The sequence below is a fragment of the Paenibacillus sp. 37 genome, from assembly GCF_008386395.1.
Classification (GTDB): domain Bacteria; phylum Bacillota; class Bacilli; order Paenibacillales; family Paenibacillaceae; genus Paenibacillus; species Paenibacillus amylolyticus_B.
On the sequence record NZ_CP043761.1, the window covers coordinates 1670823 to 1728493 of the forward strand.

The 57671-nt window shown below is 48.4% G+C and carries 56 protein-coding genes, 1 pseudogene and 1 riboswitch (2 of these 58 cut by a window edge); of the genes and pseudogenes, 32 read left to right on the forward strand and 25 right to left on the reverse strand.

The genetic code is table 11. The features are described 5' to 3' along the window. From cbiB to F0220_RS07470, 9 genes are all read left to right on the forward strand, one after another. Positions 1-180: the 3' portion of an adenosylcobinamide-phosphate synthase CbiB gene (gene cbiB, locus F0220_RS07430; RefSeq protein ID WP_149846900.1), read on the forward strand. It extends 801 nt beyond the left edge of the window; the window shows 180 of its 981 coding nt (coding positions 802-981); its start codon lies off the left edge, out of view; its stop codon occupies positions 178-180. Then, positions 171-857 (forward strand): histidine phosphatase family protein, encoded by a 687-nt coding sequence (locus F0220_RS07435; protein WP_149846404.1) that lies wholly within the window; start codon positions 171-173, stop codon positions 855-857. Before cbiB ends, F0220_RS07435 begins: the two co-directional genes overlap by 10 nt. A 179-nt stretch (positions 858-1036) precedes the next feature. Further along, a riboswitch (cobalamin riboswitch) is annotated at positions 1037-1155 on the forward strand. A gap of 409 nt (positions 1156-1564) precedes the next feature. After that, positions 1565-2563, forward strand: a complete 999-nt coding sequence (locus F0220_RS07440) for an ABC transporter substrate-binding protein (protein WP_149846405.1) — start codon at positions 1565-1567, stop codon at positions 2561-2563. Beyond that, a complete protein-coding gene (locus F0220_RS07445) occupies positions 2560-3606 on the forward strand; it encodes a FecCD family ABC transporter permease (protein WP_149846406.1) in 1047 nt (348 codons plus the stop codon). The genes F0220_RS07440 and F0220_RS07445 overlap by 4 nt, the downstream gene beginning before the upstream one ends. Continuing rightward, positions 3603-4415, forward strand: coding sequence for an ABC transporter ATP-binding protein (locus tag F0220_RS07450; protein ID WP_149846407.1), 813 nt, complete (start codon positions 3603-3605; stop codon positions 4413-4415). The genes F0220_RS07445 and F0220_RS07450 overlap by 4 nt, the downstream gene beginning before the upstream one ends. Before the next feature lie 45 nt (positions 4416-4460). Then, complete coding sequence (cobT, locus tag F0220_RS07455; protein ID WP_149846408.1) at positions 4461-5582, forward strand: nicotinate-nucleotide--dimethylbenzimidazole phosphoribosyltransferase; 1122 nt, start codon at positions 4461-4463, stop codon at positions 5580-5582. Then, positions 5579-6139 carry a bifunctional adenosylcobinamide kinase/adenosylcobinamide-phosphate guanylyltransferase gene (cobU, locus tag F0220_RS07460; protein WP_149846409.1) on the forward strand — a complete coding sequence of 187 codons (561 nt, stop codon included), beginning with the start codon at positions 5579-5581 and terminating at the stop codon, positions 6137-6139. The genes cobT and cobU overlap by 4 nt, the downstream gene beginning before the upstream one ends. Continuing rightward, a complete protein-coding gene (gene cobS, locus F0220_RS07465) occupies positions 6136-7026 on the forward strand; it encodes an adenosylcobinamide-GDP ribazoletransferase (RefSeq protein WP_149846410.1) in 891 nt (296 codons plus the stop codon). Before cobU ends, cobS begins: the two co-directional genes overlap by 4 nt. 129 nt (positions 7027-7155) lie before the next feature. Next, complete coding sequence (locus F0220_RS07470) at positions 7156-8700, forward strand: cobyric acid synthase (protein WP_149846901.1); 1545 nt, start codon at positions 7156-7158, stop codon at positions 8698-8700. A gap of 126 nt (positions 8701-8826) precedes the next feature. On the opposite strand, the gene F0220_RS07475 is transcribed toward F0220_RS07470, so the two are convergent. Further along, complete coding sequence (locus F0220_RS07475) at positions 8827-10527, reverse strand: methyl-accepting chemotaxis protein (RefSeq protein WP_105597743.1); 1701 nt, start codon at positions 10525-10527, stop codon at positions 8827-8829. A 353-nt stretch (positions 10528-10880) separates the two neighbouring features. On the opposite strand from F0220_RS07475, the gene F0220_RS07480 reads away from it, so the two are divergent. From F0220_RS07480 to F0220_RS07490, 3 genes are all read left to right on the forward strand, one after another. Then, positions 10881-12278 (forward strand): L-cystine transporter, encoded by a 1398-nt coding sequence (locus F0220_RS07480; protein WP_149846411.1) that lies wholly within the window; start codon positions 10881-10883, stop codon positions 12276-12278. 264 nt (positions 12279-12542) lie between these two features. Beyond that, entirely contained in the window at positions 12543-13226 is a 684-nt protein-coding gene (locus tag F0220_RS07485) for a queuosine precursor transporter (RefSeq protein ID WP_149846412.1), read from the forward strand. 206 nt (positions 13227-13432) lie between these two features. Further along, positions 13433-13786 (forward strand): hypothetical protein, encoded by a 354-nt coding sequence (locus F0220_RS07490; RefSeq protein WP_149846413.1) that lies wholly within the window; start codon positions 13433-13435, stop codon positions 13784-13786. 109 nt (positions 13787-13895) lie between these two features. On the opposite strand, the gene F0220_RS07495 is transcribed toward F0220_RS07490, so the two are convergent. After that, positions 13896-14984 (reverse strand): M24 family metallopeptidase, encoded by a 1089-nt coding sequence (locus tag F0220_RS07495; protein WP_105597747.1) that lies wholly within the window; start codon positions 14982-14984, stop codon positions 13896-13898. Between the two features lie 262 nt (positions 14985-15246). Between F0220_RS07495 and F0220_RS07500 the strand changes: the two genes are divergently transcribed. After that, positions 15247-16458 (forward strand): PQQ-dependent sugar dehydrogenase, encoded by a 1212-nt coding sequence (locus tag F0220_RS07500; RefSeq protein ID WP_149846414.1) that lies wholly within the window; start codon positions 15247-15249, stop codon positions 16456-16458. 510 nt (positions 16459-16968) lie between these two features. On the opposite strand, the gene F0220_RS07505 is transcribed toward F0220_RS07500, so the two are convergent. Further along, complete coding sequence (locus F0220_RS07505; protein WP_149846415.1) at positions 16969-17700, reverse strand: MBL fold metallo-hydrolase; 732 nt, start codon at positions 17698-17700, stop codon at positions 16969-16971. Positions 17701-17756: 56 nt separating this feature from the next. Beyond that, positions 17757-18299, reverse strand: coding sequence for a hypothetical protein (locus F0220_RS07510; RefSeq protein WP_105597750.1), 543 nt, complete (start codon positions 18297-18299; stop codon positions 17757-17759). Positions 18300-18403: 104 nt separating this feature from the next. Here F0220_RS07510 and F0220_RS07515 point away from each other — a divergent pair, with 104 nt between their 5' ends. Continuing rightward, entirely contained in the window at positions 18404-19267 is an 864-nt protein-coding gene (locus tag F0220_RS07515; protein ID WP_149846416.1) for an SDR family oxidoreductase, read from the forward strand. Positions 19268-19279: 12 nt separating this feature from the next. On the opposite strand, the gene thrS is transcribed toward F0220_RS07515, so the two are convergent. The 3 genes from thrS to F0220_RS07530 all read right to left on the reverse strand — a co-directional run bounded on the left by thrS (position 19280) and on the right by F0220_RS07530 (position 24269). Then, positions 19280-21280, reverse strand: a complete 2001-nt coding sequence (thrS, locus tag F0220_RS07520) for a threonine--tRNA ligase (protein WP_223199879.1) — start codon at positions 21278-21280, stop codon at positions 19280-19282. A gap of 470 nt (positions 21281-21750) precedes the next feature. Then, positions 21751-23511, reverse strand: a complete 1761-nt coding sequence (locus tag F0220_RS07525) for a sensor histidine kinase (RefSeq protein ID WP_149846417.1) — start codon at positions 23509-23511, stop codon at positions 21751-21753. Next, entirely contained in the window at positions 23508-24269 is a 762-nt protein-coding gene (locus F0220_RS07530; RefSeq protein WP_091015214.1) for a response regulator transcription factor, read from the reverse strand. The genes F0220_RS07525 and F0220_RS07530 overlap by 4 nt, the downstream gene beginning before the upstream one ends. A 221-nt stretch (positions 24270-24490) precedes the next feature. On the opposite strand from F0220_RS07530, the gene F0220_RS07535 reads away from it, so the two are divergent. Together F0220_RS07535 and F0220_RS07540 are read left to right on the forward strand one after the other, a co-directional pair. Continuing rightward, positions 24491-25591, forward strand: a complete 1101-nt coding sequence (locus F0220_RS07535; RefSeq protein WP_223199880.1) for a M23 family metallopeptidase — start codon at positions 24491-24493, stop codon at positions 25589-25591. 189 nt (positions 25592-25780) lie between these two features. Then, positions 25781-26284 carry a GNAT family N-acetyltransferase gene (locus tag F0220_RS07540; RefSeq protein ID WP_149846418.1) on the forward strand — a complete coding sequence of 168 codons (504 nt, stop codon included), beginning with the start codon at positions 25781-25783 and terminating at the stop codon, positions 26282-26284. 113 nt (positions 26285-26397) lie between these two features. Here the strand turns inward: F0220_RS07540 and F0220_RS07545 are convergent, their stop codons facing one another. Then, the gene (locus tag F0220_RS07545) at positions 26398-26889 is read right to left on the reverse strand and encodes a DinB family protein (protein ID WP_149846419.1); all 492 of its coding nucleotides are present in this window, start codon (positions 26887-26889) and stop codon (positions 26398-26400) included. A 285-nt stretch (positions 26890-27174) separates the two neighbouring features. On the opposite strand from F0220_RS07545, the gene F0220_RS07550 reads away from it, so the two are divergent. From F0220_RS07550 to F0220_RS07570, 5 genes are all read left to right on the forward strand, one after another. Further along, a complete protein-coding gene (locus F0220_RS07550) occupies positions 27175-27594 on the forward strand; it encodes a hypothetical protein (RefSeq protein WP_149846420.1) in 420 nt (139 codons plus the stop codon). Then, positions 27591-28880, forward strand: a complete 1290-nt coding sequence (locus F0220_RS07555) for an ammonium transporter (protein WP_149846421.1) — start codon at positions 27591-27593, stop codon at positions 28878-28880. Before F0220_RS07550 ends, F0220_RS07555 begins: the two co-directional genes overlap by 4 nt. Before the next feature lie 149 nt (positions 28881-29029). Then, a complete protein-coding gene (locus F0220_RS07560) occupies positions 29030-29971 on the forward strand; it encodes a YwqG family protein (protein ID WP_149846422.1) in 942 nt (313 codons plus the stop codon). A gap of 354 nt (positions 29972-30325) precedes the next feature. Continuing rightward, positions 30326-30793, forward strand: coding sequence for a DinB family protein (locus tag F0220_RS07565; RefSeq protein WP_223199881.1), 468 nt, complete (start codon positions 30326-30328; stop codon positions 30791-30793). 275 nt (positions 30794-31068) lie between these two features. Next, positions 31069-31620 (forward strand): DUF2569 family protein, encoded by a 552-nt coding sequence (locus tag F0220_RS07570; protein ID WP_149846423.1) that lies wholly within the window; start codon positions 31069-31071, stop codon positions 31618-31620. Positions 31621-31722: 102 nt separating this feature from the next. Here F0220_RS07570 and F0220_RS07575 read toward each other — a convergent pair whose 3' ends face one another. The 14 genes and pseudogenes from F0220_RS07575 to F0220_RS07635 form a co-directional block, all read right to left on the reverse strand. Then, positions 31723-32181, reverse strand: coding sequence for a threonine/serine exporter family protein (locus F0220_RS07575; RefSeq protein ID WP_047842069.1), 459 nt, complete (start codon positions 32179-32181; stop codon positions 31723-31725). Positions 32182-32199: 18 nt separating this feature from the next. Next, on the reverse strand, positions 32200-32961 hold the full coding sequence (locus F0220_RS07580) for a threonine/serine exporter family protein (protein ID WP_105598436.1): 762 nt from the start codon (positions 32959-32961) through the stop codon (positions 32200-32202). A gap of 245 nt (positions 32962-33206) precedes the next feature. Next, positions 33207-33512, reverse strand: a complete 306-nt coding sequence (locus F0220_RS07585) for a hypothetical protein (protein ID WP_047842070.1) — start codon at positions 33510-33512, stop codon at positions 33207-33209. 64 nt (positions 33513-33576) lie between these two features. Further along, positions 33577-34620, reverse strand: a complete 1044-nt coding sequence (locus F0220_RS07590) for a S66 family peptidase (RefSeq protein ID WP_149846424.1) — start codon at positions 34618-34620, stop codon at positions 33577-33579. A gap of 111 nt (positions 34621-34731) precedes the next feature. Next, on the reverse strand, positions 34732-36048 hold the full coding sequence (locus tag F0220_RS07595) for a DUF4179 domain-containing protein (RefSeq protein ID WP_149846425.1): 1317 nt from the start codon (positions 36046-36048) through the stop codon (positions 34732-34734). Continuing rightward, positions 36045-36560, reverse strand: coding sequence for a sigma-70 family RNA polymerase sigma factor (locus tag F0220_RS07600; protein WP_149846426.1), 516 nt, complete (start codon positions 36558-36560; stop codon positions 36045-36047). Before F0220_RS07600 ends, F0220_RS07595 begins: the two co-directional genes overlap by 4 nt. Before the next feature lie 227 nt (positions 36561-36787). Then, complete coding sequence (locus F0220_RS07605) at positions 36788-37309, reverse strand: ankyrin repeat domain-containing protein (RefSeq protein ID WP_149846427.1); 522 nt, start codon at positions 37307-37309, stop codon at positions 36788-36790. 69 nt (positions 37310-37378) lie between these two features. After that, the gene (locus F0220_RS07610) at positions 37379-38242 is read right to left on the reverse strand and encodes a helix-turn-helix transcriptional regulator (RefSeq protein ID WP_149846428.1); all 864 of its coding nucleotides are present in this window, start codon (positions 38240-38242) and stop codon (positions 37379-37381) included. 18 nt (positions 38243-38260) lie between these two features. Further along, complete coding sequence (locus tag F0220_RS07615) at positions 38261-38662, reverse strand: NUDIX domain-containing protein (RefSeq protein WP_411157709.1); 402 nt, start codon at positions 38660-38662, stop codon at positions 38261-38263. 210 nt (positions 38663-38872) lie between these two features. Next, positions 38873-39361: pseudogene (locus F0220_RS32415) on the reverse strand (GNAT family N-acetyltransferase); the annotation flags it as partial. A 149-nt stretch (positions 39362-39510) separates the two neighbouring features. Beyond that, positions 39511-39921 (reverse strand): flagellar basal body rod protein FlgB, encoded by a 411-nt coding sequence (gene flgB / locus F0220_RS07620; RefSeq protein ID WP_036610664.1) that lies wholly within the window; start codon positions 39919-39921, stop codon positions 39511-39513. A gap of 185 nt (positions 39922-40106) precedes the next feature. Beyond that, complete coding sequence (gene speD / locus F0220_RS07625; protein ID WP_036610662.1) at positions 40107-40922, reverse strand: adenosylmethionine decarboxylase; 816 nt, start codon at positions 40920-40922, stop codon at positions 40107-40109. A 157-nt stretch (positions 40923-41079) separates the two neighbouring features. Continuing rightward, positions 41080-41658, reverse strand: coding sequence for an SLOG family protein (locus F0220_RS07630; protein WP_036669296.1), 579 nt, complete (start codon positions 41656-41658; stop codon positions 41080-41082). Positions 41659-41730: 72 nt separating this feature from the next. Beyond that, a complete protein-coding gene (locus F0220_RS07635) occupies positions 41731-42879 on the reverse strand; it encodes an RluA family pseudouridine synthase (RefSeq protein ID WP_149846429.1) in 1149 nt (382 codons plus the stop codon). A gap of 189 nt (positions 42880-43068) precedes the next feature. Here F0220_RS07635 and F0220_RS07640 point away from each other — a divergent pair, with 189 nt between their 5' ends. Then, positions 43069-43476: a hypothetical protein gene (locus F0220_RS07640; RefSeq protein ID WP_091015180.1), complete on the forward strand. Its 408-nt coding sequence runs from the start codon at positions 43069-43071 to the stop codon at positions 43474-43476. 216 nt (positions 43477-43692) lie between these two features. Here the strand turns inward: F0220_RS07640 and F0220_RS07645 are convergent, their stop codons facing one another. Further along, positions 43693-44403, reverse strand: a complete 711-nt coding sequence (locus F0220_RS07645; protein WP_149846430.1) for a GT-D fold domain-containing glycosyltransferase — start codon at positions 44401-44403, stop codon at positions 43693-43695. 311 nt (positions 44404-44714) lie between these two features. On the opposite strand from F0220_RS07645, the gene F0220_RS07650 reads away from it, so the two are divergent. The 6 genes from F0220_RS07650 (at position 44715) to F0220_RS07670 (ending at position 50394) form a co-directional block, all read left to right on the forward strand. Then, the gene (locus F0220_RS07650) at positions 44715-45404 is read left to right on the forward strand and encodes a glycosyltransferase (RefSeq protein ID WP_149846431.1); all 690 of its coding nucleotides are present in this window, start codon (positions 44715-44717) and stop codon (positions 45402-45404) included. Between the two features lie 18 nt (positions 45405-45422). Continuing rightward, positions 45423-46412, forward strand: coding sequence for a polysaccharide biosynthesis protein (locus F0220_RS07655; RefSeq protein WP_149846432.1), 990 nt, complete (start codon positions 45423-45425; stop codon positions 46410-46412). A gap of 63 nt (positions 46413-46475) precedes the next feature. Then, on the forward strand, positions 46476-48002 hold the full coding sequence (locus tag F0220_RS07660) for a nucleotide sugar dehydrogenase (RefSeq protein WP_223199882.1): 1527 nt from the start codon (positions 46476-46478) through the stop codon (positions 48000-48002). Then, positions 47989-48735, forward strand: coding sequence for a class I SAM-dependent methyltransferase (locus F0220_RS07665; protein WP_149846433.1), 747 nt, complete (start codon positions 47989-47991; stop codon positions 48733-48735). Before F0220_RS07660 ends, F0220_RS07665 begins: the two co-directional genes overlap by 14 nt. 322 nt (positions 48736-49057) lie before the next feature. Next, a complete protein-coding gene (locus tag F0220_RS33205; protein ID WP_262928149.1) occupies positions 49058-49186 on the forward strand; it encodes a hypothetical protein in 129 nt (42 codons plus the stop codon). Positions 49187-49263: 77 nt separating this feature from the next. Beyond that, positions 49264-50394 (forward strand): glycosyltransferase family 2 protein, encoded by a 1131-nt coding sequence (locus F0220_RS07670; RefSeq protein WP_149846434.1) that lies wholly within the window; start codon positions 49264-49266, stop codon positions 50392-50394. Between the two features lie 245 nt (positions 50395-50639). Here the strand turns inward: F0220_RS07670 and F0220_RS07675 are convergent, their stop codons facing one another. Further along, positions 50640-51164, reverse strand: coding sequence for a DUF5412 family protein (locus F0220_RS07675; RefSeq protein ID WP_091015171.1), 525 nt, complete (start codon positions 51162-51164; stop codon positions 50640-50642). A 24-nt stretch (positions 51165-51188) separates the two neighbouring features. Then, complete coding sequence (locus F0220_RS07680) at positions 51189-52082, reverse strand: AraC family transcriptional regulator (protein ID WP_149846435.1); 894 nt, start codon at positions 52080-52082, stop codon at positions 51189-51191. 114 nt (positions 52083-52196) lie between these two features. On the opposite strand from F0220_RS07680, the gene F0220_RS07685 reads away from it, so the two are divergent. The 4 genes from F0220_RS07685 to recQ all read left to right on the forward strand — a co-directional run. Then, on the forward strand, positions 52197-54017 hold the full coding sequence (locus F0220_RS07685; RefSeq protein ID WP_188310531.1) for an ABC transporter ATP-binding protein: 1821 nt from the start codon (positions 52197-52199) through the stop codon (positions 54015-54017). Further along, positions 54010-55983, forward strand: a complete 1974-nt coding sequence (locus F0220_RS07690) for an ABC transporter ATP-binding protein (protein ID WP_149846437.1) — start codon at positions 54010-54012, stop codon at positions 55981-55983. The genes F0220_RS07685 and F0220_RS07690 overlap by 8 nt, the downstream gene beginning before the upstream one ends. Then, a complete protein-coding gene (locus F0220_RS32810; RefSeq protein ID WP_223199883.1) occupies positions 55980-56105 on the forward strand; it encodes an Rpn family recombination-promoting nuclease/putative transposase in 126 nt (41 codons plus the stop codon). Before F0220_RS07690 ends, F0220_RS32810 begins: the two co-directional genes overlap by 4 nt. A 520-nt stretch (positions 56106-56625) precedes the next feature. Continuing rightward, positions 56626-57671: the 5' portion of a DNA helicase RecQ gene (gene recQ / locus F0220_RS07700; protein ID WP_149846438.1), read on the forward strand. The gene runs 835 nt beyond the window's last position; 1046 of the gene's 1881 nt are visible here — the first part of the coding sequence; its start codon is at positions 56626-56628; the stop codon falls past the right edge of the window.

The window sequence follows — 57671 nt, forward strand, 5'->3', positions numbered from 1 at the left end:
GTGTATCACGGAGTTGCTTCATTTCGTGCCTACATGGGCGAGGCAATAAGGCCGATGGAAGCCGAGGATATTGTGCAAACGTCACGTCTGATGTTCTGGTCGGCAGGGGCTTTTGTGGTACTATGCGTGTTCATAACGCTGGGAGTGTGGCTGGCAGGAGGGACGCTGTTATGGCCGTAAATGAAGAGAATGCAGGCAATGAAGTACATAGGGATCAACCCGGGCCGCTGAAACGAAACATCCTGTGGGTCCGTCATGGGACAACGCTGTGGAATCTGGAAAAAAGATACCTGGGGCATACCGACATCGGTCTGCTGCCAAATGCCAAAGAAGAACTGGCTCCGCTTCATGAACAATTGAGATGTGTTTCGTGGCACGAGGTATATTGCAGTGATCTGCTTCGCTGTCGGCAGACGCTGGAACAGATTCTTCCTGATGCCATCGGACAGGTGAAGTTCGACTCACGTCTGCGCGAGAATGATTTTGGAGAGTGGGAAGGGCTGACGTATGATCAGCTCAAGGATAACCCTGTGTACCGAAGCTGGATTGATGCGCCACAGGAGGTCACTCCGCCCGGAGGGGAATCGTGGCAGGAGTTTACCGGACGGTTGGATTCCTTTCTCCAAGAGATGTTATTGGAGGGTCGTCCTTCGATGCACGTTGATGAGGGGCGCGAGTCAACCATAGTTGTAGTTACGCATGGTGGTGTCATCCGCTATGCCTTGTCCCGTCTGATTGCAGGGCTTGGATTCTGGGATACACATGTTGTCCCAGGACAGGCGATTCAGGTTCAGCTTGATCAACAGGGGAATCAGTGGTTTGGCAGCAGAGTTACTTTTCCGCCGATCGGGTTGTAAGGATGTACAATATACCCTATAATCACAACAGAAGTGTGACTTCAGCATGGGTACAGATACGCTGCAGGGTGTGAAGCCTGAAGGAGTATGCAGCATGCAGAAATTACACGGCAATGGTTTACCATATCAGCGACCAAGGGTCCCGCGTGTGAAGGCTGTTTTCATGGCAGATTACTACGAGCCATGAAATACACAAGGGTGAAATGGGGAAGCCGGTGCAAATCCGGCACGGTCCCGCCACTGTAAAACAGGATGATTCCTGTAAGTCAGGTTACCTGCCCTGGACGTACAAACCGGTGTTCCTTCGAGGAAAGGACAGCGTTTCGGGCTATTCTATGCGCATGGACAACCCTTGGTTGAACATGTACAGATTGCCATATGCGAGACGTCATCCCTGATCCTGGACGTAAGGATTAGGGATTTTTTATTGTTCATGTAAGATAAATGAGTCCAATTTTACACGAGGTCACTACGATTGCAGTACCATCTTCCGATCGCTGTTATCCCCAGATTTTTTTGATTCCCTTTTCGAAAGGGAAAATCCGGTGATAAAGGCGAACACTTCGTTTCTTCAGATCGGTTCTGCACTCTCCGTTAACGTGTAAATATTGAGTTCAAATCTTGTACAGGAACACCAAGACATGGGGAGCAAGAGTTCGAGCACGATGCAAGAAAATAGCGCAAATAGAGAAGGGGAGAATAACAGAATGAATTATAAAAATTGGAAAAGCGTAGCGTCCCTGCTAAGTGCAGCGGCACTTGCACTGGCTTTGGCCGGATGTGGCAATGCAACAACAAACGAGGGCACAGGTACTTCACAGCAACCGGCACAGGAGCAGTCCCAAAGCCAGGCGCAGACGGACCTCAAAACCCAATATCCACTTACCGTTACGGATGCAACGGGTGAATCATTCACCTTTGAAAAGGCACCGGCCAAAATCGTATCCGTGTCTCCGGCTGAGACGGAATCCCTGTTTGCACTTGGACTGGACGAGCAGATTGTAGGGGTATCCGACTATGATGATTATCCGGAAGCAGCAACAACCAAAGCGAAAATGGGCGGTATCACCAAGCCCAATGAAGAGTCCATCATTGCAGCTGAAGCCGACATCGTCTTCACAGGTATCTCGATGAGCGAGGATGCGGTGAAAAAGCTGCGCGAACTGGGCATTACCATTTTCAAAACGGATCCTAAATCCATTGACGATGTGATGAACAATATCGAAACCTTCGGTAAAATTACCGATCATCAGGAAAAAGCACAAGAAATCATCACCCAGATGAAACAGGACGTTACGGATGTAACCGAAGCAGTGAAGGCAGTTAAACCGGAAGAGAAGAAAAAAGTATACGTTGAATTCTCCCCAGGCTGGACTGTGGGTAAAGGCGAATTTATGGATGAACTCATCACTGTAGCTGGTGGTAGCAATATTGCTTCGGACAAAGAGGGTTGGTATGAAATTAATGAAGAGAACGTGATTGCCTCCAACCCGGATGTGATTCTGTATGCCAACGATGTAATTGACGAAAACTCCAAAACACTGGATCAGATCATCAAGGCGCGCAGCGGCTGGGATCAAATTACGGCTGTGAAAAATGACGCGGTTATTGGCCTGGATGCCAACCTGCTGAGCCGTCCGGGTCCACGTGTAACTCAAGGGTTGAAAGAAGTAGCCAAAGCGATCTACCCTGACTTGTTCCAATGAGTAAAAAGCTGATCCTGTTCGGAACGACGGGCATGGTGCTGCTGGTGCTCACCGTGCTCATCTGCACGGGCATTGGTTCAGTAGCGTTGCCGATCCGGGATATTGCAGGCATCCTGATTCACAAAATTCCCTGGGTGGGCGATTGGATTACACCGGATTGGAATAGGGCAGCCGAACAGATTATCTGGAAAGTCAGATTCCCACGTGTACTGCTTGCCGTGCTCGTGGGCGCATCGTTGGCGATTGCCGGTACGGGATTCCAGGGGGTTCTTCGGAACCCACTGGCAGACCCGTTCACCCTGGGCGTGTCATCCGGTGCTTCGGTGGGTGCAGCCTTTCTGATTTTCTTCGGATTGCAGTATGCACTGATCGGAATCTGGACGTTGCCACTGGTGGCGTTTTTGACGGGTGTAATTACGTTATGGTTTGTTATGGCACTGGCTCGTGAAGGGCGTAAAATACCTACACACAGCCTCATTCTGGCTGGTGTGGTCATGCAAAGTTTCCTGGGCGCAGTTGTTTCCTTCCTGTCGACCATGTCGAAACAAACGATTAATGAAATTATATACTGGACGATGGGAAGTCTGGCTCTGCGTGGGTGGTCGTATACGGCCATCCTTTTCCCGTATTTTCTGTTAGGGCTGGTCTTTCTCTGGAGCCGCGCACGCTCGTTGAATGTGCTTGCACTGGGAGAACGTCAAGCGGCACATATCGGGATCGAGGTGGACAGACTCAAGCTGTCGGTACTGGCAGTTGGCACACTGCTGACTGCTGGGGCTGTCTCTGTATCGGGTGTCATCGGATTCGTTGGATTGGTGATCCCCCATATGTTGCGACTGCTGGTGGGACCGGATTACCGACTGCTGGTACCTCTGTCTGCCATTGGTGGAGCCATCTTCATGGTGTGGGCCGATACCATCGCAAGATCGTTGCTGGCGCCAACTGAAATTCCGCTTGGTGTCGTCACCGCCTTTGTTGGTGCGCCGTTCTTTGCTTACCTGCTGCACCGGAACAAAAAGTTGCAGAAGGGGATGATGCCATGAATTCCAGTACCAGTTCCAACTCGACTTCACTTATCTCCATTAAGGGAGCAGGGAAGTCATATGGCAATCATCAGGCACTGCGCAATGTAGACTGGCATGTTGGCGAAGGTGACTGGTGGGGAGTTGTCGGGCCAAACGGCAGCGGCAAGTCCACCCTGATCCAGCTTATTGCCGGAACGGAACAGTTAAGCGAAGGTCAGATCCGTATCGATGGTCGAGACATTGGCTCTTACAGCCGTAAGGACCTGTCGCGCATGATCGCTGTATTGCAACAGGATGGCTTGCCACCCATCTCCTATCCTGTACGAGACGTGGTGGAGATGGGGCGATATCCATACCAGAACTGGCTGGGGCGGGAAGTGGGCGATGGGGCACTTGTGGTGGACAGAGTGCTTGAAGACCTGGGATTGACTCAGCTGGCGGACAGACCGCTGGATGCACTCAGCGGCGGGCAACGTCAGCGGGTCGCACTAGCCAAAGTTATGGCTCAGGAGCCGAGGTTACTACTGCTGGACGAGCCAACCACGTTTCTGGATATTAAATATCAATTGCAATTCATGGAATTGTTATCGGCATGGCGACAGAGAAATAACATTACGATTGTGGCTGTGCTGCATGATCTGAATCTGGCCGCGTTATTTTGCGATCACATTCTGGCGCTGCGTGAGGGCATTGCGGTTGGAAAGGGCACGCCTCACACGTTAATCAACGATGAGAATATTCAGGACATATTTCGCGTCAAACCCGCAATTGTTTCCCATCCCGACCATGCCATACCTCAACTGCTACTGCGGCGGGACATCGATTAAATGAAGCGGGGCAACACATATTTTGATGAAGGAAGTGCTGGTTGTATGAATAATGAACAGGTGTTGGCTCAATTAACGCAAAGGATTACCGCTCCCGACCAGGAAGTGGCGGCAGCGACCTCTGCACACGTGGATTCGTTGACGAAGCCGCCAGGGAGTCTGGGCAAATTGGAAGAGTTGGTAATCCGCCTGGCAGGTATGACGGGCAATGCACGTCCGCGTTTTGATCACAGGGCGGTCATTGTCATGGCCGCAGATCACGGCGTAGTGGAAGAAGGTATCAGTGCTTTTCCTGCTGAAGTAACCCCGCAGATGGTCATGAATTTCCTGGCTGGGGGCGCAGCCGTGAATGTGCTTGCACGTCACGCAGGTGCTGATGTGATCTGTGTGGATATCGGGGTGAATGCCGACCTTGAACATCCAGGCCTGCTCTCCCGTAACATTCGCAAAGGCACGGCCAACATGGCCCGAGGGGCAGCGATGACCCGGGATGAGGCAGTTCGGGCGATCCTTGCAGGAGCCGAAGTTGTATCGGCAGAGGTGGCGAAGGGAACACAGCTGTTTGTCACCGGAGAGATGGGAATTGGCAACACCACTGCAAGTGCTGCGGTAATGAGCGCACTAACCGGAGTTGCCCCTGCCGCCGCCGTGGGGCGAGGAACCGGCATTGATGATGCAGGCTTACAGCGGAAGGCTGCTGTAGTCAGCCGTGCTCTTAGCGTAAACGCACCGAACCCGGAAGATGCACTGGATGTTCTGTGCAAGGTGGGTGGACTGGAGATTGCTGGACTCACGGGGGTTATCCTCGCAGCAGCTGCTCATCGTTGCCCGGTCGTTGTAGACGGGTTCATCTCTACCGCAGCAGCGCTGGTTGCGAGACAACTTGCACCTCTGAGCACAGCCTATATGATCGCTTCTCATACTTCACATGAAAATGGACATGGAGCGCTGCTGCGTGAACTGGACCTGAAATCGATGCTGGATCTGGACATGCGTCTGGGTGAAGGCACAGGTGGTGTGCTCAGTCTTCATCTGATTGACGCAGCATGTCTCATTCTGAATGAGATGGCAACCTTTGCAAGCGCGGGTGTCACGGATGGGTCAAGCACTGCTTCGGACACCACTGCGTCGGGTGATTCATCCCTGCAAGGAGAGAGTTCCCGATGAGCGTATTGGTGACGGGGGGGGCACGCAGTGGCAAAAGCTCCTTTGCCGAACGTCTATGCATGCAGCGTTCCTCGGAGGCCTGGTATGTGGCGACAGCCCAGGCGTACGATGATGAAATGCGTGAGCGTATCACCATGCATCAGCATCAACGCGAGGCATCAGGGTATCTGTGGCACACGATGGAAGAGCCGATACATTTGCCTGCTTTGATAAGCCGCATGGGTGAAGGGCATACAGGGACTTCTGCACCCACCATTCTGGTGGATTGCCTGACACTGTGGCTGACGAATGTTTTGTTAGCACATGAGCATGACGAGAAGCATGTGTTACAGGGACATTTGGACGCGCTGGTTGAAGCGATTCGGGACTATCCAGGTTTACTTGTTCTGGTTACGAATGAAGTGGGGGACGGGATCGTACCGGAGTATGCCCTTGGCAGAAAATATCGGGATCTGGCCGGTGTACTGAATCAGCGCATTGCGGCGATATGTGGTGAAGTGTTTCTGGTGACCGTAGGCATTGCGACTGAACTGAAAAGCAAGGAGTATCGCTTATGAAGGATGGCACGCCTGCTCCTCAGCGCAAACATGCGGCGGCAGCCGCTTTTCAATTTTTGTCCCGTTTCCCTGTCAAAATGCACATCGATTTTGTCCCGCCGCTGCTGCGGGAAAGTGTGGTCTTTTATCCGCTGGTCGGTGCTGCAATAGGTCTGTGTGTCTGGCTCGCCGGAGCCTTAAGCGGTGCAGTGCTTCCCGCCTTTCCCGCTGCGGTCCTGACCTTGACGTTATGGGTATGGCTCACTGGTGGCCTTCATCTTGACGGATGGATGGATACGGCAGATGGTTTGCTCAGTTATCGTACCCGTGAACGGATGCTGGAGATTATGAAGGACAGCCGTGTAGGGGCCATGGGGGTAATTGCCTGTGTGCTGCTGCTTATGATGAAAGCTGCGCTGATCGCCGATTTTATTGCCCGGGGCCACTGGGTATACGGTGCGTTGCTGATTCTGCCCATGATCTGGAGCCGCTGGTTCATGGTATATGCGATGTCGGCCTGGCCGAATGCCCGCGGAGATGATGGACTTGCCGTATTGTTCAAAGGTCTGGGTGATCGGAAGGAGGTCCAGCGTGCACGCAGCTCAGCCGTTGGCCTGACCTTGATCGCAGGTGCAATTACGTTTGCCGCGGTGTGGCTTTTCAAGCCGGATATGGGGATTGCGGATGCGATGGTGAGTGGTCTGGGAACACTGCCATGGTGGCTATACCCGGTGACGGCCGTTATTATACTGCCTGTGGCGTGTTATTACATCGGCCGATTCATGGCTGCCCGGATCAGTGAACGGCTCGGCGGTTTAACCGGAGATACGTATGGTGCCATGAATGAGCTGTTGGAGGCGGTTTTGTTGACCGTGCTGAGCGTGCTTCAAGGACTGTTCTGGCTTTAACTTTTGAAGTGTGAAGCAGTTTGGATAGCGTTACGCATGAGGTCGGGAGCAAGGTGATCTGGAGATAACACGGAGACAGGGGGAGAGATCGTGGAGGGTAAGCTTGTACAGCAAACAGCGGCGGTACTCATGCTGCAAGGAACGGCTTCTGATGTGGGCAAAAGTGTCATCACAACGGCTTTATGCCGTATATTCAAGCAGGATGGCTTCAAGCCAGCCCCGTTCAAGTCACAGAATATGGCGCTGAATTCCTATGTGACGGAAGATGGCAAGGAGATAGGTAGGGCTCAGGGAGCACAAGCTGAAGCCTGCGGTATTGAGGCGACAACCGACATGAACCCGATCCTGATCAAGCCGGTGCGGGACATGCATTCGCAGATCGTGGTACACGGTGTACCTTTTGCTCAGATGAGTGCTTCGGACTACCGTCAGCATTTCCTGCCTGAAGCAAAGCAGACAGTTATGGATGCGTTGAACCGGCTACGGGATACCTATGATATTGTACTGATGGAAGGAGCGGGCAGTCCTGCCGAAATCAATCTGAAGGATCGGGATATCGTTAATATGAATCTGGCAGGTTGGGCTGATGCACCGGTAATTCTGATCTCCGATATTGATCGGGGCGGGGTATTTGCTTCCATTGTTGGCACACTGGAACTGCTAGAGCCGCATGAGGTCCAGCGTGTGAAAGGGTTCATTATCAACAAGTTTCGCGGTGATCTGTCCCTGTTACAGCCAGGACTCGACTGGCTCGAAGAACGGACAGGCATTCCAGTATTGGGTGTATTGCCTTACATAAGAGATATTCAGATTGAAGCAGAGGATTCAGTGGTGCTGGACTCCATCCGTCATGGGAAATTCGGCAAAACCGAGCTGGATCTGGCGGTGATCCGATATCCGCGAATTTCCAACTTTACAGACTTTGATGCACTTTCCCGTGAACCGGATGTGAATGTGCGTTACGTGACCTCGCCAGAGGAATTGGGTAGTCCGGATGCCATTCTTCTACCGGGTACGAAGGATACCATAGGTGACCTGGCGTTTCTGCGTGAGTCTGGGCTGGAGCAGGCGATTGCGAGCCAGACCGAGCGTGATCATGTTCAGCTCGTAGGAATATGTGGCGGGTACCAGATGCTGGGACGACATCTGAAGGACCCGTTTGCTGTGGAGGCGAATCAGATCCAGGAAGCAAAAGGGCTTGGCTGGCTCCCGCTATCGACAACGTTTCTTCAGGAAAAGCAGACCGTCAGAGCTTCCGGACGGGTGCAGCCTGATCACCCGATTCGTCTGTATGGTGAGCAAGATGAAGCAGATGCTTCATTACCTGTTAATGGATATGAGATTCATATGGGCGTTACAGAGTGCCACGAGCCTGAACGTGTAACCGCGTTGTTTGAAATCTCACATCCAGGTGGTCAACCTTTCCAAGAAGGCTGGGGCTCAGCGGATGGCAGCGTGTGGGGAACCTACTTGCATGGTTTGTTTGAAAGTGATCTGTTCCGCCGTTCTTGGCTTAATGGTTTGCGTGTAGGAAAGGGACTGGCTCCACTTCAGGAGACGTATAGTGTACATGAACGTAAGGAGATGGAGTTTGATCGGGTAGCCGAATCGTTACGTTCGGCATTGGATATGAAGCGCGTGTACGAGATTATGGGTGTTCAGGCACCCGAGTGAAACAACAATACCCCCATGTCCGACAACCCGTTCTCTAGAAACGGAATGTTAGCGGCATGGGGGTATTGTATATCCTATGATTCAATGAGGTTTAAAACAGGTGATGATAGGTTAATGGTTAACCTGTTAGTTTATTTTGAAATTTTTCATAGCGGATTGCAGCTCTACAGCTTGTTCATGCAGATGGCGAACCGTATTCGAATGTGAATCCATCTCGCTAAGCTGAAGATCTGCTGTTGAAGCAATCTGTAACATGCTCTCACGGGATTTGGTCGTAATCTGTGCCGTTTCTTCAACGGATGCACTCACTTCTTCAGCACCAGCAGATACTTGTTGAGTAGAAGCAGAGACGGTCTGAATGGTCAGATTCACGTTCTGAATCAATTCATTCAGTTGCTGGAAGGCTGAGCCTGCTTGTTGAACGACAGTTGTGCCTGAACCAATCTCCTGGGTTACACGGTTCATGGCATCAACCGAGCGTTCAGCATCTTCACGAATGGTACCCAGATAATCCGAAATTTCTTCGGTGGCTGTCTTGGATTGCTCGGCAAGTTTGCGAACTTCTCCAGCAACAACAGCGAATCCGCGGCCATGCTCTCCGGCACGTGCTGCTTCAATGGAGGCGTTGAGTGACAGCATGTTAATCTGTTTGGTGATTTCAAAAATGGAAGCAACAATGGTGCCGATGGCAACCGAACGTTCATTCATAGTTTCAACATAACGCAACGATTCGCTTGCTGTCTGGCCTACACGCTCCATCTGCTCAATGGCATTCTGAGCCAGTCGGTTACCGTTAACTGCCTCGTTGGCTGCTTCACCAATCTGGTCAGACACTTCAGCGGAAGAAGAAGCAATATGCATGATACCCTGCGTAATTTCTTCCATAGCTCTGGCGTTCTCGGATGCGCTTGACGCAATGCTGATACTTCCTTTTTCTGCATCTTCTGCGGAGCGGCTGGAGTTTCGTACCATACCGGACATCGATTCAACCCGCTGAAGCAGGTCATTGGAGCCTGACACAACTTCATTGGACGTGGACAAGGCACGGCTGATCATTTCTTTCAGGTTATGCGTCATCGTCTGGAAGCTTGCGGCAAGCTGGGCAATTTCATCTTTGCCTTTGATCTGGAGTTCAGCGGTCAGATCACCTTGGGATATTTGTTTGCTATGTTGGACGAGCTTGATGATTGGTTTGGTAACTCTTTTGATCATACTAGTGGAGATAAGCCAGCCGAGCACAAACACTAATGCTGTAATCCCAAGACACAACCAGAAAATCTGGGTAATCTTGTCTTGAATGAACTGGGCATCCATGCTCACAGCCATAATCATGTTACTTCCTGCAATTGGAATGAATGCTGCCTTATGTACACCGAAGGAATCGGAATAGACTTCGCTGATTACCATTTCTTTGCTCTCGATGGCTGTATTCATTGCTGGCTCTACAGTGATATCATCCTGGGCTTTCATACCTGAGGAAGAGTTGGCCACAACGACTTTGGCTGAGCCATCCTGGATAGCGACAACGTAAGCTGCATCCAGATTATGTTCTTTTGCTTTATCTGCCAGATACGATTCCACGGTCATGGCAGCACCTTCAGAACCGGCTCCGCCACTCTGTACCTGTAGGATTTTGGATGCTGAAGTATTCTTGTATATATCCTGAATGGACGTGTTTAGGACTTTGTCAAACTGCGGTAGCACGTAGCTTTGAATAATATTCATCGACACGGCATAGAAACTAATACTGAACAACAGGGAAGCAACCAGCAGAACGAGGAACAAGGTGCCTCTGATTTTACCGGCGACGGTGCGATTACGAAACATATGATCATCCTTTCACGTCAAGTTCATTAACATTATCGCTTTTCCGTACTCATAAGACCTATCTACCAATGAAGAAAGACCTAAATTATACGTTGAGAAAACTTGGGAATAAGCGGATATACCTATATTACAAAATTAACCGGAGGTTGAATAGAACAATTTTCACGAATTGGTGTATTTTTTTCAGAAATACATGAATCTATTACATGCATATTACATAATATCAATTAATACCTACCAGAATAGTTTGTTATATGTTATATTGTAAAATGTCTTTGTCGGAAGTACAAAAAGATAAAAGAGAAAACCGGATATTTTTCGGTTACACACATGCCTGAGGAGGATTTAAAGAAATGGATACTTTTCTAGTCATATTGAATGTAGTGGTTATGCTTGCCTTACTTGGCATCCTCTACTGGATGCAGAAAAAGCATGTCTCCTTTACGAAACGCGTATTTGCGGGTCTGGGACTGGGGGTTGTTTACGGGGTTATTCTCCAATTGGTGTACACATCAGGTTCTGATGTAGTTACGAAATCAGTCGATTGGTTCAATCTGGTCGGTTCAGGATATGTTCGTTTGTTGCAAATGGTCGTGATTCCATTGATCATGGTATCGATCATTTCAGCCATTATGAATCTGAAGGGCAAGCAAAATCTCGGCAAGATGAGTGTTTCCATTATTGCCATTCTGTTGATCACCACAGCGATTGCCGCAGGGGTTAGCATTGTAACGAGCCTTGGCTTTAACCTGACTTCCATTGAGATTCAAGGAGGAGAGCGGGAGAATGCGCAGGTTCAGAAGGTGGAGGAACGGCTTGTTGATGTGAAGGATCAGACCATCCCGCAGCAAGTGCTGGAATTCATTCCTTCGAATCCATTTGCAGATATGACAGGAGAACGTCGTACATCCACACTGGCCGTGGTTATTTTCTCCGCGTTCATCGGTGTAGCCGTACTTGGACTGGATCGCAAAAAACCTCAGCAGGCGGAGACGTTCCGCGGTATGGTTAATGCCGTATATGCGGTGGTTATGCGGATTGTAACATTGGTGCTCAGGCTTACACCATACGGGATTCTTGCCCTTATCACCAAAGTAACGGCGACAACGAATCCGGATGAAATTCTCAAGTTGATCAAATTCGTCATTGCGTCCTACGTGGCCCTCATCGTGATGTTTATCATTCACTTGATCATTATCTCACTGTCCGGGTTCAACCCGATTACGTATGTGAAGAAGGTTCTGCCAACACTGGTATTTGCCTTTACATCCCGTTCAAGTGCAGCGTCGATCCCACTGAATGTGGAGACACAGACGAAGAAACTGGGTGTATCCGACGGTATTGCCAACTTGTCTGCAAGCTTTGGTGCTACTATTGGGCAAAACGGCTGCGCCGGGGTCTATCCGGCCATGCTGGCGGTGATGATTGCTCCGACGGTCGGCATCGACCCGCTGAGCTGGGACTTCATTGTGACTCTGATCCTCGTAGTCATGATCAGTTCGTTTGGTGTGGCTGGCGTTGGCGGCGGGGCAACCTTCGCTTCCCTGATCGTATTGTCCACCATGAATCTGCCTGTGGCTCTGGTTGGACTACTCATTTCGGTGGAGCCGCTGATCGACATGGGTCGTACAGCGCTTAACGTGAACGGGTCCATGACTTCTGGACTTGTAACCAGCAAAATTTTGAAAGAAAATGATCATGACACATTCAATGATCAGAGCCGTGAGCTGGATTCTGCGGCTCAGGCTTAATACAGAATGGATTTAGATAGAGGCTCATATTAAGATAGCTAGAGCCGTCTATAAGCCAAGTGGGAAAGCCGTCCTTCGGAGGAATCTGGAGGGCGGTTTTTTTTGTGGCAATCCAATTATACTGTCACTCAGCCAGACCTGGAGTTATTTAGTTCTGTTCATGGGACGAGAAATGTGATAGAGTATTCATGTTTTGGCCCTGAGCCAAACCGCGGTTCGTAACCATCCCGCGTAATCAAAACTAGGAAGGCAGTGTATGTATTTATGTTTAACTTAGGGTGGGGAGCAGTTTTTGTTCTCGTAACTTATGGATTTTTCCTGTTGTGTTACCGCTTGTTCGGTAAAAAAGGTCTCTATGCCTGGATTGGTGTGGCTACGGTTATAGCCAACATTCAGGTGACCAAAACGATAGATATTATGGGGGTTGTACTGACGCTTGGCAACACGATGTATGTCAGCATGTACCTGACCAGTGATCTGCTCAATGAGAAATATGGACCAGGTGAGGCACGCAAAGCCGTATGGTTCGGATTCTTTACGTTGATCATGACGACGGTACTGATGCAAATGGTGTTACGCTTTGATCCGGCACCGACGGACTTTGCACAGGATTCGATGAAAACATTATTCGGTCTGCTGCCACGTCTGGCTCTCGGAAGTCTGACAGCGTACTTCATCAGTCAGTTCCTGGATGTACGATTATACTCCTGGCTGCGCAAGGTGGCCCCAGGACGCAATCAGTTGTGGATTCGTACCAACGGCAGTTCGATCATCAGTTCATTCGTGGATACACTGGTGTTCTGCACGATTGCGTTTGCGTTCATCTATCCTTGGGACGTTTGGCTGGAAATCTTCCTGACGACGTATATTATCAAATTTGTATTAACTGCGGTTGGAACACCGTTCCTGTATGCTGCACGCAGCTTTAAGTTCAAGGATGAAGCTTAGATAATATTCAAGAGGATCACTTAAAATCACCCTTTGCGCAGTCGCTTGTAATTCGGACTCTGCAAGGGGATTTTTTATAGAAAACACATTTACCCGAAACAAGAAAAACTCTTTTTACATTATTATGAAAAAGTTATAATATAAACGACCTGTCGTTATGAGCATGTATCATTAGCACGAAGATTTCAACCAAAGGGGAATCGCATATGTACTCTACACTGCGTTATACACTGGAAAGCAATGGCACAACCTACGAGAATGATAGCATTGATGCCTCACTATTGGTGGATTTGATTACCAATCTGGAATTGCAGGAATACGTAGTACTTACACCTTCAGAGCTGGTGGAGGGAAGTATGTATATGCAGGCTGCTGCGCTTGAGGAACCAGGGCAGATGGTGGCGGAGATTCGTTTACAGGAAGGTGAGGACGGTTTCCAGCATTACAGCTACAGCACAGCAGATCCGACTGTGATTATTCAATGGTTTCTGGATTATTGGGGGAAGCAACAGCTGCCACAGCTGGAATCCTGGCAGGATATCACGCATGAGTTTGGCTAATGGTACATGAGTGAGCAGGAATAAGACACGTAGGATATGCTTCGTATGAATTAAAATCCCGCAACCCATGATATCATGGATTTGCGGGATTTTTGAGTTCACAATTGGACTAGTCGGTAAGGATTTGCAGTTCTTTTGGATAAGACGTCAGAACTTCGACACCCGTTTCGGTCACAATTACATCATCCTCAATACGGACGCCGCCTGCTGCGGTATATATGCCCGGCTCAATCGTGAATACGGTACCTTCATTCAGGATGTCCATATTCTCTCCATGGAGAGAAGGATACTCATGTACGTCAATACCCAGTCCATGACCTACTCTATGCATAAAACGTTCGCCGTATCCGGCTTCTTCCGTGACTTGGCGTGCTGCACGATCCACTTCAGCGCAGGTGATGCCTGGTTTTACGATTTGGATAGCCGCTTCGTTGGCTGCGAGTACCGTGTTATAGATGGTTTTGAGTTCAGGTGAGATGTCACCAAAGGCGAATGTACGCGTGATATCCGAGGCATATCCGCCAGCATACACACCCATATCAAACATCAACAGGTCACCATGTTGCAGTTTCCGTTCACCCGGTGTACCGTGTGGCAGACCTGTTTTGGGTCCGGTGAGTACCATGGTATCAAAGGAAGGGCCATCGGCACCCAGTTTTTTCATCTGATATTCCATCTCGGCAACAAGTTCAATCTCGGTTACGCCTGTGCGAACATGAGAGAGGCCTTGACGCAATGTTTCTTCGATCAGGTGAATGGCGTGGCGAATGCGGGCTACCTCATCCGGAGTTTTTTTCACACGTAATGTGCGAAGCAACGGGCCTACATCTTCAAAGCTGGCAGCACCAAGAGCGGCAGTAAGCTGCTCATAACGTGCGACTGTCACGTATTCTTTCTCGAGACCAACCCGGCCCAAGCGCCCCTGATAACGATCAAACAAAGCGTATGGATTATCCGTATCCGTGTGAGTGGCAATGTTGGATACCGAGGAAGCGGCTGCGGCTGCTTCAGCGTCCAGTGCGGGTACAATCAGCAGGGGCTCTTCGCCGCGTGCGAGAACCAGACCGAGGAAGCGTTCATGCGGATTGCTTGCAAATCCAGTTAAATAGTAGATATGTTTCGGATCTGTGATCAGCATGGCGTCCAATCCTTGCCCGGACAGATCGGCTTCAAGACGAGATAAAGGGTTTTGATTCATAAGTGTAGTTGTCCACCTTTCCATTCATACTATCCTTCTATTATAAAAGATTATGATGGAATTCCAAACTGCGATGATTTCATGTCCTCGGAATCCCTTGCCTTCTTCGTTTAAGCGGCTGGTGTGAAGGGTAATACAGGGCGAAACCGTAATACACATGAATAATAGTGCGACAACTATAGAGAACAATATGTTAACAATACATTGAAGCTTGGCTTATTTATTTTATACAAAAGATCGATATGCGAAGGGAGATGTATTCATGAATAATCGAGGAATCGTTCCACTGTATGCTTCATTATTAAGTGTGGCACTGTTGACCGCGTCATGCTCTTCAGGCGAACCCTCAACGGGAGGAGTAGAGCAGACGTCTCAGGGACAGGGAACAGGTCAGGGACAGACAGCGAATGGAAGCAATACCGGTGCAAGTGGAAATGAGAGTGGAGCGCAGGGAGAGACGGTCATTCCGTATCGGGCTTCCGTTCTGGTTGAAGGATTGAATGCACCATGGGAGATTGTGAGTGTGCCTGATGGTCGGATGTTCGTAACGGAACGCCCTGGTGCGATTCGAGTCATTGAGGATGGAAAACTAGCCCCTGAACCACTGATTGAATTCTCAGCCCCATTTAATGAAGAAGGTGAAGGAGGTTTGTTAGGTCTTGCAGCAGATCCGGACTTTGAGGAGAACGGTTACTTGTATGCATACCACTCTTATCTGGAAGGCGATGACATTGCCAATCGAGTGTTACGTCTCAAGGTGAATGATGCGAAAGCGGTCATAGATCAAGAGTTGCTTGGTAACATTCCAGGCGGAATAAATCATAATGGTGGGCGGATCAAAATTGGCCCGGACAAGTTGCTCTATATCACGACAGGTGAACGTTATGAGCCGGAATTGTCACAGAACGAAGATAGCCTTGGAGGTAAAATATTGCGGATAGGTCTTGACGGGTCGATCCCGGCAGACAACCCATGGCCGAATTCACCTGTATACAGTATGGGACACCGTAACGCACAGGGACTGGCCTGGAACCCAGACAACGGTTACCTCTATTCCACGGAGCATGGTCAGCGTAATCATGATGAGATTAACCGGATTGTAGCTGGTGAGAATTATGGCTGGCCCGAGGTGGAGGGAGACGATGATGACAATGGCGCATATCAGGCTCCGCTTGCACATAGTGGGAATGATACATGGGCGCCGTCTGGTGTAGCTTTTGTTGAGGAAGGACCTTGGGCTGGATCACTGATTGCTGCAAATCTGCGTGGAGAGCAGTTGCTGAAGGTTACTCTTTCGGAAGATGGCACACAGGTGGAGAAGGTGGAACCCATCTTCGAAGATGAATGGGGCCGGATTCGTAATGTGAGTGCTGGTGAGGACGGAAAGTTGTATGTGCTTACGAACAATCGGGATGGACGGGGATCGCCACGAGATGGAGATGACAAGCTGATTGTACTAACTCCGGAGAGCTGATTTATTCTAACGAACCTGGCACACCATAAATAGAGGTATAATGGCGTTTGTAGAATGTAACGAACCTCAGCCACGTTATATCGCCAAAATTCACTCGAAACCTGCGGGAAAATCAACGAAATGAGTAAATAAGAGGTCTGGTGGAACTCTGTCAAAAATCAAACACTTACGTTACGGATTTTCCGGTGAATTGTTTTGCCAAACGGGCAGGGGAAGATATTGTGCGCATGCCGTGGTGTAATATAGCGGTGTGATATAAGATACTGTGTGCATATCGTGCGCAATAGGAGCTGCCATACGGTCAACACCAGTGCAGTGGTAAATACACATGGTTAATTAATCAAAGGAGCTGTCCCCGTCAAATTCATGACTTATGGGACAGCTCCTTGCTTGTAATGTATGTGTCATCCTAATCTTGAATGAGTACAACGCACAATGCCGCACGAAGAGAAACAGCGTTAATAGGATGCTTGTGTCGTTCCAAAACACTCACAAGTCCGCTTTCTATTCTTACTCTGCGCTCTCCGCAAGTGTGGCAATGCGCTGAGCCGGATCATTCGTGTACTCTCCACCGTGATAACAGAGAACCTTATTGAGCTTAAGGTCGGTCAGTTTCTTCAGGCTTCGCAGCGCTTCAGGCATGTCCGGTGTTGCGGGTGGCGCAGGGCCAACCAGTTCATCATCGACCACACGAAGTTCATCGGCAGCGAGCAGGAATTGTTGCTCCCCGAAATACAGACAGATATGGCCTGGCGTATGTCCCGGTGTATGAATGACCTGTGTACCGCCTTGAAGGGGTAATAAGTCTCCGTCTGCCAGCGTTCTGCTGATGTTCACTTCAGGCAGCTGCAAGAGCAGTTGGTCTGCCAGTGCCAAAACGGGCGCGGGCAGCAGAGCACGACGTTCAGGTGTGAATTTGATCAAAGGTTTCTCACCGGTTAGATATGGAATCTCATCGGCATGTGCCCAGATTTCCAGATCAGGGATGGCATCCAAAAGAGCACCCAAGTTACCGATATGATCGATGTCCTGATGAGTAATAATCACCCGTTTAACGTCCGAGAGCTGTACGCCTTCTTGTTCCAATGCGGATTGAAGTTCGGCAAATTGTCCAATCATGCCCGTATCCACCAAGGTAACGCCATCTTCATCACGAAGCATGACGGGGAATATGGGGCTGTTCCCGGAAGGTGTCGGAATCTGCAGATTTAACACAGTAATTGAAGTTGTTGGATGGCTCATGGTGATCCGGACCGTAGTCCGGTACACCTCCTTTTCTTTTTTAGCGATGATTGTTGTTATTCAGGGCGATTATATTTTAAGTGTTTTCTATATTTTTTGACCGTATGGAGTAATGCTTCAAACGTTTCTTCTTCATTACTGCCATCCTTAACGATGGAGACAAACGAGAAGTTCTCATGAACAAGTTTGTTCCTTGTCTGAAATACCAGACCAAGGGCTTCAGCGAAGTGTTCTTTTTCGGATTCCAGAGCAATGAACTCTTTACTCAGTTCGGCTTGAATGATCTCCATGTTGGAGCGTGCACGGTAGGCAGGAGTTTTCATCAGCTGGGTCGAATTAAACTTTTTCTGATATACGTCTCTGTACAGTTGATGTAACATTTGTTCAATAATGGCGCATAGTTCGATGACGAGTGAAGCATATCTTCGGTTTTTGCGTTTTCGGGTGAGTTCACGTGTTTCTTCTTTGTCCAAAATACCGTATTTTTCATACAGCGTAGAATCAACGTTCTGCAAGATTTCCTGATATTCCTGTTCGAGTAGTGCGATTTCAAGTTTGGCTTGTTTTTTAACTTTTTTAAAATCTTCTTTGGTCAGCATACTTGTCCTCCCATGGAAACCGAGATGTGATCCTATCATTATCTCATATTGTCCGTCGTCGCGCCTCTAATTTCAGAACCTCAGGTTCAGAAGGGAAGTACCTCATGTCCAATCAGACAGCAATTGTAACAGGAGCTAACTCAGGTATGGGGTTGGCGACCACCATTGAACTTGCAAGACAAGGATATCGCGTAATCATGGCATGCCGCAGTGAGAAGCGCGGACAGGAGGCTCTTCAGGAAGCTGTGCGTCAGTCCGGCTCTTCTGCGATTGAATTGATGCTGTGTGACCTGGGTTCACTCGAAAGTATACGCCAGTTTGCCCGCACATTCCGCGAGCGTCATGATCGCCTTGACGTTCTGGTTAATAATGCGGGGGTGGTGATGGTCAAGCGGAAGGAAACCTCAGATGGGTTCGAACAAAGTATCGGGATTAACCATCTGGGACATTTCCTGCTGACTTTACTTTTGATCGAACCTCTGAAAGCTGCGAAGCAGGGACGGGTTGTGAACGTTTCGTCAGGTGCTTACAAGGCCGGCAAAATCCACTTCGAAGATCCACATCTGCACACAGGTTATAATCCGATCAAAAGCTATGCTCAATCCAAATTGGCGAACGTGCTGTTCACTCGTGCACTGGCTCGCAAACTGTCAGGTACGTCTGTCACAGTAAACTGTCTACACCCTGGTGCGGTGGGAACGAGTATTGGCGTAGATCGCAATACCGGATTTGGCACACGCATTATGGCGTTTGCAGGTAAACTTCCATTCTTTCTGTCCCCTGAAGAAGGGGCACGAACGGCTGTTTATCTGGCTACAAGCCCTGAAGTCGTCGGGATCACCGGGCGTTACTTCTATCAACAGAAAGAGCAGCAACTGAAGAAACATGCCGTTGATGATGCTTCAGCTGAGCGTTTCTGGACATGGAGCGAAGAACAGGTGGGGCTAAAGCCTGACGAGAAGTTGTGATGCGGATGTGGTTCAGACTTTTGCCTTCACCGCTTGTTGGATCATTTCAATAACAGCTTCAATACGTTGAATGCCTTGATCTCCCTGACCGTATGCACGGACTGAGGCGGATGAGGCATTTTTCTCATTCTCACCAAGCACGAGCGAATAAGGCACTTTTTCCATCTGGGCTTCACGGATTTTGTACCCGAGCTTCTCGCTACGCAGATCTGTTTCTACCCGAATGCCCGCCGCACGGAGTTGGCTCTGTACTTGGAGCGCATAGTCTGCGTAATGATCCGACACAGGTAGGAGCTTCACTTGCACGGGGGCAAGCCAGAGTGGGAACGCTCCTGCATAGTGCTCAGTCAGGATGCCGATGAAACGATCGATGGAACCATAGATGGCACGGTGGATTACGACCGGACGGTGTTTCAGGCTATCCTCGCCAATATAAGTGAGGTCGAACTTCTCCGGCATCTGAAAATCAAGCTGGATTGTTCCGCATTGCCAGCTGCGTTTGAGCGCATCGAGGATATGAAAGTCAATTTTCGGTCCATAAAAGGCACCGTCCCCTACGTTAATGCGATATTCCACGCCACGACGATCCAGTACATTTTGCAATGCGCGTTCCGCCTGATCCCACAGCTCTTCCGATCCCATGGAATCTTCCGGGCGAGTGGACAATTCAATCTTATATTCGAATCCAAAGATATCGTACATACGTCCAATCAGTGAGATCGCTTGATTGATCTCGTCCTCGATCTGCTCTGGCATGACGTAGAGATGGGCATCATCCTGACAGAATGTCCGCACACGCATCATGCCGTTCAGGGCACCTGAGAATTCATGACGGTGAACCTGACCAAATTCCATCATGCGAATCGGTAATTCGCGATAGGAATGGAGTGTATTTTTGAAGATCAGCATGTGGCCAGGACAGTTCATCGGTTTAAGTGCAAAAGTGGCATCGTCCACTTCGGAGAAATACATGTTGTCCTTGTAATGCTCCCAGTGGCCAGATTGCTCCCACAGCCTGTTGTTCATCATGAGAGGAGTCCGAACTTCCTGATAACCTTCTTGTAATTGCAACTCACGGGAGAATTGCTCCAGTTCAGTGCGAACAGTCATGCCTTTAGGCAGATAGAAGGGCATGCCGGGCGCTTCTTCGGAGAACATGAACAGTTCAAGCTCTTTGCCGAGTTTACGATGATCCCGTTTTTTTGCTTCTTCGAGCATGTGCAGATATTCATCCAGCTGGGCTTTGTTCGGGAAAGCAGTGCCGTAGATGCGTTGCAGCATCTTATTATCCGAGTTGCCGCGCCAGTACGCACCGGCCACATTCAGCAGCTTGAACGCTTTGATCCGGCCAGTGGATGGAAGATGGGGACCGCGACACAGATCGAAGAACTCTCCTTGATCATAGATTGAAAGTTCGGCATCCTCTGGCAAATCCTGAATGAGTTCAAGCTTGTAAGGGTCCTGGATTTCTCCGAAGATACGGAGGGCTTCTTCCCGGCTAACGACCCGTCGACTGATCTTTTCATTTTCCTGAATAATTTTGTTCATTTCCCGTTCAATGGCAGCCAGATCACTGATGGACAAGGCATGCTCCAGATCAACATCGTAATAGAATCCATCTTCAATGACTGGGCCGATACCCAGTTTCACTTGATCTGCACCGTAGATGCGTTTGAGTGCCTGTGCGAGCACATGTGCTGCGCTGTGACGATAACGATACAGACCTTCCACGCTGTCCAAAGTAACGATAACGAGTTCGCAATCTTGCTTGAGCACCCCATCGAGATCGACATTCTGACCGTCTACAATACCGCCAATCGCCTGTTTTCCCAGGCTTGTGCTGATAGATGAGGCAACCGCACCTACAGTGATGCCTGCTTCGTAAGAACGTACCGCGTCACCTTGCAGACGGACCTTAATGGAATGACTGGATGGTTGAAGATCATTTGCGTGGTTGTTTACTTCGTTACCTGATTTGTTGCTTGCGGAGTTACTGTTTTCTTGTTTGCTCATGTGTACCACTCTCCATTTCATCAAATGAAAGCGCAAAAAACACCCGTCCCGGAAAAGGGACGAGTGCGCTTGGCTCGTGGTTCCACCCTAATTTGGTTATAGTGCACTCTGCTCTCGGCCAGCCGCCGTGAACAGGAAACATCATAACCCTCATTGGAATCCGTTATCGGGGATCAGGCGGTGAACTCTACTGGCAACAAGCCGAACATCCGAGGAGGTCCGAAATGCTGAGGTTCGAGGTCACGGCTGCAGAGGGGTAATTCCGGTCCGTTCACTGAAGAAGGTTTCACCAATCCCCTCTCTCTCTGGGCAGCACGCAAACGAAATCTTGTCTCTGGTCATCGCCAAATATGTTAGATCAACTCATCAGATGATCCTGAAATGTGTTGTATTCAATATCAATATATTGGAACAGGTGTTATTGAGTGTCGATTATATAGACTGAAAATGGAAAGGTCAAGCGGAACATTTTAATTCGTTTCGGACGGCCCATCCCATATTAAGCGAATGATCGTTCCTTCACCAGGGGTGGACTGTACCTCAATATGCCCTTTCATCGCTTCAATCAACCCTTTGGTTACGGCCATACCCAGCCCTGATCCAACGTCCGATGTACCTGTATCTGTACCGCGATAGTATCGTTCAAATAACTTCCATACCGTCTCGGGGTCCATGCCTCGTCCATTATCGGCAAACTGAATGCTGAATGCATCTGCATGTTCACCAGAATGCACACTGACAACGAGGATGGACTCGGGTGGATTATGAAGAAGGGCATTGGCGGTCAGATTATCCACAATTCGTTCAAACGACGGAATATGGACAAGTCCATACACAGGCACTTCGGAAGGTTGGAATAGGATGCGACCTTCTCCATATGCCGGATTCCGTTCTGCGCGCTGGATCAGATCACGGAGCAACGTATTTACGTCAGTCTCTTCCACTACAGGTTGATATCCTCCACTGCGTAATCGATAGGTCATGGCAAGGTCGTTGACAAGCCTGTCCATATACATGGATTTATCGAGCATGATGCCTGCAAATTCCCTGACTTCCTCCGCGGTCCAGCTATACTTATCCGCCTCAAGCATATGAGCGTATCCCTGAATGGAGGAGAGGGGTGTCTTCAGATCATGTGTTATGCCCGCAATCCACTCCTCCCGCAGAGAATCGTTCTGTTTCCGAAGTTCTTCATCTTGCTTCAAAGTGTGAGACAGGGCCTGCATGGAGCGAAGGACTTCAGCATACACGTTGTATTTTCGCTTCCACTTTCCGTTACGACGCTGACTGCGAGGGATTCCGAAGGCTCCGGTAGGTTCCTCGTAATGCCCTCTCTCCAGACGTTGTAACCATTGGAGCATATGCAGCATGGGTGAGCCGAAGCGGTTGGCATACCAGAAGGCAAGCAAAATGAGCAGAATGATGATGGATACGATCAATATGACCAATGCCGGTTCCAAGATAAAATTGTAGGGGTTTTGATTTCCGGTCGCCAATGGATTACTAGGTATGCTAATCAGCCAGGTAGTTTCATTCTGTTCGTCGTACCACGTTGCAACAGACATACCTGATCGACTCGGATAGCGAACTTGCAGAACGAGTTCCTGAATGGTGTATTCGCTAGGTACGCCCATGGCCGGTTTGTTATAGGAGGAGAGTTCGCTTCCTGACGCGTCCAATACTTGAAGATAAGCATTGGCGGCACGAAGGGCCTCCTGTTGATCGGGCTGAAGATCAAGTTTTCCGTTGGTGAAAGCAAGGTCTGAACGAATGTTATTCATTAAGGACTTAGCTGGGTTAATCTCGCCATATAACAAGGTGAATTCCTTCCCATTTTTCTCCCGGATCAGCATCACAATCTGATAAGGGAACGGCTTCTGGCTTTCCCAGTATGCAATCAATTCCCCTGGTTTATAGTGAGTGGGGACATCAGCGGGTGTGTGATATTCATCAATGGCGTAACCTTGTTCATCCAGAACCTGGAGCCAGCCGTTATTTTTATCCACTTGTTTCAGCAATTCGGGGTCATATCGGATCGTATTATCTGGCAGAATTTCTGCTGTATTAATCAATTGATCCAGACCGTTAAGTGCAAAATCATCCACCAAGTTCACTTCATTTACCCTTTGAACGACCCAGTAAGTGGCTACAGACCCAAGCAGGATGATAAGAACGACTGCACCGGCAAGCATCCCGATAAACCGGGTCATTAACCTGCGACGAATACTCATGGGCGTGACACATGTTCCGGCTGAATCAGTTTGTAACCCAGACCCCGGACGTTGACGAGAAACACAGGATTGGAAGGATCGGCTTCAATGCGCTCCCGAATGCGGTGAATATGAACCATCACGGTATTGTCATCACTAATGGCTTCAGAGCCCCAGACCCGTTCATATAGATCTGATTTGGTGAAGATTCGATTGGGATGTTTGCAGAAAAAGAGCAGTAGTTGAAACACAAGTGCCGGACAGGATACGGACTCTCCTTCAACCCGAAGCTCACCAGCCCACTCCAGTACCTGAAATCGTCCAAAGTCGTACACGCCTTCCGATGTGCTGGGAGATGACGTATTTACGTTAGATGGGACGTGATCCGAGATCGCTGCGGTTTTAGATGGTAAATAACGCTTCAGTAATGATTTAATTCGAGCAACGACTTCCAGCGGATTAAAGGGTTTGGCAACATAATCGTCACCACCAACGGCGAATCCGGTTAATTTGTCATAATCGGTTGTTTTGGCCGTCAGAAACAGGATGGGCGCATCGGTGACCTGTCGTAGAAAAGGACAGATTTCCAGTCCGCTTTTGCCAGGAAGCATGATGTCGAGCACGATGCAATGATACGTCTTGTTGTTGCATGCCTCAATGGCAGCTTCACCTGTTGTAACGGTATCAATATCGAGAAACTGCTCTTTGAGCAGAACGGTTTTGAGCATATGCAGAATCGCCTGTTCATCATCCACAAGCAGTAATGAGACGTTATCCATAGTTTAAAAATGACCTCCTGATCCTTCTGTTGTGTGTATTGCTAATCATACCATCCAAGAAGGCTGTATAGCGTATGAGCTATCTTAACGGAATCTTAATTATACAACCTCAAAAGGCGTTACAAGTTTAACTACATGTAAGATGGGGTTAGACGAAGGATAAGACTCATTCTGTACACTTAACTGGAAAGTATAATGAATTAGCAGAAAGGATGTTGAAAATGAAGAGGGAAGGTCATCTGAAATCAGAGCAACATACACATTCGAAATTACAGAATAGAAAAGGCTGGAAGGTGCTTGCAATTACCCTTGGAGCTTGCGTGATATTGTCTGCTTGTGGCAACAGCAATTCCATTACTTCTGACCAGGCGGAGCAGCAGTCGGCCGAACAGGCGTCCAATAATGAAGCAAGCGAGAAATCCAATCAGGAACAGAATTCCACTTCAGAAGGTACTGCAATGGTTACACCCGACAATTTTGTTGATACCCTGATGAAGGGTTCCATTGAAGATATTTACCGTCAGTTGAGTCCTCAAATGAAGGAAGCGATCACACTTGAAAAGCTTAAAACGTCTGCTGACGAGTTCCTGGAGGGAGTAACTTCCCTGGATCAAGTATTCGCAGCTGAGATGAACAATCTGACCGAGTTCGCCTGGAAGGATCAAACAGGGACAAAAGGGATTCGAGCCTATTTTACCGAGGCCAATCAGATTGATGGTCTGTTGATCCAGCCGCTAGAAACGCATGAGGATACAGATCAAAAGTTCACCAAAACCGAATTCCATTTCCCTTTAAAGGGTGAATGGTATGTGTTCTGGGGAGGCAACGATGTGATGTCGAACTATCATTATGAGCATGAAACACAGCGCTATGCGTTGGATATCATTCGGTCAAAAGAAGGTTTCAGTTATAACGGGGATGCCAAGGTAAACGCAAGCTACCATGCTTTTGGTGAACCACTCTATGCTGCTGCGGATGGAACCGTCGTTGAAATCAAGAACGATATTCCGGACAATGTACCCGGTGAGATGAATCCGGAAGAGCCGGCGGGTAACTATGTAATAATTGACCATGGCAAAGGTGAATACAGCATCACAGCACATATCAAGAAAGGCAGTGTTTCGGTCAAAAAAGGAGATAAACTCAAGCAGGGGGACCTCATCGGTGAGCTGGGCAATTCGGGTAACTCCAGTGAAGCTCATCTGCATTTCCAAGTATCGGATGGCCCGGATCTGTTCACATCTCGCTCGATGAACATTCGCTGGGCAGACCAGAGTCAGCAGTTCACTCGTGGCAACACAGTTCAGGGACTTCCAGAGTAATTCTATATATAAGTTAAAGCATTGAATTTACACTTAACTACTACGCGGACAGAACCATCTTCCGATCGCTGTTATCCCCAGATTTTATTGATTCCCTTTGTCAGCATGTTAGGGATGACGAAAACTTCTCTTCTCCGTTATAATATCCTCTATGATAATAGAACGATCTGAAATGATGGAGGAATAGCGATGAAACTGGAAGATGTGCAGATTGAATATGCGCGCCTGGAGGACTTGCCAAGGATTGTGGAAATTTATAATTCTACCATTGAGGGCCGTATGGCAACAGCGGATTTGGAACCGGTGACAGTGGAGAAACGTGTTCCGTGGTTCGAAGAGCATTCACCGGATCATCGTCCGCTTTGGGTGATGAAGCAGGCAGGGAATGTGGTAGCTTGGGCAAGTCTCAGCTCGTTCTATGGACGACCTGCGTATAATGGAACGGTGGAAGTTAGTGTATACGTGGATCAGCAATGTCGCGGAATTGGGGCCGGTGGACGTCTGCTCGAAACCGTATTTGCGGCGTGTCCTGCACTGGGCATTACGACCATTCTTGGATTTGTCTTTGGGCATAATGAACCGAGTCTGGGATTATTGCGCAAGCATGGTTTTGAACAGTGGGGATATTATCCCGAAGTGGCCGTGTTGGATGGTATGAATAGAGATCTGGCGATTTTGGGAAAAAAAATATAAGTGTCGTTCTTATTCGTAGAAAAGAACATTGAAAACCTCCAACCTTATTAATAGGATTGGAGGTTTTTTGTCGTTCAACTATATTCTTCGCTATGTGAAAGTGTAGGTTGTGCTTACACGCCAAGCTGCTGTTTGATCTCTTGAATCTGTCCCAGATGACGCTCCTCATGATAACTTGTAAAGTCAATCCATTGGGTTAGATCCATCTCACCAAATACGGGATGAGGAAAGGACTTGCTGCGCAGCAGGTCAGGATCATGATCCAATGCAAAGTTATTTAACACTTTATGAGATTCGTCCAGATCATTGCGTACGTCTGCGAGTGCTTCAGGCGCAGCTGGAGGCTGAAGATGAGGTGGTGCTTCGACGGAGCGGCTGCGGTCCACCGATAATTCATATGGTTTTTTGTCCACAGCCACCGTCTGTTCCTTCTCTAGTGCAAGGCGAGCTTGTTTTCCAATTACATTCTCCATCAGGTTCAGATGACGTAGTACTTGCATAATACTCCACTGTTCGGGTGAAGGTTTTCGGTTCAATTGTTCTTCTTCGAGTCCCGAGACAGCTTCCCAGATTTGGTTGCGTATATCGTCATTACGAGTAAACATTGTGCAATCCTCTCCTTATATACGGGTTCTATAATGCGGGTAGTCTGTGTATGTTCATTACCCCAAATGTGGATGCTTATTCTATAAGCATAGGGGATGGAAAAAGTGAATGCGAATCCAGGCGAGATTAGCCTTGTTAGATGTATTATGTACCCAATAAAAAAAGCCGTTCTCTCTGAACGGTTCATTTCAATCCATACCAAGTCCAAAAAAAGATTGACGGGCAGACCCCGGGAAACTATAATCGGTACAAGTAACTTGATATGTAAGGAGTCCTGACATGATATGTTAGTAATCGACGAGGTTTATCACCACACAGCATTGCAAATATCATCGTCCGATTTATTGTACCTTATCGAACGGCTGAAGGTCAAAAAAGAAAATGAGATCCAAACGCTCAAGCAGAAGATCGAACAGTTCGAACAGAAGCGTCGAGCGGAAGAGGTTGCTTATCAATCGTTGTCGACCGTACGCAAGTGGTTTGCGGGACGCCCTGCAACCCATCATCAGGCGGTGGAATATATGGTTCAGGTGAAGGAACGTTTTCGCAAGATGGAACAGATTCGCAGACGTATACGTGAATTGGATCAGATCGCAGAACGAATTAAACATCCGGACAGCATTGAGCGGGACGAGATTGAGCTTGCGCCCGATACAATCCGTGAGCTCAGACAGCTTAGTGAAACGGAGGATGTACAAACATGACTTTGGAGACGTTAAGCACCGGGATTGATACGGTCTGGGTCGTACTGAGTGCAGCGATGATTTTATTGATGGAGGGTGGATTCGCCCTGCTCGAGGCTGGCTTTGTGCGTTATAAAAATAGTGTGAACATTATTATGAAGGTTTTTGCTGACATTACGATTGGGACGTTACTGTTCTATGCGATCGGTTTTGGACTGATGTATGGTTCGGACGTAGGTGGTTTTGCGGGAGTAACGGGATTTTTCCTGAATGGGGATTTGTCTCATCTGGACGTGCCGGTATCTCTGGAGACATTCTGGTTGTTCCAGGCGGCCTTTACCATTGCTGTTATTTCCATCGTTTCAGGAGCCGTAGCCGAGCGGATCAACTTCCGTGCCTACCTGTTGTATATCATATTGATGACGGCGATCATCTATCCAATTGGTGGACACTGGGCATGGGGCGGCGGCTGGCTTAGTCAGCTGGGGATGCAGGACTTTGCCGGTTCGGCTGTCATCCATGCGCTCGGCGGATTCTCGGCACTGGCGGCTGCGATTATCATTGGTCCGCGTAAAGGGAAGTACACACCACTTGGCGTAAGTGCTATTGCACTTCCGAGCAATCTGCCACTGGCATCTGTGGGTGCATTTTTGTTATGGTTCGGCTGGTTTGGCTTCAATGCGGGTAGTACACTCAGCGCCACGGATGTAAGAATTGGTCACATTGCGATTGTTACGATGTTATCCGCGGCCTCAGGTGGTGCAGCTACGTTGCTGTACACGTTATTCCGCTTCAATCGTTCTGATGCACCCTCGGTCATTAACGGTTCGCTTGCAGGACTGGTCGGAATTACAGCAGGCTGTGCTTTTGTTGGCGATGTAGCAGCGATATTCATTGGGGCAGTCTCCGGCTTATTGATGATGGCAGCCACCAACTGGCTGGACCGTCGGCAGATTGATGATCCAGTTGGTGCTTTCCCGGTGCATGCCGTATCAGGAATGTGGGGCACGATTGCTGTAGGTCTGTTTGCCACGGATGGTGGATTATTCATGGGTGGCGGCTGGAGGTTGCTGGGGGTTCAGGCACTTGGCCTTACAGCACTGGTCATCTGGGGATTCGCCATGACCTGGATCGGGTTAAAGTTGATTAGCAAAATTGTGCCTGTACGTTCGACAGAAGAAGAGGAAGATCTGGGTCTGGATATCAGCTATCATGGTGTGATGGCAGCCCATCAGGCCCATGAATTCCTGGACGGTGAGGAGCATATGCGTGCTTACCAGGAAAAGTCTTCTGATCCAAATCGTTAAATGGAATATAGGATAAGGAAGTAGACTGACAAGCAATGTCAGTCTCTTTTTTTGCTAGAAGCAGGGAAAGACGACTGGGCGGAAGAATATACAGGTGTGAACCTGAATATGTCTCAGCATAGGTGTATTGTCAAAAGGGGAGGATCTATATGATTAAGCCAGAACAATGTGAACGTCTGACCAGAAAAGCCCGTAAAACACTTGAGGAATATGGTTTGGGAGTTGCTGCCGATCTGCTGTTGTCCTCAAGCCGCTGGGGAATTCGCCTCGATGTATCCACACTGGACGAATATCGCAGGACAGGAAACTCACGTGTAGGTGGACATCCGGATTTGCCGAGTGGCATGGAGTGGCCCGTAACACAAGAAGGAGTTCCGATGACTTTCCTAGCCCAGTTGAACCTGGTGGATCTGTCGCCGTATACGCCGAATGATGGGCGCGGGACTTTGCCTGAACGCGGAATGTTATACTTTTTCGTTGGCACGGATGAATCTGCTAGTCCCATTGAACATCGTGTGATTTTTGAGCCGAGTTCTCATAACCTGATAAGGCGAGAGTCAGAAGGTGATACTGCGCTGGATGGAGCACCGTTTGTTGCACATTCGGTGACCGTGCTACCTAATCTTGAGTTTCCTACATATGCATATATTGACGCCAACGCGCTGAATGAGCTATCGCCGCCGAGGCTCGAGAACGATGAGGCCGAAGCGGAAGTGAGTTTGTATGACCGTTATCTTGAATTCGAGTCGAGTTGGAATCATCCAAGTACGCTGAATTGGGGGGGGATGTTTGGATATCCTGACGGGCAGCATCCGGATGCCGAGCATCGTGCCTTGTTACAGATCGCACTGGGAGAAGAGTACGATTATAATGAGCAGGCGTGTGAGAAGAAGCTGACCAAGTATTACGGCGGAGATGAGGATCGGACATGGCAGGAACTATCCGATACGCTGCTGCTGCTGAAGATAGATACACATGATGCTATTGGTTTCCAATGGTGGGATTGCGGGGAACTGCAATTTTTCATTCGCAAGTCTGACTTGGAGGCTGAACGATTCGAGCAAACGTATTGTTCGTTATACTCAAGTTGAGCAAAGATTTGAAAACAAATAGGCAACAAAATGTCCTGAATCCCGTCTATATGAAGGAGGAAGGACTTTTTTTGTTCGTAAATTGTTATATAAATTGAACTAAAGAATATTTACACTGTACACTCCGATGACAGAACAACCTTCTGATCGCTGTTATCCCCAGATTTTTTTAATTCCTTTTATAAAGGGGAAATCTCGGGATAAAGGCGAACGCTCCGCTTCTTCAGGTCCTTTCTGTCCTCTCCGTTTTGTGTAAATGTTTTGTTCAATTTATATAAATTTGGGGTATATATTAAGGAGGGATATGTTGGTCGATAACCGATCATATGTTCTGTATAATGGGATAAAAAGGAAGTGTGTCTGTTGATTCAATCTGCGTTCAAACATATTGACGTGGCTGTAACATCGTTAATTGATATATGTGATCAGCTGTCGGAAGAAGACTTGGCTTTGACTCCAATTGAAGGTAAACGGCCTGTTGGAGAGTTACTAGCTCATCTGTCTGTGATCTGCCGAGCGGATGTTTATATTTCCGAAGGTGCCTCGGAGGAAGAGATGGCTCAATTCTATGTAGAGAATCAGGTGCATTCTCTCGGTGAGATCAAGCAGGCTTTGATTGATAACCAGATGTATCTATACCAACGTTACAGGCAGTTTAACACGGAAGAGTTATTACATGTGACGGATTCGTACTGGGGAGCCTCCTATAGTCGGCTGGAGTGGTTACTTGAGATTATGGGGCATGTATATCATCACAGGGGACAATTGTATACGATGCTGACCCTGACGGGTAAAGAACCTGAATCAGTTCTTTTTAAATAGAAAGGTATTATTCTCTACGAGACATAAGGTAATGATAGAAACGGATAGAATACATATAAACATGTTACGGGGAACATTAGGGGTTAACATGGGGATAGACCAACGAAATTACACGTAAATGTAGTTAGTCAGGAAACAGGAAGTCGTGCATAGTTAGGTAAGCACAAGGTAGTAGGGAAAACGGGAATAACACGTTCCGTTCGTCCTCTAAAATACACAGAATCCAGATTTTAATGTATAATATGTTGTCTTATCTAGTGTAAAAGGAGGATGAAATGGAAGGTCAATACAGTAACTCGGATGCAGATACGGATATAAACGCACTGCAACCCAAAACTGGTGTCAGACCGGAACGGCCTGGTATCTCCGGATTAGGTGGATGGCTTATTTTAATCCAGATCAGTCTTTGGCTTGCCCTGGTGTTTCTCATCTCGGATGTATCGCAGGTGAATGTCATCATGGACCCTGCCAGATGGGAAGTCGGTCGTGGTGTCGATCCTCAGATCTACACGGAGATGGTTCGTCCACTTCTGTGGTTTGGCTTCATAAGCAGTATCATTCTATTGATGATCGTTATTGTGAATCTCATTCTTTTATATAAACGGAAGAGACAGTTTCCACGTATGATGATGGTGATGTACGGGATGAATGTGATCATAAGCATCGTGACCTGGATTCTGATTGCGCGAAATGAAATCCCAAGAGAACAGCATGTGCTTGATGCAACTTCGGCTTTTCATCTGATCGTACGATCCATTCTGGTGTGTAGTATCTTCATTCCGTATTTCCTGAGGTCGGTACGTGTGAAGAATACGTTTGTGAAGTAAAAAGGTTGGATTGGAATAGTAATACGTAAGGCCCGCTGGAATACAAGAGCTCATCCTGTATGCCAACGGGCCTTACGTGTGTTGAATTTATGAAAAGAATAATCATTTCGATGATGATTTTGTCCGCAGTGAGGCGGGAATTCGGCGTATCATCTGGTTTAATACCTCGGACAGCACAAGGCCTACGGCAATAGCGCCGGATAACATGAGTGCCTTGGCGGCCATCTCCATAGCGGCACTGTAGTCATTTTGCACAAAACTTCGCATCGCATTATACGCCAGTCCACCAGGAACCAGAGGGATGATGCCTGCGACGCTAAAGATGATAACGGGTGCGCGAAACATGCGAGAGAATACCTGGCTAATGACACCTACGGCTATGGTTGCTGCAAGTGTAGCAGGTACCGCATCCGCTGCATATTCAAGTACGATATAGATGATCCAGCCGATCATGCCGACAAATCCACCGTGGAGCAGCATGCGCCGTGGTGCGTTGAAGATGATTCCAAACGCGGCTGAAGCGACAAAACTGGTTAAAGCTTGTTCAATAAAATGGAGCATATCCTGCATTCCTCCGTCTTACATAAAAAGTGAAAATACAACTGCAATGCCGGTACCTATGGCAAAAGCAGTGAGAAATGCCTCGGCTCCCTTGGATAATCCGGATACGAGGTGCCCAGCCATCAAGTCGCGTACAGCATTGGTAATCAGTAGCCCCGGAACCAGCGGCATAACCGAACCAATGATGATTTTGTCCCGTTCATGACCTACTCCCATGTAGATGAGGAAAAAAGCGAGCATGCCAATGACAAAGGATGCCGTAAGCTCGGCAAAGAATTTGACCCGCACCAACCGGTGAAAGGCAATAACGGCTGCATAACCTATACCCCCGCAGATTAGCGCCGGAAGAAAGTCGCTCCAGCCCCCGCCAAACATAATGGTAAAACAACCACTGGATAACGCTGCGGCCGTAAGCTGCACAGCCGTTGAATAGGAGGAGGGCTTACCTTCGATCTGCACCAACAGTTCATGGGCTTCCTGCGCGGATAGCTCACCTTGTCCGATGCGGCGGGAGACCGCATTCACCTCGGATACCTTGTCCAGATCCGTTGTACGCTCGGAGATACGAATCAGCTTGGCGGGTTCGGTTGCATCAACAGAGAAGAAGATGCCTGTAGGCACAACGTAACTGTGTGAATGGGGTAAACCGAGCGCAGCGGCCATACGTTTCATCGTATCTTCCACACGGTAGGTTTCACCACCGCTTTGCAGCATGATTTTGCCTGCGAGTAGACAGATGGCAATCACGCGGGATTGTTCAGTAGGGTTGCTGCCAATCATACCCGTCTCGACTTGTGATACGGGTGATGAATCATGACGTATGTATTCCAACCGGATCAAGCTCCGTTTCATAAGTGATATGGGGTGGTGCGACACCATTGTATCATATTTCACACGCTCGCAAAGAATCATACCGCACCATCGCCAAGACCATAAAAAAGCTTCGTTCCCAAGATTTGAAGATCTCAGGAGCGAAGCTTCGTGGAACAGGTTCGGATATAAAAGGATCAACAGGAACAATACCCCTACATCAACAGGGTGATAACCAACAATTCATACAGCACAAGCGGCAAAATCGTGGGTCCAAACAAGGCGCGCGGTTCAGGGTATCCATGCATCGGGGTAACCTGGAGATACAAAATCCCCCGGTCTGCACTGATGATGACACCTTCCCACACTTGCCCATCGATATTCTGGACTTGTACCTTCTTGCCTACATGCTGCCGGGCTGTATGATGAAGCATATTCCGCACACTTTGCACGGATTGAAGCATCGGTTGATTGGCTTGATACACGACACGTGTGGATGGCGTGGATGTGGATTCAGACATGATGCACAACCCTTCCTCAAAATAAGTTCTTACTTCAAGGTATGCATCTGCCTATAAAAGGTGATTACACAAACGCCGTCTCAAGGCTCCCACATCCATTTTCATAAGCGACTTTGCCCAATGCTCCATTCACAAAGGTGAGCTGGGGCGGAACATGGCCGAGATCCACATCGTACAGTACAGGGACATCCAGATCCCCAAGTGCAGAGGATAGGGCATCAGTAAAATTGAAATCGGCTGTATCGGAATAACCCGCAGGTCGGCCAAACATGAAACCTTTCACACCTGCAAACCAGCCAGCCTGTTTCATCTGCCACAGATGACGGTAGATATCCCCCGCATTCATCTCACAGCTTTCCAGATACCAGATCGTTCCTTCGTCTGCACAGTACTGATCCAGATACGATTGGACGGGTGCATACGGCGTACCAATCAGACTAGTGATCGTATCCATACAGCCACCGATCAGCCGACCGGAGAACACCACATCTGTGTCTGCATCTTCCGAGTGGTCGAGCTGTTTCCAGCGCGAAGGTGTATCCAGGTTAAATCCAGGAGATTCCGGTTTCCATGCCGATTGATAATGTGTGGAAGACGATTGTGTGATCTGTCCGCCGTATTTGGTCTGTAACACATCAATCCAGCGCGCAGTCACGGGATCGAGGGCGTTTGATCTTAGATCAACATAATTGGTGCCATGTGCTGATGCTGTTCCGGTGATCAGGGTGTATGCGAACAGGAACGTGCTGATATCCGAATATCCCATGACCCATTTGGGCGGCAATGTTCTCAAAGCTTCCCAATCCAGCAGTGGCAGGATATCCATGAGAAACTCCCCGCCCCATGGAGGGATAATGGCTTGAATAGTTGGATTGCGGAAAAATTCATTCATCTCTTCGGCGCGTTCTTCTTTGGAGGCACTCACACATTTGGTATTGTGGCGGAGCGACGGGCTTTCCATCACGCCAAAACCAAGGCGCACCATGTTGCGTTTGCTCTCCTCAAGGTAATGGTGCAGGGATTCGCCTACACCGCTGGAGGGTGCTGCTACACCGATCATGTCCCCTTGCGCGAGTGGTTGCGGATAACGGATGGAACGATTATTCATTGCGGAAACACCCTTTCCTGTAAACATATCAATTTAATGTAGTTGTTTAATATTTTCATTATAGTGCATGAATACGTCGTGTGGCTTGCAATTATGGCTGTTACATTTTCTTTAGGGAGTCACAGGAATTTCAATAGAGAACGGTGCACGAATTTGATCAGGGTAAGAGAATATTTCCATTGTCAGATCTCCTTTGGCTGCGGCTCCATTTTTAATGACAACTCTTGCTTCAAAGACGGAAGGGCTCCAGCTTACTTCATTAATGTCGAAGGGGTTTCCTTTACTGTCCTCAATATTGGTAAATGATAGCCCTGATGTAGCATTTTGAGCATCTGCAATTGAAAACTCGAGGATCAGATTTTTGCCCTGGACCGTGCTTTGCAGCAATTTCAAACTCGATGGGCCGCCTTGTATTTCACCTGAAGAGGGATCGATACTGATAACCAGTTCCTCCTTATCCACTGCTGAAAGGCCAGATCCTTGCAAAGTCAGTTTTTTCGGAGTGGAAAAGTACATGCTTTCGAAAAAGACGGAATTTCCAGAGCCTCCGATGGAAGATGAATCGGTTCTCCATGCTCGGCCTTGCTCATCTACCAAGTGCAGATCACGAATGCCAAAGATTTTTTTGGTGTTGTTCCGATCATATTCGATATCAAGTACAAGACGAGTGGGATACAGAACGGCCTGTTTCACATGAATATGCTGCCCGTCCACGGTCATAGTTTGGTTTACGGGGATGATTTTTTTCATGTCTTTCGTTAAGCTGTGATCCACTGGGAAGGTGATTTTCCACTTATTATTCGTTTTCTTACCTCGTTCTTTAAATATAATGGTTAGCTCTTGTGGCGGTAAAGATTCGGTGAATGAGACATCGATTTTATCCTCATAAACACCACTTTCTGAAGCCGGTTTAGGTGAAAAATAACTAAACGCAACAGGCAGATTTTTACCGTTCTCATCAAGCAAATCGATATCATAGTTGAATTTCTCGGGATCTTTCATGCCTTTCATCGTGTAAAAAATAACCATGCGTGACTCGTCTGTGATAATACCTTCAACGGTCACGGAAGCACCATCATGTTCGTCGGTGACGCCGACCTTCTGCAAGAGGGACTGATCAATCGCCATCATTAATCCTTTGTCCTGGCGAATCATGCTAACAATGCCTTCCATGCCAGGCAATTGCTCCACGAAGGACGCAAAAGCGGGAGAGACACGGATACATCCCGTAAACAGCAGGATGAGGGCAGCTGCCGAGATGGAACTCATATACCAGCGCAACCGGGACTTTCGCTTACGAGCAGCCTGGCGGATTCCGGACTGCACAGCCTGATAGGCGGCATCGGGCACAGGTATGGTTTCGTACTCCGTCTTGCGAGCATTCAGACGTTCTTCCAATGCGTCAAATGATTGTTGTTCATCCGTCATGAGGATGCATCTCCTTTCGTTTCAAGTTGATTCCGGAGTTGTCCGAGTGCCCGATGTAATCGGGATTTTACGGTTCCGATCGGGATGTCGAGAATATCGGCAACTTCAGTTAAAGAGAAACCTTCGAAATAACTCAGAATAATAATCTGTTTGCAATCTCGGTCAAGGGTGGAGACGGCGGCGTCAAGATCGGGGTCCGCAGGACGATCCCAACTGCTGGATTCATGAATCTTGGTGACGGGACTGAACCGATTTTTGCGTTTGCGTTCGTCTGCACAGTAGTTGAGCAGAATGCGGATGAGCCAAGTGCCAAAGTAGGAGGGCTCTTTTAATTTTTTGAGTTTATGGAACGCCCTGAATGTTGATTCCTGAATCGCTTCGAGCGCATCACCTTCGTCATGCAGGTAGGCATAGGCGATACGGTACAGTTGGCTCTGATGTAATTCCATTAGGGCTGCAAAAGCCTCGGCATCCCCTTTTTGTGCGGCGATGGTGAGCTGAGTAGGGGTCACATGGCTCCTCCTTTCATGGATATGTTGAGTATTAGACCGTGTAAGGCGTCAAAAGGTTCTTGTTTTCTGAAAAAATATGATGTATTGCGATTTCTATAGAAGTTGAACTACGTATGTATCCGAGAACGTAGAGGACAACACAAATAACCGTCAGACCTTCTCTTTGTACTCCAAAAAGAGTTCTGGCGGTTGTTCGTGGTAATGCTCACGTTATCTAATCATTGTTGCTACTGCGCTGCAACGGCTGCTTGCAAGCATGAAGCTGTAGACGTGTTACCACGTTCAAGTGAAATATCCAGTGCGGTCTGGCCAGCTGAGTTCAGCGCGTTTGGATCAGCTCCATGCTGAAGTAACATCTCGATAAGTTCGATCTGATCCGTATGGAATGCTGCCGAGTGCAACGCATATTGTCCATCGCTGTCCAGAATACTCGTGGATGCCCCATGTTCGAGTAAAAGTTGGATAACTTCTGGCGAACGTTCTCCCGCAAGCGCGGCATGTAGTGCAGTATTGGACGGAATAAAGGAAATCTTGGAATGAGAAAGGGCGTTAGCATCCGCTCCATGCTCCAGAAGAAGACGAACTGCTCCTGCTTGTCCATAATGAGATGCATATCCCAGCGGAGTTAACCCATCCTGATTTTCAGTATTGGTGAGTTCCGGGTGAGAAGCGAGCAATAATTGCAGGTTGGCCACATCTCCAGCCTGTGCAGCCTGAAATAGTTGATTAATCTGTTCTGCATGATTCATAAAGGAATACCTCCATCTGATGAGATAATGTAATTATAGATGTTCCTCTTCAGAGGTTCTTCTTCATAATCACCTTTTTGCCCGCAGCTGGGAAGGAGAGCTATGGAAGCGTCTAGTGAATAATGAACTGAACGAACCGAGGCTTTCGAAGCCCACATCATAACAGATATTGGTGACAGACCTGTCCGATTCTAGCAAAAGCCGCTTCGCAGCCAATAGTCTGCATTCAGTCAGATAACGATGGGGTGAAGTACCAAACAACTTTTTATAATTGCGTAGAAAATGATTCACGGATAGTTGTGCAGCCGATGCTGTCTGTTCTAGCGTTAACGGCTGATCATAGTAGGCGGAGATATACTCATGCCCGATATACACTCTTCGATACAACTCTTCTCGGGTTGAACGTCTGATCATATCCAGTTCGTTGATCTCTTGCTGAACGTTACGGTGTAGATCCAGCATGTGAACAGCAAGCTGATGAAGCTGCTCCGCTATTGCCCAGGAATCCAGCATGTCTTGACTGTAGAAATTATGCAACTGATTCAGGGCTGCGCCAAGCCGATTATTCATCGCGTATGTACGTTCTACCCACTCCATCTTGCTTGAGGGTAAATAACGATACGGCTCATCAAGTAGCCGAAGATCACTGGTAATCAGATTCCGACCGATCTCTTCCACATAACCGGGAGGGAAGAAGATACAGAAGGATTCAACTGGCGTAGATGAATCAATGTGAAGACCATATTCCTGGCCCTCATTCAGAAGCAGATAGTTCTCATTAGTGACTGCGAAGTGACCGCGTCCCGCTTCATAGAGCGTTTTTCCGTTACGGAATGTTTTCAGTGATAGCGAGCCGCTGCCTTTCCAATCGAATTGGGAACTCGATTCATGCAGAATGAAGGGTACAGGTCGAGGAAGAGGAATCTCCAACACTTGCAAGCACCTCCAAGATTAATTCTGGTTGTATAACTTCTTCACAGCTTCCAGCCCAGGCACGGCAAAGCAGGCGAGTGGAGAAGGCAGATCATTCAATGGGAACCAGCCGATCTCACCAATGGCTCCGCCTTCTTCCAGATTACGAGCATGGCCGCCAATCACCTTGGTGGAATAGAGCACGGATATCCAATGTTCCTTCTGTTGTGGCTGGATCGTCTCCGCTGTGCAAAGCAGACTGTCAATGGCAATATCCAGATTCACTTCTTCCTTGATTTCACGGATAACGGCGGTTTCCAGTGTTTCGTAGGGATCGACTTTCCCGCCGGGAATACTCCAGGTGTGCTGCTCGGGCTGACGATTCCGCCAGGCAAGAAGCACTTCGCCCCGTTCATTGAGGATGACCGCACCTACGCCGATGCGAGGTGAAATTTCAGATTCACCTTTTGGATCTGAACTTAATTCCGACAGGGACAGCGCAGCTTGTTCGTTCCCATTACGCTGTGAGAAACCACCCGCTACCCTTTCCCCAGATTCAGGAGTACGAGTAGATTGGAATGACAATGGAAGCCCAGACTGCGCCGACCATTCCTCGGCAAGGATACTCATCGAGATCAGGTCGTAATGCATGCCATCCCGCAAAACTGCTGAACGCTGGCGCCCCTCTTCCCGGAATCCAGCTTTTAGGTACGCACGTCTAGCCGCTTCATTGTATTCGATGACTTCCAGCGCAATCCGGTTCAGGTTCAATTCGTGGAAGCCATACCGAAGAATCAGAGCCAGAGCGTCGCTTCCGTATCCTTTACCCCGATCATTTTCTTCACCGATGCCAATGGCGAGACGAGCAGACCGATTGTTCCATTCAATCCGGTAGAGGGCTGTGAATCCAATAAATCGGTTACCCTCCAGTGTACGTAATGCAAATTCAAATCCGTTGTCTCGGCGGACAGAGGAGGACCCTATCTCATCCGGCGTTAACGGGATCGCGATATCGGTATCCATGTTGCGTAAATATTCATAATCGTCTGTGAAGCGGGAGAGACGCATGCAATCTTCCGGGCATGGGGCCGCTAATCTGACTTTGGAGCCTTGAAAACCATTTAAATGACGTGGAGTCATGTTGCACCTCTTTTGTTCGATATGAAATCAATCGTTTCTCCCCATTATACTACGAACAGGAGAGGATACCGAAAAATGGCACCAAACGAGCTACATTCAGGTGAAAAACAACAAAAAAAAGCAGCCGTTTCGGGCTGCTTGTACATTCATTATTTCAGATCATTCAATAAATTCTTCATTTTTTTGTAATGTCCACTGACCCGATCGACCATGTAGTTATACATGAGCTGATTCTCCGAAAGATTCGCCATTTCCTTGTCAATGTCAACGTTATTGTTGTTATTGTTCATGGCTGTTTCGTTGTTCTCGACAATTCGGTACTGTACGATGGAAGAATTGGGATCACTGATAGGAAAGTGTTTGTCATGAGTCCGCTTCATGGCGAGCTGATCTGTTTTGCCATTTTCAACGATACGTCTAAGCTCTTCCTGAAACTCTACCGTTTTCTTTTTGTAGTTGGGCGTGTCTGCATTGGCAATGTTATTGGTGATGGCATTGTGTTGTGCAGTCAGTGCTTGTAACAGTGATTCGTTACGTCTTGTCGTATTCGTTTCGATCACGGGCTCAGTCTCCTTCACTGTAGATTGATACAGTTACTTCTATAATAAGAAATAAAGTTGCACACTGTCAACATAACAAAGAAAAAGACAAGCACATGCCGGAGGTTCCCTGATAAGAAGAACCCTGCCTTCATGAAATCTTGTCTTAGACCTTGCCCTTATGGGATCAGCGTTGAACAACCTCTTTAAGAGGGACGATTAATATTTTTGCCGTAATAGATCTCGTCCATCTCCAGCTTCAGCCACTCCGTAATCTCCTGTTGTTCCTTCTTGCTGAGCTTATCTTTGGTGTACCCAAACAGATAATTGTCGAGATCAAATTCCCTCAGTTTACACTTGGTGTGAAAAATATTCTCCTGATAGACGTTCACGTCAATCATATCGAAGCTGCTCTTGATCTCGTCCGGAATATAATTCTGTATCGAGCCGATCTCATGGTCAATGAACAGCTTGCGTCCGCTCGTATCCCGCGTAAAACCACGCACCCGGTAATCCATCGTCATAATGTCCGTATCAAAGGAGTGGATCAGATAATTCAGCGCCTTAAGCGGTGAGATCTCACCGCAGGTGGAGACATCAATGTCCGCACGGAAAGTACTAATACCTTCACTAGGATGGAACTCAGGATAGGTGTGCACAGTGATATGGCTTTTATCCAGCTGCATAACGACGTTATCTGGCAACGGGCCGGGAGATTCATCGAGTGATTCCTCGGGGATCTCCACGATTGGACCTTCGGAGACCAGCATCGTCACACTCGCACCTTGAGGCACGTAATCCTGCTGCGCAACATTCAGCACGTGGGCTCCGATGATATCGGAGACGTTGTTCAGAATTTTACTCAACCGGGCGGCGTTATACTGTTCATCAATATATTCAATGTAAGCTTCGCGTTCGTCTTTGGTTTTGGTATAACAAATATCGTACATATTAAAGCTCAATGACTTGGTCAGGTTGTTAAATCCATGCAGTTGAATGCGCTGCTCTGGCGTAATTGTCATGGTTGCAGTTCCCCTTATCCCATACGACATATCATCGCAGTTATAATACTACTTATACCCAACCTGCCTCGAAAAAAAACATATGTACGTCATTCGAAATACGATTCTCCTCTGATCACGGCTATGCATGAAAGGACTTCAGATAATCTACATTTTTTCAGAATGAAGAATCGTCAAAGTCTATAACATCGTTCATGCGCTCATCCTCAGCTACAGATTGAATATCCTCTGAAGTGACACTGATGATTGTATAGTCCTCGTTCTGCTGTTTCTTCACGGCTTTTTCCTTCACAAAACGGGGACTGCCTTCTCCAGCATCTTCGTCATAGACGAGCAGAAGACCGTCGCTTTTACGCAGCAACAGGTCATCCCGTGCAGTGAACTGCCACGGCCCGATATAAGGTTGATTGCTAATCGCACCGTAATAGTCCACACCCGAGAGGATGGAACGGTAATACTCCTGTTTGTCTTCTTTCCATTGTTCCTCCGGGTTCTGAAAGGCAGTAATAATTGACAGCTTTAGATGCGGATACGTCTTCTTCAGATCAATTACCACTTCGCAGGCCCACAGATCCACACCGTATTGTCCCGGCGTCAGCACCCATTCCAGACCATCCTCGACAAGAGGCGTTAAGCGGGAAGAGATGGCCTTTTTGATAAAAGGAATACCTTCATGCTTCTGTCCAAAAATCTGTAATTCATGTGCCCGGTAACCGGTAATCAACAGATTTTTCAGTGTCCGTTCCTCCTTTCAGGCGTGATCAATGGATCAGTGAATTTTCTATATATGCACACATTAGAGGTGCAGTTATTTCGCAGGTGGAGTTTCTGCACGGAACGGATACAGGAATGGCTTTGGAATATCCGTTTCGAATGACATTAACTCATCCGTTGTGGGATGGATAAACGAGAGTATACGTGCATGAAGTCCGAGACGGCCAAGGTCTCTTGTGCGTGCGCCGTATTTTCTGTCACCGGCAATCGGATGTCCGAGATCTTCCATATGCACACGAATCTGATTTTTACGCCCTGTCTCCAGACGCACTTCCAGCAAGGAGAATTCACGGTTCGACTTCAGACGCTTGTAATGTGTAATGGCATGTTGTCCATCATTTGGACGAGAGCTGGAGTACATTTTCAGCGTTTTGGTTTCCTTCAGCCAGGAAGAGATGGTGCCTTCTTCTTTGGCTACTGAACCTTCAACAAGCGCAACGTATACGCGGTCCTGCACATTTTCCTTCCAGTTGTTTTGCAGCTTCTGTTGTACTTCTTCACTTTTGGCAAACATCATTACACCCGATGTATCCCGATCGAGACGATGGACAACAAAGATCCGGTTGAGCGGATTGGTGCGGCGCACATGCTCTGTCAGTTGGCGATAAGCCGTCAGGTCATCCGTCTTGTCAGCGGCAATGGACAACAGTCCGGCTTCCTTGCGGATCACAATGATATCATCGTCTTCATGCAAAATGTTAATGCCTGTCAAGGACGGAGCGGCGACTGCACCTTCTTTTCGGATGTAGACAATCTGACCTGGCGTCAGCGCTTCATTAAACTTGGTTACGACCTTCTGATCCACGGACACCTGTCCACGACCCAGAATGGACTTCACTGCGTTCCGTCCTGATTTCAAATGCTGCAACAGGAAGTTCAACAGTTCATCCGGTTCGGTCACTTTATACTGGCGTGGTGGTTCCTGCTTGCGATAATAGGAATTGCCTGGTCGTTTGGATGCGCTGGCATTTTTGGGTTTGTTGCCTCCAGCTTTCTTGGGTGCACCCGATGATTTCGCGGCTAATGGCTTCTTATTCTCCTCCGTATTGCGTGATGCGGAAGCACCTGATGATTTTGCAGATGAGAAGTTAGACTTGCCGGACCGTACTGAAGATGAACCTGCATAAGATTTCCCCTTGGCCGAGGCCGATGTCTTGCTTGTTGGACGTTTGCGTTTATTCATGAATAGTAATCTCCTTCTGAACAGCCTGTACCGCTTGTGTGCATACGATCCGTTCATTTTCGTTATGCAGTTCAATATACCATTAACAGTCGACAAATAAAAATAGGTTCATGCAATCTGCATACATCCAATCATAAGAGTAGTGAGATTCATAGGATAGGGTATCCCATAGCATTGGAGGTGTTACTCATGGGTGTGTTTCTCGATATGAGAACTTCGATGAACTCGGCAACCGTAGGACAGCCCGGTTTGTCACTGTCAGAATCTCCGACCGCTTTTGGCACCATTGGTCTACAGACGCAGGGCGTGGTGAATCCCATTATTACGTTGAACGGGACAGTAGGTGTTACGGGAGAACTGGGAGATACCTTTGTTGTGGAGCTTGTGCGGGGTTTTTTATATGATCCTTTCTATATCATCTACCGTGCTGAAGGTACGATTGGACAGAACGGAGGTGCCGAATTTCATTCGTTCACAGCTCAGGATCTAGCTGCACCACCAGCATTGGAAAGTGTGTATACTTCGTTCATCTCGGGGGTGTCCACAGCAGTAAGAACCGGGCCGGAGATGTTATACGGTATTGCAGCCACCGGTTAGTAGTGAAAGGCGAAATATTACAAGCAGAGTGCTTCGTCATCACTTCCGTTGACGGCAGAGTTCGCTTCATACCCCAGAAACGCAAGACAATGTAGCGATAGGTCTCGACTAGCGCCAGCAAGAAACCCCCGGCTTAAGAAGTCGGGGGTTTTTGCCGTACAAGCATCTGCATGTTTCAATACAACTCACGAATCTAAAGTTTGGACCTGTCCATGATCAGTTGGCACGGCCTTTCAGAATGATGTTGTTGGCTTTGCCAAAATCGATGGCAACTTTACATGCGAGTGCAGCTGTTCGCTCCGCAAGGATAACCGCATTGACGCCACAGGAGAAGAGAGCGACATCAAATATAGTTTGATTATTCTGAATCCAATGCAGCGTTTCATCCATTTGATCATAGCTGTCAAAGGGCAGGGCAGTCACAATGTTCAGATTATACGGCTCACGTTCGAGCATGACACGCAGTGCCTCAATCTCACGAGTAACAAGTAATACACGCTTGCCTGCAAGCATCTGCCAGAAACGCGGGTTCTGCGCCAGTTCCCGATTAACACAGGCGTGACAAGTCATCGGAGGAGAGATGCCAAAGTGTGCAAACACCATATCGGTCAGAGGTCTTTTGAGATAATCCGGCGCGTTAATGGTACTGTCACCACGAGGAAGAACGCCGACGATATCCGCCCGTTTCAAGGAAGCAGCGACTTCATCCCGGAGCTGCGGGTTGGGAAGACGCAATCCCTTTTGTCCTAAATTGGCTTTCTTGGCCCAACGCTCCTGAAGGACCTGTTCCGTGGTCCACACGGTTTCTTGAGACATGACGATATTCTCGCCATCACCGACTCGCACAAGCGAGAGCGGACGCTGTTCACGAAGCGCCGCTTCAAGCTGCTCAAGCACACCTTCCAGTTCAAGATAGATCGAATCCATTCAGCGATTGCCCCCTTTGAAAATAGAACTGCTCTATTCTATGTTGCGACTGGAACAACGATATGTACGTTCGACCCGCAGGGCTCCATCTTCAGGCGTATATGAATCTATTTATATGGAAAGTTAGTACATCTGTCGGTACCGCTTCTACTAACGTTTCATACGTTATAGAGTGCGGGATTCCAAAGGAGATGTTGCTTGGAAGTGATCAGATAGATAGAAGATGGTTTTCGTAGGAAGACGGCATCGAAACTATGAAAACAGTCTGCATCCGATAAACGGAACTTGCAGTGTCTATGAGGAGGAATGTTATGTCCAGGAAAGTTGTAATTGAGATTAACTTCAACAATTATGGGATGGACCCGCAGCGATTAACGCGGGAGTGGCTGGAGCGTCGGATGGGCATCTTCCGCACGTTCACATTGCATTGCCTGAAGGCACAGACGAATCAGAATTTTCTGACCGTGGTGAAGCTGTCCAAGGAATCGGGGGACTTGATGAAGGAGATTCTGGCAGGTCAAGAGCCGCTCCCTCCCAATATCCGTTTTGGAACAAATATTGAAAGTGTGCGTGCCATTTTGGCTTTTGCTGAAGGCGCAGAGGATATCTATATTGCCCGTCTGGATTCGGATGATCTGTACCATAGAACCTTTGTCCAACAACTCTACGATATTCAGCCACAGCCGCAGACGGTAGCACTGATTAATCAGAACGGTTATCTCTGGGATAGCGTGAACAACGAGATGGCACCAGCGTTTCATCGTTCTCCGCAATTCTATGTCTACCTGTATAAAACAGCGGAGTACGCATCCGGATACCGGGTCAAGCTTCCGGGCAGAGGTACACATGGCAATGTCATTGACTTGCCGCATGAACTTCTTGCTCCGCGCAATTATGTCAATATCGTACATTCAAACAATACTTCAGTGAAAAAAGTACCGCCCAAGGACCGATTAAGCCGGGATGAGATGGCACAGGTATTACGCGAATTCATGATCTGATCAGGGAGGGATTCATCCATGATTAAAGGACAAACGATTCTGATCACCGGAGGAACAGGCTCCTGGGGTCAAAAGCTGACCGAGGTGCTGCTGGAGCAGGACCCGGCTGAGATTCGCCTTCTGTCACGCAATGAATACGCCCAGATTGCGATGCAGCGTGAGTTCAACCATGACCCGCGTCTGCGATTCATCATTGGAGATATCCGGGATTATCGGGCAGTGGAAGATGTATGCAGGGGCGTGGATGTGCTTTTCCATTTGGCTGCGCTGAAGCATGTTCCGGTCTGCGAGGACCAGCCGGATGAGGCGTTCAAGACCAATGTGATCGGCACACAGAACATTATTCGGGCTGCGATCCGTATGCAGATTCCCAAAGTTATTGATGTGTCCACGGATAAGGCGGTAGATCCGATTAACGTATATGGCATGACAAAGGCTTTGGGTGAAAAAATGATGATCCGTGCCAATTGGCTGAGTGAAGGGACCCGGTTTGTCTGCATCCGCGGCGGTAATGTGCTTGGAACCAGCGGAAGTGTTGTGCCCTTGTTCCGTCGTCAGATCGATGAAGGCAAGAGCCTGACCATTACAGACAAAGGCATGACCCGCTTTTTCCTGACACGAACCGAAGCTATACATTTACTGCTTAAGGCCGCTGAGGCAGCCGTGGGCGGAGAGACGTTTGTGATGAAAATGAAAGCTTGCAAGATGACGGAACTTGCATCCGTCATGTTGGAACAGGCAGGTCGCCCATCCTTCGATTATAAGGTGACGGGAATTCGTCCGGGGGAGAAATTGCATGAAGTGCTGATCTCGCCCTTTGAAGCACCGCGCACTCGTCAATACGATGCGCAGTATTATGTGATCCTGCCGGAGCACCAGGACAAGGGACTGACGGAACATTACAGCAGCCTGCCTCGTGTGAACTTCTCCGAGTATCGTTCGGACAGTGCCATGATGAACAAATCAGCGATTGCCCGGTTTTTGCGTGCAGGCGGTTATATCGATTAGGGTGTGTCTCAAAACGGCTTTTTCGGAGTTTTCAGACACGCCCAGCGAAGGGAGGCGGAGCATTTGGAGTTGGAAGGAATGGAAGAGAATCATCACCATGAGCAGCACGAAGGAAATGAAGAATTACAGCCACCGACCCCAATACAACCTATTCATGACCGCTCCTTGAAAGCTGTTGTCATCGGTCTCGGTTATGTAGGTTTGCCCATGGCCATCGAGATGGCCCAGGCAGGATATCAGGTTCACGGGATCGATATCGATACCTCCAAGGTAGCCAAGCTGAGTGCGGGACAATCGTATGTCATCGGTATAGATGATACAGTCCTGCAGTCTCTCATGAAGGCAGGTTTGTTCACGGCCAGTACGGATTATGCAGCGGTGGCAGAGGCGAATGTCATTGTAATCTGTGTGCCCACTCCGCTGACTGCCGAGCACCAACCGGACATCTCGTATATTGCGGCGGCGGTGGATGGCATGACTCCGTATTTGCAGGAGGGCAGTCTTGTTATATTGGAAAGCACGACTTATCCGGGCACGACGGAAGAGCGCGTGAAACATCCGATAGAAGCGGCAAACGGCTGGCGGGCGGGAGAACAGTTCTACGTTTGCTATTCTCCCGAGCGGGTAGATCCGGGCAGTGTGCATTATGGTGTGAAAAATACACCAAAGATCATTGGCGGCTCTACTCCTGCCTGTCTGGATTATGGTAAACAGTTCTACGGCTCGATCCTCAACGAAGTTGTTCCGGTCAGTTCGACGACGGTAGCAGAGACGGCAAAGCTGTTCGAAAATACGTTTCGCAGTGTCAACATTGCACTTGTAAATGAGCTGACTCCGGCCTGTGAACAGATGGGGGTAAACATCTGGGAGGTATTGGGTGCGGCGGCGACCAAGCCGTTTGGTTACATGCCATTCTATCCCGGTCCCGGCATCGGCGGACACTGTATCCCAATCGATCCGATCTATCTGTCCTGGGCTGCGAACCGTCAGGGATCGGAACTGCGGTTCATCCAGCTGGCGGATATAACCAATCGGCAAATGCCAGAGAGAGTGGTGAAGCGTGCCTCGGAGTTGCTGGAGCAGAATGGTGTAACTGTGCGAGGAGCACGTGTTGTACTGGCGGGTATGGCTTACAAAAAAGATATTGATGACCTGCGTGAATCGCCAGCATTGGATGTCTTCCGGCTGCTGAGCGCAGCGGGTGCAGATGTGGTTTTCACCGATCCAATGGTGCCTGTTTTCCGCAAGGATGATGGGACAGTGCTGCACGCTAGTCCGGCGGTGCCGGAATTGTGGGCATGGGCTGACTTGGTGATCATCACAACGGATCATTCGGGATTCAATTATCAGGAGATGGCAGATCATGCGAAGCTGATCTTCGATACACGTAACGCAACGGCCGACTGCCACGGGGGAAATATTGTGGTGCTGGGCCAGCCTATACGGCCTAAGGTGAAGGGAGTTCGCGAGCAACAGGAGAGTGTAGCACGGGTAGGACAAAAAGAAACGGCAGTCGAGGATACTGCAGCTCACCATGAAGTTGCCATCGGCCTCGACAAGGATCAGGGAGATGCCCATGGCAAATCATGATCGAGTGAGTGAGCGCTATTATGGCGAGATTAATTCGGAAGATTCTCATGAAGCGACGAGAACGCGTATCCACTGGATGTGCCGTGAGGCCACAGGCAAACGCATTCTGGATGTCGGGTGCAGTCAGGGGATTACCTCAATTCTGCTGGCACGTGAAGGATTTCGTGTCACTGGCATTGATCTGGAGGAAGAGAGCATTAGGTATGCACAAGAAGAGCTTGCCAAAGAGTCTAGGCCAGTTCGGAACAATGTAGATTTTAGAATGCTGGATATTACGCAATGGAAAGTCAGAACGACTTTTGACACGGTACTGCTTGGAGAAGTGCTGGAACATTTTGCTCATCCAGAGACTTTACTGATCCAGATTCATCGGCTGTTGCAAGAAGAGGGGACGCTGGTTGTAACCGTGCCATATGGATATCATCCGTTCTATGATCACAAGCAGACCTTCTATGCAGGAAATCTGGCGATGTGTCTAATGCCATATTTCGAAGTCTTGAAACTGGAAGTTCATCATAAATATCTATGTTGCGTGGCCCGCAGACGGCGGAGAACACAGCTGCATATGTCGCCAACGTTAGATCAACTGATGGAGTGGATGGAGCTGGATCATGCATATTTTGCCGAGGTGGAGCAACAGCATCTACGCGCAATGAAACAGCGCAAGAAGGCTCTGGACAGTGCGGTGGAGCAGGTGAAACGACTTCGTCGTCAGGAGAGTGGAGAAGGGTAGCAGTGAAGGTAGGGACAGAGACAGCGGCAAGGCGAGGGTTAGGGCCACAAGAGCATCTTTTATTCCTCCCTGTTGTTTAGTGTGACGGCAGAGCTAGAGCTATTCTATATTCTAACGAATCTCACACGCCTTATTTTGATGATTTAGAAGAGATGAGAAATGTGACGAATCTCAGCGGTGCTATTTCATCTGAAAGCTTTGATAAACGACGAATAGTTCCCTGAAATGCAAGAATAGAGGGTCTCAGATTCGTTACATTTTCCAAGTAGCTGAAATACACCAAATAGCGTCACCTCAGTTCGTTAGCCAAGGCGAAGATGAAATGAATTCTTTATTGGACATTGAGATTTGGAAGAATGAGCGTGTGAAAGCAACCGCTTGTAGTGGTAGTGCGGATAATCTTGGATTACAAGTTCCTCGCAAGTTTGAAGAGGATATTGGGGTGGCTTAGTACCCGTACCTAGCCAATGAAGAACAGACCCGTTATGACATTTTGCAATACGCGTACGACAGGAAGGGGCTCAAAACGTGATCACCATCAGTCTGTGCATGATTGTGAAGAACGAGGAACGCACGCTGGCGCACTGTCTGGATTCGGTTGCCGGCATCGCGGACGAGATCGTCATTGTGGATACCGGTTCATCAGATCGTACGATGGACATCGCTGCGCAGTATACCGACCATGTCTACACGTATGAATGGAAGGAAGACTTTGCCGCAGCGCGGAATGAGTCATTCGCCAAGGCCACGCAGGAGTACATCCTGTGGCTTGATGCGGATGATGTGCTGCTGCCCGCGGAACGGGCGAAGCTGGAGGTGTTGAAGCAGCAGCTTCCGTCCGGGGGGAAGACGGAAGCTGTGATCTTGAACTACACGCTGGCCGAGGGAGCGGAGGGGAGTCCACTTGTGACGGACCGACGCCTTCGCCTGGTCAAGCGGGATGCCGGGTGCCGCTGGCATGGCCGGCTGCACGAGCAGCTCAGCTTCCCGCAGGGCGAGGTCATTACGGCAGACATTGCCGTCACGCATCGCCGCGAAGCGGGACATCATTCGGCGCGAAACGTGCGCATTTTGCGCAAATGGATCGCCGAAGAGGGCGTAGCCCAAGGTCGCCTGCTGTTCTATTATGCAGGCGAATGTTATGACCGCCAGCGTTATGCGGCGGCGGCACGCGGGTACGCGAAGCTGCTGGAACAGCCAAGCGGTTACCGCGAGGACTGCCTAATTGCCTGCGCGCGGCTGGCGGAATGTTATGAACGACTGGGTGAGCCGGGCCGTAAGCTCGGCGCACTGCTGCAGTCGTTCCAGTATGATCTGCCGCATGCCGACTTCTGCTGCGCCATTGCGGCTTGTTTCCATGAGCGGCAGGAACCCGTCTCGGCGATCTACTGGTATATGCAGGCGGTGGACGTGAGCAGCCGCGATCCGGGTCTGCGCCCGGTGCCTATGGCTTGCCGCACCTGGCTGCCACATGCTCGTTTATCCCTTTGTTATGCCCATCTGGGCAACTGGGAGCAGGCATTGATGCATAACACCAGAGCCCGTGAGTACTTGCCAAACGATCCCGGATTGCTTGCCAATCGGCAGAAGCTCGAAGTTGTGGTACGCAAAGAGATGAAGGAGCGGGAAGAACGTGGTGAAGTGTCACCGCGTAAGTAGGGAGACGAACTGGGACAGATAATGAACAAGAGCAGCCCCGCTTAACCGAAAGAGTCGGTGAGTGGGGCTTGTTACGTTTCTCATGCCGCGTGTATTTCTTGCCATGGTGTAATGAAGTAGCATTTGGTGAAATTTTCACAAGGCTTACACAGCGTAGAACTTTTGATGTACGTTGCAGTGAGTATTACGCGTCACAAGATGAGACCTTGAGTGCTCGGGGCCGTCATTTTAGCTGCTAAGTTGCTTTACTTTTCAGGTGCCCAGCATCGCACATACTGGTCTTTCATCCGTAAGCTTTTGCACGCCCAGCCCCATCCATCATATATTTCGTCATCGATATTGAGGGTAATGGTCTCATCCGTGTATTCATTCCAGTTTTCAATCCGGAGTGTGTTTTCATTTTCCCATTCAAGATGGTTATTTCCGTGGTGCTCGGCACGATAGATCGTTTGTACTGTGGCATCCTCAGGTACATTTGTCTTCTTCACATCGACCCAGATTGTAACGCCGCCTGCCGCACCACCATAGGGCACACCATAAATCTCGGCAGTATACTCACCATTCCTTGAAGGAATGGAATAACTCAATTCCCCCAGTTCGGAACGGTCAAATGTGGAGAAGTATGGGCGGAGCCAGAAATACAGGAATAAGGCAACGAACAGCACAAGAATCAATAATGTAAATATGGTGAAAAACGGGTGTGTACGTATCCAAGGTTTGCGAGAATCTGTATGGGATGAACTTGAATTAGCTTGAGTATTTTGATCCATAAGCATTGGACCTCCATTTGCAGCTTACAGTGAAATTTGCTTTGCAGGGATATAAATGTCCATTTCTCCGTAGTGGTCCTGAGCCAGACTGCCATCAATTCGTTCAAAGTAGTATGAGTCACTCTTCTCGTACCCTGAATGGCTCTGCCAATATTCATCAATAAATGTCCAGACACTGTCCAGATGATCAATGTTGATCAGACTTGGATGGAAATCACAGACGAATTTGAATACGGCATACTGGTTGGCCGGGACCTCAATTCCGTCCAGTTCTTCAGGAATATGATCCAGACTGGTTACTTCTACAGACGGCTGATATGTACTGTAATCCTCGTTAATTTCATTGGTAAATCCGATATATACGTTGGGTTGCAGCACGTTAGGAATCGAATGAAAGTGTTTTTCAAAAAAATCGTTGCCTGCTGAATTGGCTTCATAATGCTCTTCGTTATCTGCATACCGAATATGGGAACGCTGTCCGATGAGTTTCATAGCCGGTTTTCTTACATACGTTGGTGTGAAAATATATCCGTACGGAAGCATCGTGATCATGGACGAAGTCAGACGGGCTGTGAATTCAAGGTCTCCAGCTCCCTGTTTGCGATATTGCAAGGGGGTGATCCCAAAGGTTTGTTTGAAAGCACGTATGTAGGATTGTTCATGTTCAAAAGCGTAATGTCCACTGATATCGATAATCTTCCAATTCAAATTCACCAATTGCTCCAGGCTGCGCGCCAATTTGCGTGAACGAATGTATTCTCCAGGCAATTGCCCACTCACATGTTTGAACATACGATGCAGGTGGAACTTGGATATATGAGTCACGGATGCCAGATGATCCAGTGTTAATTTGTCTTGAATATGGTCTTCTATGTAGTCGAATAGCTTATCAAGTGTGTCTAGCAAATCATGTTGCATATCAATCTCCCTACTTCGAATAGTACTTACAGCAATAAATGTTCATTTTTTCCTTATCACCGATGATATCATAACCAAGTACATAATTTAATGACAAGATTGGAGAAACCATCCATGTTAGCTGACAAAAGAACGTATACAACGTTAGGCATGATAACTCGATTATGGACATTAACGGGCAAGTACCGTGTGTTCATCATTCTGTTACTATTCGCCGCATGTATGGTCTCCCTGATTGAGGTCGGTTATTTGGAATCGATCCGAAGACTGGTCAAAGGTGCTACCGAAGCACAGTTTTCGTTACTCTACTCAGGTTTGATCATAGGCGTTAGCATTGTAGTATTGCGATTGATTGTAACCGCATTCATGACGAGGGTCGAGACGTTATTCCAGCAAAAGACATTATTGTCTATGCAGTCTCTACTGTTCTCATCTCTAGGCAACACAGAGACACGCGATCTGGCACATTATCATACGGGTGACTTAACCTCTAGGGTCTGGACTTCAGCCAAGGAAGCACAGAAGGGGATCAACCAACATGGCATTGAACTCGTAAAAAATATCATTCAGCTGATTCTTGCCTTTGCTTACTTCAGCTGGGTGAACTTGCCGTTGTCATTGGCTATCATTGCATTCACGTTAATCTATCCTCTTGTAACAGTAGGATTGGGTAAACGTCTGCAGCGACAGCATGATCAGTTAAATGCCAGCGCAGCGTCAAGAGATGAGATGCTAACTGAAATCATCCAAGCCCCGGTTGAGATCCGAAGTTACGGACTCGCGGGTTATGTACACCATCATTTTAAAGAGCGAATGGATCAGGTGTTCAAATATACGATGTCCGTATCTGTGTTACAACGACTTTCGGAAGCAGCCGGACGGGTCTCGACGTATGGTGGCATGATTCTGATTCTCTATCTAGGCGGCATGCAGGTCCTGAATGGACATATGGATGTAGGAGGACTGGCTGCTTTTCTGGTAGCAAGCAGTCAATTAACTCGTCCGATTGAATCGTTATCTGGGCTGTGGAATGATTTTATTGGTTCGGCTTCTCATGCGTCCAGAATCTTTGAGGTGTTGGATTTGGAGAAAAAGAACACGGTTGCTAATACCAGTACAAAATCATATGTACGATCCGATACGCATTTGGGGCAGCTTGAAAAACAATCTAAACTGGCTGGCATCAACGCACAGCATGTGTCTTATAAGTATGCAGAGCAAGAAGAAGTGTTAACGGATATTACTTTTGAAGCCAAGAAAGGAAAGCTTACTGTAATCACTGGGCCAAGCGGATGTGGGAAGACGACGTTATTGAAATTAATAGCCGGTTTAGATAGACCTGTTACTGGTTCGATCCAGGTCATGAATCAGAAGAATTCACTGAATGGTGTGAACGAAGTTCAGACAACACATGTCAATCAGGTTTATGTTCCGCAACAAGCTTTTATTTTCACAGGCACAGTGGAAGAGAATATTGTTTTTGGACAAGAGGGGATATCTGCCGATCAGGTAGAGGTTGCGGCCCACATGACGCATGCACATGACGCGATTATGCGTCAATCACTTGGCTATGGGACAGAGCTTCAGCCGCAAGGCGGGACGATGTCAGGTGGTGAGCTTCAGCGTATCAGTCTAGCCAGAGCGCTGCTGAGGAATCCGGATATTCTATTGTTGGATGAACCGACGTCATCTCAAGACCCGTGGCATGAGCAACGATTGAATGATCTCTTTGCGAGAATTACTGCTGACAAAGGCACAACGGTTATTGCAGTTACTCATCGATTATCGCTGATAGAACGGGCGGACCAGGTCATCTATATTCAGAAGGGACGCGTCGAAGATACAGGGACTCATCGTGAATTGCTGGATCGTGCAAACGGATATCGAAGTTATATTGCGGAACAGGATACGGAAGTGGAGGAACAGCATGAGTAACAAGATCGAAGATGCAGCATATGCCGATGACGTTGAAATGAAAAGCAGTCATGAGAAAAGTGGAGCATATGAGATAAATGAAAATAATGAAATAGAAAATATCGAAAATGAAGCTCATCATCAGATAAACGAAAGTGATGTTCCAGATGACCCAAAACAAGCTGTATCACTGGCAACGGTATGGCCCGTTATTTATCGCTGGATGAAGCCTTATGGATTAGCTGTAGCGATCTTGCTCATTTTTATCGCAGCAGATGCAGTCTTTGATTGGGGACTTGCCTTTGTACAGGGATTCTTCGTGGATGCTATTCATGATGGGGGACAGGAGCAGTTAAACGCTACAGCGTTGATCTTTATCGCCATTCTGGCAGGGTTTATCGTATTGCTCGCGATGCATCGGTATGTGCTGGTATGGCTCAAGGAATCGATGCAACGGGATATGTCCATGGATCTGTTGAAACTGTTAAACCGGATGCCTTATTCTTGGGTGCGCAGACAGAAGTCCGGGGATGTGATGCTTCGCATCAAGGAAGACACCAAGCATGGTGCAGAAGTTGTGGAGGCTATTGCAGAGGGTGTTACGGTTGTATTCATCATTGCTCTATCGCTGGGATACTTGTACAGAGCAGATGCATGGGTTGCGGTTATCGCCTTGGTAAGTGCAGGGGCAATCTGGTTCACGGCGAGGTTGTATGATCAGCGGATTGTACATCTGTCCGATGAGGTCGAATCCAGGGAAGGCGAGTCCCAAGAACAGATCCAGCAGTATGTTGAAGGGATACCGGTGATTCAGATGTATGATGCTTCACCGTGGTTTCTCACTCGTTTTCGAACACAGCAACAATCATTGAATCGTGTTCAGGCCAAGTTGCAGATGACCCTGAGTATGTCGGATAACGTGGCGATGGCGGTGTTTGGTCTGGCTCAATTGGCAGCGTTGTTTCTTATTGCTCTGTCAGCGGCTAGGGGAACTCTGTCTCCGGGCATGGTTGTTGCAAGTAGTCTGTTGTTTGAATTGGTGGTGTGGCCGGTACTCGGCTTGTCAAGCCAGTGGAGTCAGATGCAAGCCAGCGTGGGTGCATTTGGACGTATCTCTGCATGGTTTAAGTTAGGGGATCACAAGAAGACAGACTCATCCAATACTAAGGACGTGAAGCTTGCACAGGGAATGTATGACCAAGATCAGGGGAGTACACCAAAAGGGGCACATGAAAAGAACGAAGTGGCTATGCTACGTCTACAACAGGTTACGGTAACCGACGAAGACAGTGGTCGAAAAATTCTGGATCAGATTTCGCTTAGTCTGGTTCCTGGTGAATTGGTTGCGGTAGTTGGCCCCAGCGGGGCAGGCAAATCTACATTATGCCAAGTGTGTGCAGGGCTGATCGAGCCAACAAACGGAAGCGCATTGCTGGGTGATCAACATGTTGCAGAGTATATAGAGATGGATAATGAAATGGATAAGCAATCCAGACTGACGTATATGCCGCAGACCCCAACTTTTTTTACAGGAACGATCGAAGACAATATCCGTCTGAGTTCAGACGTTACATTGGACAGAGTGAAGCTTGCGGCAGTGCAGGCAGGTTTGCATGAATACATTGAGGCACAGGAAGGACAATACGCAGCCATGTTGCAAGAGAAAGGCTCCAATATATCTGGAGGACAACAGCAGCGACTGTCGCTGGCCAGGCTTTTTATGAGGTCATCCGATCTGTACATTCTGGACGAACCGACGTCATCACTGGATATTCAGACAGAACAGAAGGTGATGAATCACTTGCTGAACTTTATGAAAGGCAGTATCGGGTTGCTTGTCACACATCGCATGGAGGTCGCTCGTCAGTGTTCTCGTATCCTTGTAATGGAGAAAGGCCGAATTGCCGAAGATGGAACGCATGAACAGTTGATGCAGAGGAAAGGATTGTATTATCGGATGAATGCAAGAGGCGGTGATACAACATGAATGAATCTGGGGTTAAGAAAGTAATGGATACGCTGGAGTTCTTGAGTCAGGATCGGGAGGCGCGTCGTTTGTATGAAGAACGGCAGAAGTATTTGCATGATGAAGCTTCCATGATTGAGTAGGCTACGGAAAAGGGGATAGCTCAAGGAATAGAAAAGGGATTAGTAGAAGGGGAAAAAAGGAAGGCGATTGAAATTGCAAAAAACATGCTCTCATTCGGGATTGAAGTTTCAGTTATTGCCAAAACAAGTGGTCTAACTGTGTCTGAAGTTGAGGCGCTAAAAGATTAGCAAGTGTACTTTAATTCAAACAATCGTCTTGTCCCTAAAAAGGCATGCGATTGTTTTTAATTTGTCCTAGAGTCCTAGAATGTTCAATTACATCTAATTTACTTGCGATCTTTCCTATCATTCAGGTTATACACCACTGTCACACATTTGCAAAAGATCGTTTTACAGTAAAACGCGGTTGCTCATTCGGGGCTGGGCCGTTAAACTAAAGGGAGCGGCGTTTGCTTGACGGACAAGTCATGAGAACGCCATTTTGTTGTCAAGGATGCGGTACATGAGCCGCTTTCGGATGTCAGAATCGGATCGGACCAAGCTGGTGGAAGAACACCGGTGATAAGTAAGGAGTCTTTACATGAGTGTGCAAACACCAACTATTGAAGAAGCGCAGGGTCTCCTGCAAAAATATTATGGCTACCCCGACTTTCGTGAGGGACAGAAAAAGATCGTAGCCAGCCTGCTCGAACGTGAAGATACGCTCGGCATTATGCCAACCGGGGGCGGTAAGTCGATCTGTTATCAGATCCCCGCCCTGTTATATTCGGGTCTGACGCTTGTTGTCTCCCCGTTGATCTCATTGATGAAGGACCAGGTCGATGCGTTGACGACCGCCGGAATTGCTGCCGCGTATATTAATAGTACACTTAGCGGCAAAGAAGTGAATGATCGCATCCGCGCGGCGCAGCGCGGTGAGCTGAAGTTGCTCTATGTCGCGCCTGAGCGACTGGAGCTGGATTGGTTCCGCGAGGAGATGGGCTATTTGCCGATCTCGTGCGTTGCTGTGGATGAGGCCCACTGTGTGTCACAGTGGGGACATGATTTTCGGACAAGCTACCTGGCGGTAGCGTCGTTTGTGGACAGTTTGCCGGAGCGGCCGGTGGTTGCGGCCTTCACGGCAACAGCGACGCCCGAGGTCATGGGTGATATTCTGCGGCTGCTGCGTTTGCAGGACCCGCAGACGTATGTGACCGGACTTGGGCGGGATAATCTGGCGTTTAGCGTGCTGCGCGGCGAGAGCAAGAAGGACTTTGTCCTGAATTATGCGCGCGAGCATGCCAGCGAGCCTGGGATTGTGTATGCCGCGACCCGTAAGGACGTGGATGATCTGCATCAGCGTTTGTTGCAGGCGGGATTGCCCGCTGGACGCTACCATGCTGGCATGACGGACGATGAACGGTCCCAGAGCCAGGAAGCTTTTTTGTACGATGATATCCGAGTGATGGTGGCAACGAATGCGTTCGGGATGGGGATTGATAAATCGAACGTGCGTTACGTGATTCATAACAGTATGCCGAAGAATATGGAGGCATACGTACAGGAAGCGGGGCGTGCGGGACGGGACGGAGAGCCCAGTCAGTGTATTCTGCTATTCGGGGCACAGGACATTATCACCCAGAAGTT

What these genes read in the sequence shown, in the direction of transcription:
- F0220_RS07435 (WP_149846404.1), top strand. Translation starts at nt 171, where the DNA reads ATGGCCGTAAATGAAGAGAATGCAGGCAATGAAGTACATAGGGATCAA.
- F0220_RS07440 (WP_149846405.1), top strand. Translation starts at nt 1,565, where the DNA reads ATGAATTATAAAAATTGGAAAAGCGTAGCGTCCCTGCTAAGTGCAGCG.
- F0220_RS07445 (WP_149846406.1), top strand. Translation starts at nt 2,560, where the DNA reads ATGAGTAAAAAGCTGATCCTGTTCGGAACGACGGGCATGGTGCTGCTG.
- F0220_RS07450 (WP_149846407.1), top strand. Translation starts at nt 3,603, where the DNA reads ATGAATTCCAGTACCAGTTCCAACTCGACTTCACTTATCTCCATTAAG.
- cobT (WP_149846408.1), top strand. Translation starts at nt 4,461, where the DNA reads ATGAATAATGAACAGGTGTTGGCTCAATTAACGCAAAGGATTACCGCT.
- cobU (WP_149846409.1), top strand. Translation starts at nt 5,579, where the DNA reads ATGAGCGTATTGGTGACGGGGGGGGCACGCAGTGGCAAAAGCTCCTTT.
- cobS (WP_149846410.1), top strand. Translation starts at nt 6,136, where the DNA reads ATGAAGGATGGCACGCCTGCTCCTCAGCGCAAACATGCGGCGGCAGCC.
- F0220_RS07470 (WP_149846901.1), top strand. Translation starts at nt 7,156, where the DNA reads ATGCTGCAAGGAACGGCTTCTGATGTGGGCAAAAGTGTCATCACAACG.
- F0220_RS07475 (WP_105597743.1), bottom strand. Translation starts at nt 10,527, where the DNA reads ATGTTTCGTAATCGCACCGTCGCCGGTAAAATCAGAGGCACCTTGTTC.
- F0220_RS07480 (WP_149846411.1), top strand. Translation starts at nt 10,881, where the DNA reads ATGGATACTTTTCTAGTCATATTGAATGTAGTGGTTATGCTTGCCTTA.
- F0220_RS07485 (WP_149846412.1), top strand. Translation starts at nt 12,543, where the DNA reads ATGTTTAACTTAGGGTGGGGAGCAGTTTTTGTTCTCGTAACTTATGGA.
- F0220_RS07490 (WP_149846413.1), top strand. Translation starts at nt 13,433, where the DNA reads ATGTACTCTACACTGCGTTATACACTGGAAAGCAATGGCACAACCTAC.
- F0220_RS07495 (WP_105597747.1), bottom strand. Translation starts at nt 14,984, where the DNA reads ATGAATCAAAACCCTTTATCTCGTCTTGAAGCCGATCTGTCCGGGCAA.
- F0220_RS07500 (WP_149846414.1), top strand. Translation starts at nt 15,247, where the DNA reads ATGAATAATCGAGGAATCGTTCCACTGTATGCTTCATTATTAAGTGTG.
- F0220_RS07505 (WP_149846415.1), bottom strand. Translation starts at nt 17,700, where the DNA reads ATGAGCCATCCAACAACTTCAATTACTGTGTTAAATCTGCAGATTCCG.
- F0220_RS07510 (WP_105597750.1), bottom strand. Translation starts at nt 18,299, where the DNA reads ATGCTGACCAAAGAAGATTTTAAAAAAGTTAAAAAACAAGCCAAACTT.
- F0220_RS07515 (WP_149846416.1), top strand. Translation starts at nt 18,404, where the DNA reads ATGTCCAATCAGACAGCAATTGTAACAGGAGCTAACTCAGGTATGGGG.
- thrS (WP_223199879.1), bottom strand. Translation starts at nt 21,280, where the DNA reads ATGAGCAAACAAGAAAACAGTAACTCCGCAAGCAACAAATCAGGTAAC.
- F0220_RS07525 (WP_149846417.1), bottom strand. Translation starts at nt 23,511, where the DNA reads ATGAGTATTCGTCGCAGGTTAATGACCCGGTTTATCGGGATGCTTGCC.
- F0220_RS07530 (WP_091015214.1), bottom strand. Translation starts at nt 24,269, where the DNA reads ATGGATAACGTCTCATTACTGCTTGTGGATGATGAACAGGCGATTCTG.
- F0220_RS07535 (WP_223199880.1), top strand. Translation starts at nt 24,491, where the DNA reads ATGAAGAGGGAAGGTCATCTGAAATCAGAGCAACATACACATTCGAAA.
- F0220_RS07540 (WP_149846418.1), top strand. Translation starts at nt 25,781, where the DNA reads ATGAAACTGGAAGATGTGCAGATTGAATATGCGCGCCTGGAGGACTTG.
- F0220_RS07545 (WP_149846419.1), bottom strand. Translation starts at nt 26,889, where the DNA reads ATGTTTACTCGTAATGACGATATACGCAACCAAATCTGGGAAGCTGTC.
- F0220_RS07550 (WP_149846420.1), top strand. Translation starts at nt 27,175, where the DNA reads ATGTTAGTAATCGACGAGGTTTATCACCACACAGCATTGCAAATATCA.
- F0220_RS07555 (WP_149846421.1), top strand. Translation starts at nt 27,591, where the DNA reads ATGACTTTGGAGACGTTAAGCACCGGGATTGATACGGTCTGGGTCGTA.
- F0220_RS07560 (WP_149846422.1), top strand. Translation starts at nt 29,030, where the DNA reads ATGATTAAGCCAGAACAATGTGAACGTCTGACCAGAAAAGCCCGTAAA.
- F0220_RS07570 (WP_149846423.1), top strand. Translation starts at nt 31,069, where the DNA reads ATGGAAGGTCAATACAGTAACTCGGATGCAGATACGGATATAAACGCA.
- F0220_RS07575 (WP_047842069.1), bottom strand. Translation starts at nt 32,181, where the DNA reads ATGCTCCATTTTATTGAACAAGCTTTAACCAGTTTTGTCGCTTCAGCC.
- F0220_RS07580 (WP_105598436.1), bottom strand. Translation starts at nt 32,961, where the DNA reads ATGATTGGCAGCAACCCTACTGAACAATCCCGCGTGATTGCCATCTGT.
- F0220_RS07585 (WP_047842070.1), bottom strand. Translation starts at nt 33,512, where the DNA reads ATGTCTGAATCCACATCCACGCCATCCACACGTGTCGTGTATCAAGCC.
- F0220_RS07590 (WP_149846424.1), bottom strand. Translation starts at nt 34,620, where the DNA reads ATGAATAATCGTTCCATCCGTTATCCGCAACCACTCGCGCAAGGGGAC.
- F0220_RS07595 (WP_149846425.1), bottom strand. Translation starts at nt 36,048, where the DNA reads ATGACGGATGAACAACAATCATTTGACGCATTGGAAGAACGTCTGAAT.
- F0220_RS07605 (WP_149846427.1), bottom strand. Translation starts at nt 37,309, where the DNA reads ATGAATCATGCAGAACAGATTAATCAACTATTTCAGGCTGCACAGGCT.
- speD (WP_036610662.1), bottom strand. Translation starts at nt 40,922, where the DNA reads ATGACAATTACGCCAGAGCAGCGCATTCAACTGCATGGATTTAACAAC.
- F0220_RS07635 (WP_149846429.1), bottom strand. Translation starts at nt 42,879, where the DNA reads ATGAATAAACGCAAACGTCCAACAAGCAAGACATCGGCCTCGGCCAAG.
- F0220_RS07640 (WP_091015180.1), top strand. Translation starts at nt 43,069, where the DNA reads ATGGGTGTGTTTCTCGATATGAGAACTTCGATGAACTCGGCAACCGTA.
- F0220_RS07645 (WP_149846430.1), bottom strand. Translation starts at nt 44,403, where the DNA reads ATGGATTCGATCTATCTTGAACTGGAAGGTGTGCTTGAGCAGCTTGAA.
- F0220_RS07650 (WP_149846431.1), top strand. Translation starts at nt 44,715, where the DNA reads ATGTCCAGGAAAGTTGTAATTGAGATTAACTTCAACAATTATGGGATG.
- F0220_RS07655 (WP_149846432.1), top strand. Translation starts at nt 45,423, where the DNA reads ATGATTAAAGGACAAACGATTCTGATCACCGGAGGAACAGGCTCCTGG.
- F0220_RS07665 (WP_149846433.1), top strand. Translation starts at nt 47,989, where the DNA reads ATGGCAAATCATGATCGAGTGAGTGAGCGCTATTATGGCGAGATTAAT.
- F0220_RS33205 (WP_262928149.1), top strand. Translation starts at nt 49,058, where the DNA reads ATGAATTCTTTATTGGACATTGAGATTTGGAAGAATGAGCGTGTGAAA.
- F0220_RS07675 (WP_091015171.1), bottom strand. Translation starts at nt 51,164, where the DNA reads ATGGATCAAAATACTCAAGCTAATTCAAGTTCATCCCATACAGATTCT.
- F0220_RS07680 (WP_149846435.1), bottom strand. Translation starts at nt 52,082, where the DNA reads ATGCAACATGATTTGCTAGACACACTTGATAAGCTATTCGACTACATA.
- F0220_RS07685 (WP_188310531.1), top strand. Translation starts at nt 52,197, where the DNA reads ATGTTAGCTGACAAAAGAACGTATACAACGTTAGGCATGATAACTCGA.
- F0220_RS07690 (WP_149846437.1), top strand. Translation starts at nt 54,010, where the DNA reads ATGAGTAACAAGATCGAAGATGCAGCATATGCCGATGACGTTGAAATG.
- F0220_RS32810 (WP_223199883.1), top strand. Translation starts at nt 55,980, where the DNA reads ATGAATGAATCTGGGGTTAAGAAAGTAATGGATACGCTGGAGTTCTTG.